This is a genomic window from Streptomyces purpurogeneiscleroticus, from assembly GCF_020024005.1.
Taxonomy (GTDB): Bacteria; Actinomycetota; Actinomycetes; order Streptomycetales; family Streptomycetaceae; genus Streptomyces; species Streptomyces purpurogeneiscleroticus.
This window is the reverse complement of record NZ_NHSG01000371.1, coordinates 1-57025: the sequence shown is the minus strand read 5'-3', so window position 1 is coordinate 57025 and position 57025 is coordinate 1. Positions and strand designations below refer to the sequence as shown.

The 57025-nt window shown below is 71.8% G+C and carries 50 protein-coding genes and 1 tRNA gene (1 of these 51 cut by a window edge); 30 read left to right on the top strand and 21 right to left on the bottom strand.

The window, feature by feature from the left end; translation table 11 throughout:
* Positions 1–772: the 5' portion of an NAD(P)/FAD-dependent oxidoreductase gene (locus CCS38_RS26605; RefSeq protein ID WP_223735855.1), read on the bottom strand. The gene continues 479 nt to the left of window position 1, outside the view; 772 of the gene's 1251 nt are visible here — the first part of the coding sequence; the start codon lies at positions 770–772; its stop codon lies off the left edge, out of view.
* 256 nt (positions 773–1028) lie between these two features.
* Between CCS38_RS26605 and CCS38_RS26600 the strand changes: the two genes are divergently transcribed.
* Positions 1029–1553, top strand: a complete 525-nt coding sequence (locus tag CCS38_RS26600; RefSeq protein ID WP_223735854.1) for an AMP-binding protein — start codon at positions 1029–1031, stop codon at positions 1551–1553.
* A 95-nt stretch (positions 1554–1648) separates the two neighbouring features.
* The gene (locus CCS38_RS26595; RefSeq protein ID WP_223735853.1) at positions 1649–1903 is read left to right on the top strand and encodes a hypothetical protein; all 255 of its coding nucleotides are present in this window, start codon (positions 1649–1651) and stop codon (positions 1901–1903) included.
* A 44-nt stretch (positions 1904–1947) separates the two neighbouring features.
* On the opposite strand, the gene mscL is transcribed toward CCS38_RS26595, so the two are convergent.
* From mscL to CCS38_RS26570, 5 genes are all read right to left on the bottom strand, one after another.
* Entirely contained in the window at positions 1948–2463 is a 516-nt protein-coding gene (mscL, locus tag CCS38_RS26590; protein WP_223735852.1) for a large conductance mechanosensitive channel protein MscL, read from the bottom strand.
* Positions 2464–3157: 694 nt separating this feature from the next.
* Positions 3158–3991, bottom strand: coding sequence for an S-methyl-5'-thioadenosine phosphorylase (locus CCS38_RS26585; RefSeq protein WP_223735851.1), 834 nt, complete (start codon positions 3989–3991; stop codon positions 3158–3160).
* Positions 3992–4088: 97 nt separating this feature from the next.
* A complete protein-coding gene (locus CCS38_RS26580; protein WP_078600746.1) occupies positions 4089–4418 on the bottom strand; it encodes an FmdB family zinc ribbon protein in 330 nt (109 codons plus the stop codon).
* 69 nt (positions 4419–4487) lie between these two features.
* On the bottom strand, positions 4488–5708 hold the full coding sequence (locus CCS38_RS26575; protein ID WP_223735862.1) for an MFS transporter: 1221 nt from the start codon (positions 5706–5708) through the stop codon (positions 4488–4490).
* A 436-nt stretch (positions 5709–6144) separates the two neighbouring features.
* Entirely contained in the window at positions 6145–7650 is a 1506-nt protein-coding gene (locus tag CCS38_RS26570; RefSeq protein ID WP_223735861.1) for a potassium/proton antiporter, read from the bottom strand.
* A 193-nt stretch (positions 7651–7843) separates the two neighbouring features.
* Between CCS38_RS26570 and CCS38_RS26565 the strand changes: the two genes are divergently transcribed.
* Positions 7844–10558 carry a penicillin acylase family protein gene (locus CCS38_RS26565; protein ID WP_223735850.1) on the top strand — a complete coding sequence of 905 codons (2715 nt, stop codon included), beginning with the start codon at positions 7844–7846 and terminating at the stop codon, positions 10556–10558.
* Positions 10559–10626: 68 nt separating this feature from the next.
* Here the strand turns inward: CCS38_RS26565 and CCS38_RS26560 are convergent, their stop codons facing one another.
* A complete protein-coding gene (locus CCS38_RS26560; RefSeq protein WP_223735849.1) occupies positions 10627–11259 on the bottom strand; it encodes a 5-formyltetrahydrofolate cyclo-ligase in 633 nt (210 codons plus the stop codon).
* A 56-nt stretch (positions 11260–11315) separates the two neighbouring features.
* Between CCS38_RS26560 and galU the strand changes: the two genes are divergently transcribed.
* From galU to CCS38_RS26525, 7 genes are all read left to right on the top strand, one after another.
* Positions 11316–12218 (top strand): UTP--glucose-1-phosphate uridylyltransferase GalU, encoded by a 903-nt coding sequence (galU, locus tag CCS38_RS26555; RefSeq protein ID WP_223735848.1) that lies wholly within the window; start codon positions 11316–11318, stop codon positions 12216–12218.
* A 4-nt stretch (positions 12219–12222) separates the two neighbouring features.
* Entirely contained in the window at positions 12223–13539 is a 1317-nt protein-coding gene (glp, locus tag CCS38_RS26550) for a molybdotransferase-like divisome protein Glp (RefSeq protein ID WP_223735847.1), read from the top strand.
* A 152-nt stretch (positions 13540–13691) separates the two neighbouring features.
* A complete protein-coding gene (gene moaC / locus CCS38_RS26545) occupies positions 13692–14195 on the top strand; it encodes a cyclic pyranopterin monophosphate synthase MoaC (RefSeq protein ID WP_223735846.1) in 504 nt (167 codons plus the stop codon).
* Positions 14192–14722, top strand: a complete 531-nt coding sequence (locus tag CCS38_RS26540; RefSeq protein ID WP_223735845.1) for a MogA/MoaB family molybdenum cofactor biosynthesis protein — start codon at positions 14192–14194, stop codon at positions 14720–14722. The genes moaC and CCS38_RS26540 overlap by 4 nt, the downstream gene beginning before the upstream one ends.
* A 14-nt stretch (positions 14723–14736) precedes the next feature.
* Entirely contained in the window at positions 14737–15351 is a 615-nt protein-coding gene (locus CCS38_RS26535; RefSeq protein WP_037799145.1) for a GNAT family N-acetyltransferase, read from the top strand.
* A gap of 151 nt (positions 15352–15502) precedes the next feature.
* Positions 15503–16666: a divisome protein SepX/GlpR gene (gene sepX, locus CCS38_RS26530; protein ID WP_223735844.1), complete on the top strand. Its 1164-nt coding sequence runs from the start codon at positions 15503–15505 to the stop codon at positions 16664–16666.
* Between the two features lie 75 nt (positions 16667–16741).
* Positions 16742–16814, top strand: a tRNA-Ala gene (locus CCS38_RS26525).
* A gap of 99 nt (positions 16815–16913) precedes the next feature.
* Here CCS38_RS26525 and CCS38_RS26520 read toward each other — a convergent pair.
* The 3 genes from CCS38_RS26520 to CCS38_RS26510 form a co-directional block, all read right to left on the bottom strand.
* Positions 16914–17768: a DUF2637 domain-containing protein gene (locus tag CCS38_RS26520; RefSeq protein ID WP_223735843.1), complete on the bottom strand. Its 855-nt coding sequence runs from the start codon at positions 17766–17768 to the stop codon at positions 16914–16916.
* Between the two features lie 84 nt (positions 17769–17852).
* Positions 17853–18053, bottom strand: coding sequence for a hypothetical protein (locus tag CCS38_RS26515; RefSeq protein WP_223735842.1), 201 nt, complete (start codon positions 18051–18053; stop codon positions 17853–17855).
* 481 nt (positions 18054–18534) lie between these two features.
* A complete protein-coding gene (locus CCS38_RS26510) occupies positions 18535–19083 on the bottom strand; it encodes a murein hydrolase activator EnvC family protein (protein ID WP_223735841.1) in 549 nt (182 codons plus the stop codon).
* A 198-nt stretch (positions 19084–19281) separates the two neighbouring features.
* Between CCS38_RS26510 and CCS38_RS26505 the strand changes: the two genes are divergently transcribed.
* Positions 19282–22329 carry an alpha-mannosidase gene (locus CCS38_RS26505; protein ID WP_223735840.1) on the top strand — a complete coding sequence of 1016 codons (3048 nt, stop codon included), beginning with the start codon at positions 19282–19284 and terminating at the stop codon, positions 22327–22329.
* Here the strand turns inward: CCS38_RS26505 and CCS38_RS26500 are convergent.
* Positions 22326–22766 (bottom strand): hypothetical protein, encoded by a 441-nt coding sequence (locus CCS38_RS26500; RefSeq protein ID WP_223735839.1) that lies wholly within the window; start codon positions 22764–22766, stop codon positions 22326–22328. The genes CCS38_RS26505 and CCS38_RS26500 overlap by 4 nt on opposite strands.
* 17 nt (positions 22767–22783) lie before the next feature.
* Between CCS38_RS26500 and CCS38_RS26495 the strand changes: the two genes are divergently transcribed.
* Positions 22784–23800: a helix-turn-helix transcriptional regulator gene (locus CCS38_RS26495; protein WP_223735838.1), complete on the top strand. Its 1017-nt coding sequence runs from the start codon at positions 22784–22786 to the stop codon at positions 23798–23800.
* 74 nt (positions 23801–23874) lie between these two features.
* Here CCS38_RS26495 and CCS38_RS26490 read toward each other — a convergent pair whose 3' ends face one another.
* The 4 genes from CCS38_RS26490 to CCS38_RS26475 all read right to left on the bottom strand — a co-directional run bounded on the left by CCS38_RS26490 (position 23875) and on the right by CCS38_RS26475 (position 26803).
* Positions 23875–24261: a GntR family transcriptional regulator gene (locus CCS38_RS26490; protein WP_223735837.1), complete on the bottom strand. Its 387-nt coding sequence runs from the start codon at positions 24259–24261 to the stop codon at positions 23875–23877.
* 49 nt (positions 24262–24310) lie between these two features.
* Positions 24311–25276, bottom strand: a complete 966-nt coding sequence (locus CCS38_RS26485) for an ABC-2 membrane transporter-related protein (protein WP_223735836.1) — start codon at positions 25274–25276, stop codon at positions 24311–24313.
* Positions 25273–26202: an ABC transporter ATP-binding protein gene (locus CCS38_RS26480; RefSeq protein WP_223735835.1), complete on the bottom strand. Its 930-nt coding sequence runs from the start codon at positions 26200–26202 to the stop codon at positions 25273–25275. The genes CCS38_RS26485 and CCS38_RS26480 overlap by 4 nt, the downstream gene beginning before the upstream one ends.
* 118 nt (positions 26203–26320) lie before the next feature.
* Positions 26321–26803, bottom strand: a complete 483-nt coding sequence (locus CCS38_RS26475) for a GNAT family N-acetyltransferase (RefSeq protein WP_223735834.1) — start codon at positions 26801–26803, stop codon at positions 26321–26323.
* 67 nt (positions 26804–26870) lie between these two features.
* On the opposite strand from CCS38_RS26475, the gene CCS38_RS26470 reads away from it, so the two are divergent.
* The gene (locus CCS38_RS26470) at positions 26871–27668 is read left to right on the top strand and encodes an exodeoxyribonuclease III (protein ID WP_223735833.1); all 798 of its coding nucleotides are present in this window, start codon (positions 26871–26873) and stop codon (positions 27666–27668) included.
* A 212-nt stretch (positions 27669–27880) separates the two neighbouring features.
* Entirely contained in the window at positions 27881–28768 is an 888-nt protein-coding gene (locus CCS38_RS26465) for a ricin-type beta-trefoil lectin domain protein (RefSeq protein ID WP_223735832.1), read from the top strand.
* Between the two features lie 56 nt (positions 28769–28824).
* Here the strand turns inward: CCS38_RS26465 and CCS38_RS26460 are convergent, their stop codons facing one another.
* Positions 28825–29601 (bottom strand): MerR family transcriptional regulator, encoded by a 777-nt coding sequence (locus CCS38_RS26460; protein ID WP_223735860.1) that lies wholly within the window; start codon positions 29599–29601, stop codon positions 28825–28827.
* A 218-nt stretch (positions 29602–29819) separates the two neighbouring features.
* Here CCS38_RS26460 and CCS38_RS26455 point away from each other — a divergent pair, with 218 nt between their 5' ends.
* The 4 genes from CCS38_RS26455 to CCS38_RS26440 all read left to right on the top strand — a co-directional run bounded on the left by CCS38_RS26455 (position 29820) and on the right by CCS38_RS26440 (position 33461).
* A complete protein-coding gene (locus CCS38_RS26455) occupies positions 29820–31358 on the top strand; it encodes a flavin-containing monooxygenase (protein ID WP_223735831.1) in 1539 nt (512 codons plus the stop codon).
* The gene (locus CCS38_RS26450; protein ID WP_223735830.1) at positions 31355–32347 is read left to right on the top strand and encodes an alpha/beta fold hydrolase; all 993 of its coding nucleotides are present in this window, start codon (positions 31355–31357) and stop codon (positions 32345–32347) included. The genes CCS38_RS26455 and CCS38_RS26450 overlap by 4 nt, the downstream gene beginning before the upstream one ends.
* Positions 32344–33225 (top strand): SDR family oxidoreductase, encoded by an 882-nt coding sequence (locus CCS38_RS26445; RefSeq protein WP_223735829.1) that lies wholly within the window; start codon positions 32344–32346, stop codon positions 33223–33225. Before CCS38_RS26450 ends, CCS38_RS26445 begins: the two co-directional genes overlap by 4 nt.
* 89 nt (positions 33226–33314) lie before the next feature.
* Positions 33315–33461, top strand: a complete 147-nt coding sequence (locus CCS38_RS26440; protein ID WP_223735828.1) for a hypothetical protein — start codon at positions 33315–33317, stop codon at positions 33459–33461.
* Between the two features lie 74 nt (positions 33462–33535).
* On the opposite strand, the gene CCS38_RS26435 is transcribed toward CCS38_RS26440, so the two are convergent.
* Entirely contained in the window at positions 33536–36805 is a 3270-nt protein-coding gene (locus CCS38_RS26435; protein WP_223735859.1) for a S41 family peptidase, read from the bottom strand.
* Positions 36806–37239: 434 nt separating this feature from the next.
* Here CCS38_RS26435 and CCS38_RS26430 point away from each other — a divergent pair, with 434 nt between their 5' ends.
* The 4 genes from CCS38_RS26430 to CCS38_RS26415 all read left to right on the top strand — a co-directional run bounded on the left by CCS38_RS26430 (position 37240) and on the right by CCS38_RS26415 (position 41223).
* On the top strand, positions 37240–38394 hold the full coding sequence (locus tag CCS38_RS26430) for an energy-coupling factor ABC transporter permease (protein ID WP_223735827.1): 1155 nt from the start codon (positions 37240–37242) through the stop codon (positions 38392–38394).
* Positions 38395–38396: 2 nt separating this feature from the next.
* Positions 38397–39158, top strand: coding sequence for a cobalt ECF transporter T component CbiQ (gene cbiQ / locus CCS38_RS26425; protein WP_223735826.1), 762 nt, complete (start codon positions 38397–38399; stop codon positions 39156–39158).
* On the top strand, positions 39146–39913 hold the full coding sequence (locus CCS38_RS26420; protein WP_223735825.1) for an energy-coupling factor ABC transporter ATP-binding protein: 768 nt from the start codon (positions 39146–39148) through the stop codon (positions 39911–39913). The genes cbiQ and CCS38_RS26420 overlap by 13 nt, the downstream gene beginning before the upstream one ends.
* A 122-nt stretch (positions 39914–40035) precedes the next feature.
* On the top strand, positions 40036–41223 hold the full coding sequence (locus CCS38_RS26415; protein ID WP_223735824.1) for a serine hydrolase domain-containing protein: 1188 nt from the start codon (positions 40036–40038) through the stop codon (positions 41221–41223).
* Between the two features lie 29 nt (positions 41224–41252).
* Here CCS38_RS26415 and CCS38_RS26410 read toward each other — a convergent pair whose 3' ends face one another.
* The 3 genes from CCS38_RS26410 to CCS38_RS26400 all read right to left on the bottom strand — a co-directional run bounded on the left by CCS38_RS26410 (position 41253) and on the right by CCS38_RS26400 (position 44339).
* Positions 41253–42104, bottom strand: a complete 852-nt coding sequence (locus CCS38_RS26410; protein ID WP_223735823.1) for an EamA family transporter — start codon at positions 42102–42104, stop codon at positions 41253–41255.
* On the bottom strand, positions 42101–42586 hold the full coding sequence (locus tag CCS38_RS26405; protein WP_223735822.1) for a YbaK/EbsC family protein: 486 nt from the start codon (positions 42584–42586) through the stop codon (positions 42101–42103). Before CCS38_RS26405 ends, CCS38_RS26410 begins: the two co-directional genes overlap by 4 nt.
* Positions 42587–42683: 97 nt before the next feature.
* Positions 42684–44339: a penicillin-binding transpeptidase domain-containing protein gene (locus CCS38_RS26400; protein ID WP_223735821.1), complete on the bottom strand. Its 1656-nt coding sequence runs from the start codon at positions 44337–44339 to the stop codon at positions 42684–42686.
* A 591-nt stretch (positions 44340–44930) separates the two neighbouring features.
* Between CCS38_RS26400 and CCS38_RS26395 the strand changes: the two genes are divergently transcribed.
* Positions 44931–47090, top strand: coding sequence for a ZIP family metal transporter (locus CCS38_RS26395; RefSeq protein ID WP_223735820.1), 2160 nt, complete (start codon positions 44931–44933; stop codon positions 47088–47090).
* A gap of 28 nt (positions 47091–47118) precedes the next feature.
* On the opposite strand, the gene CCS38_RS26390 is transcribed toward CCS38_RS26395, so the two are convergent.
* On the bottom strand, positions 47119–48897 hold the full coding sequence (locus tag CCS38_RS26390) for a dolichyl-phosphate-mannose--protein mannosyltransferase (RefSeq protein ID WP_372457148.1): 1779 nt from the start codon (positions 48895–48897) through the stop codon (positions 47119–47121).
* Positions 48898–48982: 85 nt separating this feature from the next.
* On the opposite strand from CCS38_RS26390, the gene rsmI reads away from it, so the two are divergent.
* From rsmI to CCS38_RS26355, 7 genes are all read left to right on the top strand, one after another.
* Positions 48983–49852 (top strand): 16S rRNA (cytidine(1402)-2'-O)-methyltransferase, encoded by an 870-nt coding sequence (rsmI, locus tag CCS38_RS26385; RefSeq protein WP_223735819.1) that lies wholly within the window; start codon positions 48983–48985, stop codon positions 49850–49852.
* 168 nt (positions 49853–50020) lie between these two features.
* Positions 50021–50464: a hypothetical protein gene (locus CCS38_RS26380; RefSeq protein WP_223735818.1), complete on the top strand. Its 444-nt coding sequence runs from the start codon at positions 50021–50023 to the stop codon at positions 50462–50464.
* 31 nt (positions 50465–50495) lie between these two features.
* Complete coding sequence (locus CCS38_RS26375) at positions 50496–51365, top strand: TatD family hydrolase (RefSeq protein ID WP_223735817.1); 870 nt, start codon at positions 50496–50498, stop codon at positions 51363–51365.
* Positions 51366–51467: 102 nt separating this feature from the next.
* Positions 51468–52937 (top strand): resuscitation-promoting factor, encoded by a 1470-nt coding sequence (locus CCS38_RS26370; RefSeq protein WP_308050877.1) that lies wholly within the window; start codon positions 51468–51470, stop codon positions 52935–52937.
* Positions 52934–53815 (top strand): 16S rRNA (adenine(1518)-N(6)/adenine(1519)-N(6))-dimethyltransferase RsmA, encoded by an 882-nt coding sequence (gene rsmA, locus CCS38_RS26365; protein ID WP_030262089.1) that lies wholly within the window; start codon positions 52934–52936, stop codon positions 53813–53815. Before CCS38_RS26370 ends, rsmA begins: the two co-directional genes overlap by 4 nt.
* Positions 53812–54726 carry a 4-(cytidine 5'-diphospho)-2-C-methyl-D-erythritol kinase gene (locus CCS38_RS26360; RefSeq protein ID WP_223735816.1) on the top strand — a complete coding sequence of 305 codons (915 nt, stop codon included), beginning with the start codon at positions 53812–53814 and terminating at the stop codon, positions 54724–54726. The genes rsmA and CCS38_RS26360 overlap by 4 nt, the downstream gene beginning before the upstream one ends.
* A 95-nt stretch (positions 54727–54821) precedes the next feature.
* On the top strand, positions 54822–56618 hold the full coding sequence (locus CCS38_RS26355) for an ABC-F family ATP-binding cassette domain-containing protein (RefSeq protein WP_223735815.1): 1797 nt from the start codon (positions 54822–54824) through the stop codon (positions 56616–56618).
* Positions 56619–57025 lie beyond the last annotated feature (407 nt).

Sequence of the window (57025 nt, the reverse complement as noted above, 5' to 3'; positions counted from 1 at the left end):
TCGCATGGTTCACGATCACCGCCTCGCGGCTCGCCCCGTCGACGGACACCATCTCCGACCGCAGCCGTACCTCGATGCCGTACCGCCGGGCCACGTCCTCCAGCACCCGGCCGAACTCCGGCACCTTGAACATCGCCGTCTCGGGCAGCACGAGGACGACCCGGATGCGGTCCAGCACGCCGCGCTTGCGCCAGTGGTCGGCGGCCAGGTACGCGATCTTCTGCGGCGCGCCGCCGCACTTCACCGGTCCGGCCGGCATCGTGAACAGCGCGGTGCCGCTCTTCATGCGGCGGATCAGGTCCCAGGTGAGCGGGGCCAGTTCGGGAAGGTAGTTGCTGGTCACGCCGTCGTGGCCGAGGGCCTGTGCGAGGCCGGGCACGCCGTCGGGGTCCAGCCGCAGCCCCGGCGCGAGCACCAGCCGGTCGTACGCGACGGTCCGGCCGGACGCCGTGCCGACCGTGCGCGCGCCCGGATCGACGGACACGGCGGCCTCCCGGAGCCAGTGCACGCCGGGCGGCATGACCTCGGCCTCGGTGCGTAAGGACGCCCGCAGCGGCGCCTGGCCGCCGCCGACCAGCGTCCACAGCGGCTGGTACCAGTGCGTACCGGACGGCTCCAGCACCGCGACATCCGGCGCCCCGGCCCGCCGCAGCCGTGCGGCCACGGTGATCCCGGCGGTACCGCCGCCGACGACAACGATGCGGTGGTGCACCCGGTCCGCCCTCTCGGCGGGCCGTGCGCCGGGGTCGGGGTGACTGGCTGACGTAGACATCGAAACCTCCTGAGACGGGGCGCGCAGCGCGCCTGGACGGTGTCGCGTGGGCGGGTCCGGGTGGACGGCGCCCTGTGGACGGGGCCCGTGGACGGTGTCCTGGGGACGGGTCCCGCTCAGCCTCCCAGGGGCGGGGGACGGGGGCGAGGGCGCGTACGGGACCGTGTCGGCTGCGAGGCGGCGCCTCCGGTTCCGTTGTTGGACGCATCTATCGCACGTTCAACAAACGTTGATCGCTGATCTCCAAGCTGGGCGTATGTTGCGCCGCGTTCCCTTCGATCCCGACCCCGACCCCGTCGACCCGAGCCTCGCCCCGCACGCTCCGGAGATCGCCTTGAGCTGGACCGGTGAGCCGGGCCGGGTCGAGGAGTTGACCCACAGGCAGCTCATCGACCGGTCGTCCCGGGCCGCCGCCGCCCTGACCCGCTTCGGCGTACGCGCCGGCGACCGGGTGGCCGTCCATCTGCCCCTGGTGCCCGAGTCGGTGATCACCACACTCGCCTGCGGCCGTATCGATGCCGTACGCAGCACCCTGCCGGTGTCGCTGACGGCACCCGAACTCACCGCCCGCGTACGGGAGTCCGGCGCGCGCGTGCTGATCACCGCCGACGCCGCGTTCTGGGACGGCGCCGTCCGCCCGCTAAAGGCGACAATCGACCGGGCCCTCTCGGGCGGCGCCACGGACGTGCGGACCGTACTGGTCGTGAACCGCTGCCCCCGCCCCATCGCCTGGAACCCGGGCCGCGACCGTTGGTGGCACGAGGCGCTCGACGCCGGCTGAGTCACGGGGCAGGTGGGCGCGGGGGTGGATGCGCGGGCGGCAGGGCTCGGTACAGCCGCGCCGGGGGCCGTGCGTCGTGGTCGTACCCTGGAGGAATGAGTGAGACCGCGGACGCAGCCGAGAACGAGCCGGGAGAGGCCCCGCAGGCTCCGGTCACGCCCGCGGTTGCGGGGACCGGCGGAGGCCGGGGCGCGAAGCCCGCGGCTGCTGCGTTGATCTTCGATGATCCGTTGGACCGGCAGTCGGCGGACGACACGGACCGGGGATGGGGCGAGCGGCCCGGGGCCGGGAACAGCAGCGCCGCCGACCTGGCGCGCTTTCTGGACGAGAAGCCGCCCCACCACATCTGAGGGCTCCGGAGAGCCGCGTCCGAGGCGTGGGGCGGCGGCTCGCGTCAGCTCTGCGACTTCTCCGTCGAAACGGGGCCGGGGATGGCGCCCGAGCCCGCGCCGGGCTCCGAGCCGTTGCGCTGGGTGATCAGGGCGTCGCGGATCTGGGCCAGCAGCTCGACCTCGGTCGGCTCCACCGGGGCCTCGTCCACCGGCTTCTTGGCGTCCTGGCGCGCCTTCCACTTGTTCATCGGAAGGATCATGAGGAAGTAGACGACCGCGGCGGTGATCACGAAGGTCAGCGCGGCGCTGAGCACCGAGCCCCAGAGGATGTAGATGCCGTCGGTGAATTCGCCGGTCTTGGGGTCCGGGTGGCAGGTGGCGCTGAGGCAGCTCTTGTAGTGGTCCAGGTTCTGCGAACCGAGCGCACCGACGAACGGGTTGATGACGCCCTTCACCACGGCGTTCACGATGTTGGTGAAGGCGGCTCCGACCACGACGGCAACCGCAAGTTCGATGACGTTGCCGCGCAGCAGGAATTCCTTGAATCCCTGCAGTACGCCGTTCTTCTCGTCGCTCACCTGACAGCCTCTTTCCACGCTCACTACGGACGCCGCGCCTCTCCGAGGCGCCGGCGCAACTTACGGCGAGGTGGGGCACAGCTGTCCATGAGGTCGAAAAGGACCGGGAGCTGGACGGAGTGTCGGTACGGATCAGCATGGCGCTGCCGCCGTACGGGGTGAAATCGCCACATTGCGACATCGGGGGATTGCCCCACCATCCGTCACAGTTTTGCGTGCCTGATGCGTATCGGCCAGTAGAACGGAATTGCTGAAACGGCCCTCGGAGCGTGTTTCACCGCCCGGTGAGGCGATGGCGAGAGCGGCCGCCATAGCGGCCAGGCCAGCGGAAACGGCGTACCACCGAGCCTTCGGCAAGATCGGTGCGCGGTGCCGCGCGCCGCGGATGCGGAATGGCTCGAAGTGTGGAACCTCACACAACGGGGGTGCGGGCAATGGGGGATTGGTGTAAGAGGAAGTGATCATCGTCGGTCACCGCCGGAAAGAGGGGAATTGTGCGCCCCCGCGCCGGTGCGCCAGGGCGTCGGACGAGAATCACTCTGACCGAATCCGGCGAATCCCGCGGCGGCTGTGGACAGCCGATCCCGCTACTCGTCGGTTGTGTACAACTTCCTCACCCGCAAGGGGCTCACGCGGCGTCCGCGAGGACGGCTGCAGCCGCCCGCGAATACGGTCACGGCCGCCCGCGAGGCGGTCACGGCAGCTCGATCCCCAGTTCCCGGCCCGCGTGGACCTGCGCGCAGGCGCAGGTGCGTGCCGTGGCCGCGGGGAGGGCGGCCACCGCGTCGAAAAGGACCTCGCGCAGCCGGCCCACGTTCTCGGCGAAGACCCGCAGGACCTCGTCGTGCGAGACGCCCTCGCCGGCCTCGGCCCCCGCGTCCAGGTCCGTGACCAGGGCCATGGAGGTATAGCAGAGGCCCAGTTCGCGGGCCAGGACGGCCTCGGGGTGGCCCGTCATGCCGACCACCGACCAGCCCTGCGCGGCGTGCCACCGCGACTCGGCGCGCGTGGAGAAGCGCGGGCCCTCGATGACCACGAGCGTGCCGCCGTCGACCGGCTCCCAGGCGCGCCCGCGGGCGGCGTCGACGGCGGTCCGGCGGCCGGCCGGGCAGTACGGGTCGGCGAAGGCGGTGTGCACCACGTCGGGGACGCTGCCGTCCGGCAGGGGCACCCCGTCGAAGTACGTCTGGACGCGGGTCTTCGTGCGGTCCACGATCTGGTCCGGTACGAGAAGCGTGCCGGGGCCGTACTCCGGGCGCAGTCCGCCGACCGCGCACGGCCCGAGGACCTGGCGGACGCCGACCGAGCGCAGCGCCCACAGGTTGGCGCGGTAGTTGATGCGGTGCGGCGGGAGGTGGTGGCCGCGGCCGTGCCGGGGCAGGAACGCGACCTGCCGGCCGGCGACCTCCCCGAGGAAGAGCGAGTCACTGGGCGGCCCGTACGGCGTCTCGACGGTGACCTCGGTCACCTCGTCGAGGAAGGAGTAGAAGCCCGAGCCGCCGATTACGCCGATCTCCGCGTCCGCCATGCGGGTCACCTTATCCGCGGCGGCCCGCCACCGGCGATGTGCGGCACAACGCCGTGGACCCCGCCGTCGGTGACGGCGGGGTCCACGGGAAAGGCTGTCAGGCGGCGGAGCTGCTGCTCGAGGTGGTCGCGGAGGAGCTGCTCCCGGACGTGGTCGAGGAGGAGCTCGACGACTTGCTGTCGGAGCTGCTCGACGTCGAGGAGGACGTGCTCGACGAGGAGGACGACGCGGGGCTGCTGCTCGACGAGGAGCCGCGGCTGTCGTTCCGGTAGAAGCCGGAGCCCTTGAAGACGATGCCGACCGCCGAGAAGACCTTCTTCAGGCGTCCGCGGCAGCTCGGGCACTCGGTGAGCGCGTCGTCGGTGAACTTCTGCACGGCCTCAAGGCCCTCGCCGCACTCGGTGCACTGGTACTGGTAGGTCGGCACGTTGTCTTCCTCCTGGCACTCTCACTCAATGAGTGCTAACGACGATCCATAGTGCAGTATTCCGGCGCGTCAGTCCACTGTGACCGGCGTACGGTGACCGACTCCACGTGCCGCGATCCGCCCTGTACCGGGCGGAATCAGGCGTCCCCGCAGCGCCGCGAGCACCAGGAAGGCCAGCGCCGTACCGGCCAGCGGCACGAAGAATCCGGCGCTGGGACCGAAGCGGTCGGTGAGCTGTCCCGCGGTCGTGGCGGCCGCGGCCTGGCCCAGCGCCACCGCGCCCGTCAGCCAGGTGAACGCCTCCGTACGGGCCGAGGCGGGCACCAGGGACTCGACCAGGGTGTAGCCGGTGATCAGGGCCGGTGCGATGCACAGGCCGACCACCAGGCCGGTCACGCCCAGCAGCGGTACCGCGGTGAGGGCCCACAGCGGGGTGGTGGCCAGCGCCAGCAGCCCGTAGGCGACCAGCAGCCGGCGGCGCGGGCCGACCTTCCAGGCGATCGCGCCGCACACGATGCCCGCGGTCATGTTGCCGCCGGCGAAGATCCCGTACAGCACGCCGTTGATGCCCGGCTGCCCGATGGACTCCGTGAACGCCGTCAGCGAGACCTGCATGCCGCCGAAGACCGAACCGATGCCGAGGAACACCGCGATGAGGACCCGCACACCGGGGATCGAGAGGGCCGAGGTGCGCGCCTCGCCGCCCTCCTTCGTGCGGTGCGCGGCCGGCTGGCTACGGCGCTGTGCCGCGAAGAGCAGGCCACCGGCCAGCGTCAGGACGGCCTCGGCGATCAGACCGGCCGCCGGGTGGACACTCGTGCACAGCGCGGTCGCCAGCACCGGGCCCACCACGAAGGTGAACTCGTCGGTCACGGACTCGAAGGCGGCGGCGGTCGACATCAGGGGGCTGTCGCTCAGCCGCGCCGCCCACCGTGCGCGCACCATGGGGCCGACCTGCGGCGTCGAGGCGCCCGTAGGGACGGCGACGACCAGCAGCGCCCACAGAGGCGCGTCCAGCAGCGCAAGGGTGAGCAGCGCCGCCACGGAGACGGCGTGCACGGCCACACCGGGGAGCAGGACGGCGCGCTGCCCGAAGCGGTCGGCGAGCTTGCCGCTCTGCGGGGCGAACAGCGCCATTGAGATACCGGTCGCCGCGGAGACCGCGCCCGCGATCCCGAAGGAGCCGGTGGTGTGCTGGACGAGCAGGACGATGCCGATGGTGAGCATCGCGAAGGGCTGCCGGGCCAGGAAGCCGGGCAGGACGAAGGTCCACGCTCCCGGGGTGCGCAGGAGCTGTCCGTATCCGGGGCGCTTGCCGGACGGGCCGCCCGCGGGGACGCTTTCGGGGTGCTGCGACTCGTCGTGGGCCGTCGAAGCGTTCTGGACCGTGGATGCCACGGCCGGGCCTTTCCGCCGCCTGGTGACGCGCCCGTGAGGTGATCACGGAGAGCGCGCCGAGAGCTGTCCTCTCGCGCTGGACCGAGTGATACCGGGTCCGCACCTGAGAGGTGGCTGCGTGCGCAGGGGACCGCGGCCGCCGAGCGGTCGCGCCAGCTCTGCATCAGGCAGAGTGGGTGTCGTGCATTGCTTCTTCAATGCTACAGGCGAGTGGGGGTCGCAGCCTGCGATCGGCATGGTGAGATCTGTCCCACACCTGGGATCGAACGGGGGCTTGCGCGGCGCACCGAAGTACTGACCGCTGCCTCCCGAAGAGGCGCGGCCGTCCTCATCTCCGGGGCGCCGAGGCCCCGCCCGTGCCCAGCCAGCCCGCCAGCTTGCCGCCCTGGGAGACCGCCTGGAGGCGCCGCTCGGCCGCGTCCCGCACCGGGTCGGTCGCCACGACCAGAAGCTCGTCGCCGCGCCGCAGAACGGTCGTGGGGGACGGTACGAAGCTCGTGCCGTCCCGGACGATCAGCGTGACCGCGGCGCCGGCCGGCAGCCGCAGCTCGGCGATCTCCACGCCGTGCATGCGGGACTTCGGGCCGATCGCCGTCGACAGGAGGTGGCCGCGCAGGCGCTCCAGAGGCGCGGACTCGATCCCGAGGTCGGCCGCCTCCTCGTTGTCACCGATCCGCAGCCGCCGGGCGAGCCAGGGCAGCGTCGGGCCCTGCACGAGGGTGTAGACGACCACGAGCACGAACACGATGTTGAAGACGCGCTCGCTTCCGGGGACCTCGCCGACCATCGGGATCGTCGCCAGCACGATGGGCACGGCGCCGCGCAGCCCCGCCCACGAGAGCAGCGTCTGCTCGCGCCACGGCATACGGAACGGCCGCAGGGTGATCAGTACGGACAGCGGGCGGGCGATCAGCGTCAGTATCAGCCCGATGACGATCGCGGGCAGGATGTCGTCGCCGAGGTTGTGCGGTGTGACGAGCAGGCCGAGCAGGATGAACATGCCGATCTGGCCGAGCCAGCCCAGCCCCTCGGCGAAGCCGCGAGTGGCCGCGGAGTGCGGCAGCTTGGAGTTCCCGAGGACCATCGACGCCAGGTAGACCGCGAGGAAGCCGGAGCCGTGCGCGAGAGCGCCCGCGGCGTACGCAGAGACCGCGATGGCCATGACGGCGATCGGGTACAGGCCGGAGGCCGGCAGGGCCACGTGCCGCATGCCGTACGCGCCGAGCCAGCCGATCGCCAGGCCGATCGCGGCGCCGATGGCCAGCTCCAGGGCGATCTCGCCGATGAGGACGTACCAGTGCTCGACCGGGCCCGCGGTCGAGAACGCGACGACCAGGATGACCACGGGGGCGTCGTTGAAGCCCGATTCGGCCTCCAGGACGCCCGTGAGGCGGGACGGCAGCGGGACGCTGCGCAGCACCGAGAAGACCGCCGCGGCGTCGGTGGAGGAGACCACCGCGCCGATGAGGAGCGCCTGCCGCCACTCCAGCCCGACCAGGTAGTGCGCGCCGGCCGCGGTGACCCCCACGCTCACCGCGACACCGAGGGTGGAGAGCAACGCGGCCTGAGGGAGCGCCGGTCTGACTTCTTTCCACTTCGTGCCGAGACCGCCTTCGGCGAGGATCACCACGAGCGCGGCATAGCCCAGAATCTGGGTCAGTTCGGCGTTGTCGAAGACGACTCCGATGCCGTCGGCCCCTATGGCGACGCCGATCCCCAAGTAAACGAGCAGGCTGGGAAGCCCGCTGCGCGAGGAGATCCGTACGGCCGCCACGGCAATGAGCAGTACGAAAGAGCAGACCAGCAGGAGTTCGTTGAGGCGGTCGACAGTCAGGGGCCGGGTCCTTCCAGGTGACTCTCCGGGTGAACGCTCCCCGGATTTTTACTTACCGTATCTAGTTACTGACCCTAACAATTTACCATTGCTTGAATGTCGGAGGCGTTGGTGGTGACTCCGCGTAGGGGTCACCGAACCGGTGCGCCTATGGTTGCTCCAGCACTCCCACCCTGCCCCTCGAAGGACAGAGATGCCCGCCAACAAGTCCGGCCCCGCTCCGAAGAAAAAGGGGCGGCGCGCCCGCCTCGTCGTCATCTTGGTCGTGCTTCTGCTCGTGGCGGGCGTCGGCTACGGGACGTTCTGGGGCGTCAGCACCGTCCGCGCTTCCTACCCGGAGACCACCGGGTCCCTGAAGATGCCCGGCCTGTCCAGCCCCGTGGACGTCATGCGGGACGGCAACGGCATCCCGCAGATCTACGCCGACACCGATGAGGACCTCTTCCGCGCCCAGGGCTACGTCCAGGCGCAGGACCGCTTCTGGGAGATGGACGTCCGCCGCCACATGACGGCCGGGCGGCTCTCGGAGATGTTCGGCAAGAGCCAGGTGAAGACCGACTCCTTCCTGCGCACCCTCGGGTGGCACGACACCGCGCAGAAGGAGTACGACACCAAGCTGTCGGACAGCACGAAGAAGTACCTCGACGCCTACTCGGCCGGCGTCAACGCCTACCTCAAGGACCACGAAGGCTCGGCGCTGTCCCTGGAGTACGCGGCGCTCGGCCTCCAGAACGACTACAAGCCGGGCAAGTGGACGCCGGCCGACTCCGTGGCCTGGCTCAAGGCCATGGCCTGGGACCTGCGCGGCAACATGCAGGACGAGATCGACCGGTCCCTGATGACCAGCCGCTTCACCCAGAAGCAGATCGCCGAGCTCTACCCGTCCTACCCGTACGACCGCAACAAGCCGATCGTGCAGGGCGGCGCCGTCGACCCGGGAGCCAAGGAGTTCGACCCCAAGGCCACCGCGAGCGGCACGCAGTCCGGGAGCGCGGCCGGCGCGGCGCAGTCCCTTCAGAGCCAGCTCTCGTCGTTCTCGAACACTCTGGACGAAGTGCCCGCGCTGCTCGGCCCGAACGGCAACGGCATCGGCTCCAACTCCTGGGTCGTCTCCGGCAAGCACACCACCACCGGTAAGCCGCTGCTGGCCAACGACCCGCACCTGGCGCCGCAGATGCCCTCGCTCTGGTACCAGATGGGCCTGCACTGCCGTACGAAGAGCCCGCAGTGCAACTACAACGTCTCCGGCTTCACCTTCTCCGGGATGCCGGGCGTGGTCATCGGCCACAACCAGGACATCTCCTGGGGCATGACCAACCTCGGGGCCGACGTCTCCGACCTGTACCTGGAGAAGGTCGGCGAGAACGGCTACCTGTACGACGGCCGTGAGGTGCCCTTCACGACCCGCAGGGAGACCATCAAGGTCGCCGGCGGCGCCAGCCGCACCATCACCGTACGGTCCACCAACAACGGGCCCGTGGTCTCCGACCGCGACGACGAGCTGACCAAGGTCGGCAAGGACGCCCCCGTGGGCAACGCAGCGCCCGACCGCGGTGACGGCTACGCCATCTCCCTGAAGTGGACCGCGCTCTCTCCCGGGCGCTCCATGGATGCCGTGTTCGAAATGAACCGGGCCTCGGACTGGGACGAGTTCCGTCAGGCGGCGCACCACTTCGAGGTGCCGTCGCAGAACCTCATCTACGCCGACACCAAGGGCAACATCGGCTACCAGGCGCCCGGCCGCATCCCCGTACGCGGCAAGGGCGACGGCTCGCTGCCCGCACCGGGCTGGGACCCGGAGTACCGGTGGACCGGCTACATCCCGCAGTCCGCGCTGCCCTGGGAGCTCAACCCCAAGAGCGGCTACATCGTCACCGCCAACCAGGCCGTGATCGACCAGGACAAGTACCCGTACCTGATCACCCGGGACTGGGGCTACGGAGCGCGCAGCCAGCGGATCAACGACCTGATCCAGTCCAAGATCAAGGACGGCGGCAAGATCTCCACGCACGACATGCAGACGATGCAGCTGGACAACAGCAGCGAGATCGCCGAGCTGCTCACGCCGTACCTGCTGAAGCTCGACATCAAGGACCCGTACGTCCGCGAGGCCCAGCAGCTCCTGGAGGGCTGGAACTACACCCAGGAGTCCGACTCGGCGGCCGCCGCCTACTTCAACGCGGTCTGGCGCAACACCCTGAAGCTCGCCTTCGGCGACAAGATGCCCAAGGAGCTGCGCGTCGACGGGCAGTGCCTGACGGTCCACCCGGCCGACGAGACCGGGCCGGCCGACGACCTGCAGAAGTGGGTGCGCGAATGCGGTGAGCGTGCCAAGGACTCCGCCCAGCCCGATGGCGGCGACCGCTGGTACGAGGTCGTGCGGAAGATCCTCGACGACCCCGGCAACGACTGGTGGAAGACCGAGGACAAGCCGGGCCGCCCCGGCGACAAGAACCGCGACCAGCTCCTCGCGCACGCCATGCAGGACGCGCGCTACGAGCTGACGGCCAAGCTCGGCAAGAACATCAACACCTGGAGCTGGGGCCGTCTGCACCAGCTGACGCTGAACAACCAGACGCTCGGCACGGACGGCCCCGGCATGCTGCAGGGCCTGTTCAACCGCGGCCCCTGGAACCTCGGCGGCGGCGAGGCGGCCGTGAACGCCACCGGCTGGAACGCGTCCGGCGGCTACCAGGTCGTCTGGGTGCCCTCGATGCGGATGGTCGTCAACCTCGCGAATCTCGACAAGTCGCGCTGGATCAACCTCACCGGCGCCTCGGGGCACGCGTACAACGCGCACTACGACGACCAGACCGGCAAGTGGGTCAAGGGCGAACTGCTGCCGTGGGCCTTCTCGGAGAAGGCCGTCAAGGCCGCGACGAAGGACACGCTGACGCTGTCGCCGTGACGCGGTAGCCGGAGCGCAACGATCGCCGGGCGGTCCCCGAAGACGGGACCGCCCGGCGATCGGCGTTCTCAGGCGCTCGCGGGGCGCTCCGTGAACCGGTGCACGCCCGACGGTGTCACCGCCGCCTGCACCGGCCGGTCGTGCGGATCGGCCGGTACCTCCTCCAGGACCTCGCCGTCGTACAGCAGCACCACCAGCGCGGGCGTGGCACCGGCGCGTTCCAGCCGCGCCAGCACCCGGTCGTAACTGCCGCCCCCGCGACCGAGCCGCAGGCCCCGCCGGTCCACCGCCAGCCCCGGCAGGAACACCGCTCCCGCGTCCGTGACGGCCTCGGGACCGAGCCGGGGCCCCGCGGGCTCCAGCAGCCCCCGTCCGGCCTTCACGAGCCGCTCAGGGCCCTCGTACGCCGCCCAGTCCAGGTCGTTGTCCGGCAGCAGGACCGGCAGCAGTACGCGCACGCCCGCATCCCGCAGCCGGTCCAGCAGCGCACGGGTGGACGGCTCGCGGCCGATCGACACGTACGCGGCGACCGTCCGGGCCTCCGCCAACTCCCTGAGCTGCAGCGCCCGCTCGGACAGAACCGATCCGGCCGCCGATACGTCACTCAGAGGCAACGAGTTCCTTACCTCGATGAGGTCTCGCCGCAACCCGCGTTTCCTAGCGTCGTTCGTGGTCACTGTGCGCCCTTGCTCCACTCTCATGCGCTTTTCACCGGACAATCATGAACCGCCACAAAGCTCCGGTTATCGTGTGGCGCATGACTGAATCACGTACTCGGATCCGTAAGGCTGTCATCCCGGCGGCCGGTCTCGGCACCCGCTTCCTGCCCGCCACCAAGGCGACCCCGAAGGAAATGCTGCCGGTCGTCGACAAGCCGGCCATCCAGTACGTGGTGGAGGAGGCCGTCACGGCCGGACTCTCCGACGTCCTGATGGTCACCGGGCGCAACAAGCGCCCCCTGGAAGACCACTTCGACCGCAACTACGAGCTCGAAGAGGCGCTCAGCCGCAAGGGCGACCAGTCCCGGCTCGCCCGGGTGCAGGAGTCCAGCGACCTCGCGACCATGCACTATGTACGGCAGGGCGACCCGCGCGGTCTGGGCCACGCGGTCCTGTGCGCCGAGCCCCACGTGGGTGACCAGCCCTTCGCCGTCCTCCTGGGCGACGACCTGATCGACCCCCGGGACCCGCTGCTGCAGCGCATGGTGCAGGTCCAGGAGGAGTACGGCGGTTCCGTCATCGCCCTCATGGAGGTCGACCCCGCGCAGATCGGCCTCTACGGATGCGCCGCCGCCACCCCCACGGGCGACGACGACGTGGTGACCGTCTCCGACCTGGTTGAGAAGCCCGACCCGGCCGACGCGCCCAGCAACCTCGCCATCATCGGCCGGTACGTGCTCGATCCGGCCGTTTTCGAGGTGCTGCGCAAGACCGAACCGGGGCGTGGCAATGAGATCCAGCTGACCGACGCCCTCCAGGCACTGGCCGCCGACCCCTCGCTCGGCGGCCCCGTGCACGGCGTCGTCTTCAAGGGCCGCCGCTATGACACCGGTGACCGTGGCGACTACCTGCGTGCCATTGTCAGACTGGCATGCGAACGTGAGGACCTGGGCCCCGACTTCAGGACCTGGCTGCGCAGTTACGTCACCGAGGAGATGTAGGGATTTGAGCGCCACCACCGACCGGACCAGCCACCCCGACCGCGTCTGGTCGGTGGCCGACCACATCGAAGACGTCCTGTCCAAGATCCGCCCGCTGGAGCCGATCGAGCTGCAGCTGCTGGACGCCCAGGGCTGCGTCCTGGTCGAGGACGTCACGGTGCCGGTCGCGCTGCCCCCCTTCGACAACAGCTCCATGGACGGCTATGCCGTCCGCGTCGCCGACGTGGCGGGGGCCACCGAGGCATACCCCGCCACCCTCACCGTGATCGGCGATGTCGCGGCCGGCAGCGGTGACCTGCCGCCTGTCGGGCCAGGGGAGGCAGCCCGCATCATGACGGGCGCCCCGCTGCCCCCGGGTGCCGAGGCCGTCGTCCCCGTGGAGTGGACCGACGGCGGTACCGGAGGCGGCCCCGCCACCACAATGCGCGCCCGCAGCACCGACCCGGCCGGCGCGAGCGGCGAGGTCCGGGTGCACCGCCCCGTGGAGGCGCACGCCCATGTACGCGCCCGGGGCAGCGACGTCTCGGCAGGCGAGCCGGCGCTCGCCGCCGGCACGATCCTCGGGCCGCCCCAGATCGCCCTGCTCGCCGCCATCGGCCGCGCCACCGTCAAGGTCCGGCCGCGGCCCCGCGTCGTGGTCATGGGCACCGGCAGCGAGCTGGTCCAGCCGGGCGAGCCGCTGGGTCCCGGCCAGATCCACGATTCGAACAGCTACGCGCTGACCGCCGCCGCCCGGGACGCCGGCGCGCTCGCCTACCGGGTCGGCGCGGTCGCCGACGACGCCGACACGCTGCGCGCCGCCATCGAGGACCAGCTCATCCGCGCCGACATCGTCGTCACCAGCGGCGGCGTCAGCGTCGGCGCGTACGACGTGGTCAAGGAGACGCTGGCGGACTTCTCCGGCGAGGAGGGCAGCGTGGAGTTCCGGCGCCTCGCCATGCAGCCGGGCAAGCCGCAGGGCTTCGGGCTCATCGGCCCGGACCGCACCCCGCTGCTGGCGCTGCCCGGTAACCCGGTGAGCTCCTACGTGTCCTTCGAGCTGTTCGTCCGCCCGGCCATCCGCGCCCTGATGGGCCTGCAGGACGTGCACCGGTACATCGAGCGGGCCCGCTGCACGGAGGACATCGCCTCCTCGCCCCGGGGCAAGCGGCAGTTCCTGCGCGGCCGCCACGACCCGGTGTCCGGCACGGTCACCCCGGTGGGCGGCGCGGGCTCGCACCTGATCAAGGCGCTCGCGCACGCCAACTGCCTGATCGCGGTGCCCGAGGACGTCACGGAGGTCGCCGCGGGGGACGAGGTGGACGTGGTCCTGCTCGGATAGCCGCTCCTCCGGTGGGCCGGCCGGCCCGGGCGGCGCGCTGCCGCCCCCGGGTGGCCCGCTTCTCCCGTAGCGCCCGGCTGCCAGGGTGACGGTCCCCCGCTGCGGGTACGGTGTCGTCGCACAGGCGCGGCACGGTCCGGACCAGGAGAACGATGAGCAGCGGCCAGCAACACCTCACCCACATCGACGCGGCGGGCGCGGCCCGCATGGTCGACGTATCCGAGAAGGACGTCACCGCGCGTACGGCCCGCGCCAGTGGCCGGGTCCTGGTAGCGCCGCGGGTGATCGAACTGCTGCGAGGTGAGGGCGTCCCCAAGGGCGACGCCCTGGCCACCGCCCGCATCGCCGGCATCATGGGCGCCAAGCGCACCCCCGACCTGATCCCGCTGTGCCACCCGCTGGCCGTCTCCGGCGTGAAGGTGGAGCTGTCGGTGGCCGACGACGCCGTGAAGATCCTGGCGACCGTCAAGACCACCGACCGTACGGGCGTGGAGATGGAGGCGCTCACCGCGGTCACCGTCGCCGCGCTGACCGTGATCGACATGGTCAAGGCCGTCGACAAGGGCGCGGTCATCACCGACGTACGGGTGGAGGAGAAGAGCGGCGGCAAGTCGGGCGACTGGGTGCGCGAGGGCGGCGCGGAGGCCGGCGCATGAGCACGCACTCCGCCCCGGCAGCCCCCGCACGCCCGTACCGGGCCATGGTCGTGACGGCGTCCAACAGGGCCGCCGCCGGGGTCTACGCCGACAAGGGCGGCCCGCTCATCGCCGAGGCGCTCACCGCGCTCGGCTTCGAGGTCGAGGGCCCTCGGGTGGTCCCGGACGGCGACCCCGTGGAGGCCGCGCTGCGCGACGCGGTGGCCGGCGGTTTCGACGCGGTGGTCACCACCGGCGGTACGGGCATCTCGCCCACCGACGCCACCCCGGAGGCGACCCGCCGGGTGCTGGACTACGAAGTGCCCGGCATCCCCGAGGCGATCCGGGCCGAGGGACTGGCCAAGGTGCCCACGGCGGCGCTCTCGCGGGGCCTGGCGGGCGTCGCGGGCCGCACCCTCGTCGTGAACCTGCCCGGCTCCACAGGGGGCGTCCGCGACGGTCTCGCCGTACTGGAGCGTCTGCTCGTCCACGCCGTCGACCAGCTCCGCGGCGGCGACCACCCCAGACCGGCCGGGAGTACGCACTGAACGCCCCCTGGCCGGTGGAGCTGGCGGACGGCGACACGGCCCTCCGCCCGATAAGGCTGCGCGACCAGCGGGCCTGGCGCGAGGTCAACCGGCGCAACCGCGACTGGCTGCGCCCGTGGGAGGCCACCATCCCGCCCGCGCCGCCCGGTGCGCCGCCGGTCCAGCGGCCGACCTACCGTCAGATGGTGCGGCACCTGCGGGCGGAGGCGCACGCGGGCCGGATGCTCCCGTTCGTGGTGGAGTACCAGGGGCGGCTGGCAGGCCAGCTGACGGTCGCCGGGATCACCTGGGGATCGATGTGTTCGGGCCATATCGGCTACTGGGTCGACGAGGCCGTCGCGGGGCGCGGTGTCATGCCCACCGCGGTCGCGCTCGCCGTCGACCACTGCTTCCGTACGGTCGGACTGCACCGCATCGAGGTGTGCATCCGCCCGGAGAACGTGCCCAGCCGACGGGTGGTGGAAAAGCTCGGTTTCCGCGAGGAGGGGCTGCGGCCGCGCTATCTGCACATCGACGGCGCCTGGCGTGACCACCTGGTTTTCGCGCTGACGGCCGAGGAGGTGCCGGGCGGGCTGCTGGCCCGTTGGCACCGGGAGAAGCCGGGAACCCCGGGGACATCCCACAAATAAAAAATCTGTTCGAATTGATCCATCAATTCGACACATTCGCAGTGCGTTGATCGCAACAATCACAAAAAAAGTTCGAGATATCAGCCAGATCGTGCGACACACCGGCTCAATTGGCGGATGGCCCCGCTCAAACCCCTCTACCGTGTGAGGCGTGAGCAGCAGCGGCCTCATCTACGCAGTCATCGTCGGGGCCTGGGCCGCCTACTTGGTGCCGATGTGGCTCCGTAGGCAGGACGAACTCAATGAGGCCCGTCCTACGGAGCGTTTCAGTACCGCCATCCGGCTCCTGTCCGGGCGGGCGGCGATGGAACGCCGCTACGCCAAGGGGCAGGAAGGGCGTTCGGCCGACGATGCGAGCGGGGAACGGGACCCGGACGCCCCGGCCGACGCGGCCGGCGTCCGGTCAGTAAGCACGCCCGCGGACGAGGACCGCCCGCCCGTGGTGGACGCCCGCGTCCCCGAGGAGCGCGAGGCCGCGCCCACGGCCGTCCAGCCGCACGGCCCGGTTCCTCCGCACGCCTCCGCGCCCCCGCGCCCCTCGTCCGCCGAGCGGACGAAGCGGGCCCGGGTCCTCGCGCGGCGCCGCCGCACGATCACGGTCCTCTTCCTCGTCTTCACCGTCGGCGCGGTCGTCGCCGGGGTGGGTGGCATCACGTTCCTCTGGGCCCCCGGCGTCCCCGCCGTCCTGCTGAGCGCGTACATCGTGTACCTCCGCCTCCAGGAGCGCCGCCGGTTCGCCTTCACGATGGACCAGCGGGGGGCCGAGGCCGCGGCCAAGCGGCTGCGGGAGGGCCGCGCCCGCCCTCCCCGGGCGGGCCACCAGCCGCCCGCCGAGGAGACCCCCGCCGAAACGGCCGGCCCCGCGCCTGAGCCGGTGCGCCACGAGCCCGCCCCGAGTGCGGGCCGCCACCCTCTTGTCGAGCAGGGCGGCCACACGGAGTGGGCCGATCCGCAGCGCCCCCGGGGCCGCCGCGACGGGGGCGGCTGGGACCCGGTCCCGGTACCGCTGCCGACGTACGTCACCGCCCCCGTGGCGCCGCGCGCCAACGGCCATGTCGATCTGTCCGCCGACGATGCCTGGAGCTCCGCACGGTCCGGTGCGGCGGGCGGTGCGGGCGCGCCCGCCGATGGCGCCGCGGCACCTTCGGCCGGCGCCGGTCCGGTCGCGGGCGCCGGTGCCGCGGACGCGGATCCCCGTCCGGCGCCGGGGCGGGACCGTCCCGCAGGCGGCCGTCGCGGCCGTACCCCGCTCTTCGACCAGTTCGCCGCTCCGGCCGACGAGGGGCTGGATCGCCCGCGGGCGGCGAACGAGTGAGCCGCCACTCCTGACCAGCGCCGGAAGCGATTTCCGAGCACGGCCGCAAGGATGCTAGAGTTTCACTCGTCGCAAGGGCCTGTGGCGCAGCTGGTAGCGCACCTCGTTCGCAACGAGGGGGTCAGGGGTTCGAATCCCCTCAGGTCCACAGACATCAGAACCCCTGCCGGGAACTCCGGCAGGGGTTCTTTCGTATCCGTATCGTGGGGCGCTTCGCGTGGGGCGCTCGCGGCCGGGCGGGTGGTGCTCAGGACCCCACGCGCTGGCGGTGGCTGCCGCCCTTGGTGTTCTGGGCATGGCGGGTGACGACCTGGGGCGCGGGGGAGAGGTCCAGCTGCCGGACGAGCTGGTGGAAGCAGAGCAGGACGGTCACGGGCGGCAGTCCGGCCACGGTGATGCCGGCCGGTGTCGCCGGGGTGTGGGCGATGCACAGCAGCATGGCGACGGCGGCGAAGAAGATGACGACGAGCCAGGACTGCGCGGTGCGGCGGCGGTAGGCGCGCGCCCGCAGGATGGACAGTGTGGCGGCGATCCAGGGGCCGTAGATCAGCAGCGGCCACAGGTCGGCGATGTGGCGCGGCGCGACGCCGCCGGCGAGGGCGCGGAGCGAGGGGTAGGACGCGAGGGCGCCCAGGATGCTCACCGCGATGACGATCAGGGCCGTCAGCATCACCGACACCAGGCTCAGCACCCGCTGCCAGGTCCAGGTGGCGATGTGGGCGCGCAGGAACGAGGTCTTGCGGTGCCGGGTGGGCGGCACGGCCGGGGTGGGCTGCGGCGCCACCACGGGCTGCTCGGCCGTCTCCAGGAGCTGCGCCAGCTCCCCTTCCAGCTCCTCCACCACGGCGGCGTCCCAGCCGTCCGACGGGTGGCCGAGCGCCATGTCGTCGTGGCCGAGCACCATGTCGTCGCGGAAGAGCGGCATGCCGGTGAGGCCGGTGGGGGCGTCGAGCCCGTCGGTGGTCTGGCGCGGCATCCGGTGCCGCCCGGAGCCGTCCGGGTAACCGTTACTGCCGCCCGCGTATCCGGAGCCGTCCGGATAGCCGGGGCCTCCCGAGTGCGCGGGACCGGACGGGTAAGGGGCCTGGGGAGTGTCGTACACGTCGGCTCTCGTGGGATCGATGGGACCGGGACCGGGGCGGGAGGCCGGTGCGGGCCGCGGGGCGGCAGGGACCGGCGGCGGCTCCTACCGTCTGAGGCGCGGCGGGCGCTCCGCGCGGTCCCGTGGTCCCAGGGTGGCCTCGATCCCGTCGAGGGCCGAGAGCAACACCTCCAGCAGGTCGCCGGTGTGCTCCAGCCGTACGCGCTGCCCGGCGCGCTCCAGGTGTACGTCCGGGCGGCCGGCGGCGACCGCGGAACTCAGGTGCCAGCCACCGAGTTGCCGCATTTGCGGAATGGTTGTCTCAGGCATACTCCGTCAACGAAGAAAAAGCCGCAAAGAAACGTGGCATCCAGGTAATTCGAGTTTAATTTTCCCGCCCGTCGGGAATGCCGACCGGTTCATGTTTTTCTGCAATAGAAGGCCCTTGAGTAAATATGCTGAGCGGCCGCGTCCGTGGTCGGCGGGCCGTCGGACGCGGCCGCGGCGGGCGGATCGGCCCGGTCTGTCGGCCGCACCAGTGCGGCCGACAGACCGGGAGCAGGACCGGACGGCCTGCTTGTGCCGGGTTCGATGACGGCAATTGCCCAGGAAATCCCGCGTCTCGTGGCCGGGTCCCGGTGTAATAGTCGGAGGGGTATATCTCCGCCCGATGGTCATCGGCAGTGCGTAAAAGCCTGGGCACAGATCGGCCACCCCGGAAGTACCGTCCGGAGCGCGCACAACGCCCGTTTCCCCGCGGCGTCTCGTCCGTGCCCCCCCGGCCGCGTCAGCGCATGTGTACGCCGCGGCGGGACAGATACCGCATGGGGTTGATGTCGTTGCCGTAGCCACGGGCGTCGCGTACCTCGAAGTGCAGGTGGGGGCCGCTGGAACGGCCGGTCGAGCCGCTGGAGCCCAGCCGGGTGCCGGGGCCCACGTGGCGGCCCTTCCTGACGGCGATCCGGGAGAGGTGGCCGTACACGACGTAGTGACCGTCACGCATGCGAACTGTCACTGCCTTGCCGTAGTCGCCGGAGCGGCGGGCCAGCACCACCGTGCCGTAGCCCACCGAACGGACGCGGGTGCCGGTCGGTACGGCGAAGTCCACGCCTGGATGGTGCCCGGCGGCCCAGTCTCCGGGCACGCCGTACCTCGCCGTCACGTGGTAGGGAGCGGTGATCGGCCGGGCGTAGCTGCCCGCCGCGTCGACGGCGGCCGCGTCATGAGGGGCCGTCAGGGTCAGGGCCAGGGCCGAAGCGGCGACGGCGGTCGGGACTGTACGGCGCAGGGTCAGGCCCTTGAACGGGCGCGGTGCCAGGTCCTTGAAGGCTGTCATAGAGGTGACCTCACCGGTTCTGACGGCCCGTTGCAATGCGCAATCCCGCCGCACGGGTTAATGGCGTGGACCACTCGGTGCGGCGGGCGCGGCGCGCATACCGCGGGCGCGCCGTGCATGGCTCCGCGCCTCCGCCGGGCAGGCTGGAGGCAGGGCCGTACTCGCCGGGTCTTCCCACGCACCCACCGGAGCAGCCGCATGCACGACGACCGCAGCATCGTGGAACACCGCCTCCGCCGCGTACTCGAAGAACGCGTCAGGCCCGCCCTGTACAGCGCGTCCGTGCCGCTGACCGTGGGCCGCTGGGACGCGCCCGGCGAGCCGGTGCCGGTGGCGGAGGGGCTGGCCGCCCCGTACGGACCGGCGGCGGCCGGTGACGCGTGGGGCCCGGCCTGGGGCACCAGCTGGTTCCGGCTCACCGGGCGGGTGCCGGAGGAGTGGACGGGCCGCACCGTGGAGGCCGTGCTGGACCTGGGGTTCGAGCGGATGAGCCCCGGCTTCCAGAGCGAGGGCCTGGTGTACCGCGCGGACGGCGCGGCGGTGAAGGGGCTCCATCCGCGCAACGACTGGGTGCGGATCGGCGACCGGGTGGCGGGCGGCGAGGAGGTCGAGCTGTACGTCGAGGCCGCCGCCAATCCGGTACTCAACGTCCAGCAGCCCACCTATGAAGGCGACCGGCTCACCTCCGGTGACGCGCCGCTCTACCGCCTGAACCGCCTGGATCTGGCGGTCTTCGAGCCCGCCGTGTGGGAGCTGATCCAGGACCTGGAGGTGCTGGGCGGGCTGATGGAACAGCTCCCGGCGGACGACGCGCGCCGTCACGAGATCCTGCGCGCTCTCGAACGTGCCCTGGACGCCCTGGACATCGACGACGTACCGGGTACGGCCGAGGGCGCACGTGCCGAGCTGGCCGCCGTGCTCGCCGCGCCGGCCCACGCTTCCGCGCACCGCCTCAGCGCCGTCGGCCACGCCCACATCGACTCGGCCTGGCTGTGGCCGCTGCGCGAGACCGTCCGGAAGGTCGCGCGTACCTGCGCCAACACGACCGCGCTCATGGACGACCACCCGGAGTTCGTCTTCGCCATGTCCCAGGCGCAGCAGCTCGCCTGGATCAAGGAGCACCGGCCCGAGGTCTTCGCGCGGGTGAAGGAGAAGATCGCGGCCGGGCAGTTCGTGCCGGTCGGCGGGATGTGGGTGGAGTCGGACACCAACATGGTCGGCGGGGAAGCCATGGCCCGGCAGTTTCTGTACGGGAAACGGTTCTTCCTGGAGGAGTTCGGGATCGAGACCGAGGAGGTCTGGCTGCCGGACTCCTTCGGGTACACCGCGGCCATGCCCCAGCTGGTGAAGCTCGCGGGCGCGCGGTGGTTCCTCACCCAGAAGATCTCCTGGAGCCAGACCAACGCCTTTCCGCACCACACCTTCTGGTGGGAGGGCATCGACGGCACCCGGGTCTTCACCCACTTCCCGCCCGTGGACACCTACAACTCCGAGCTGAGCGGCCGCGAGCTGGCGCACGCGGCGCGCAACTACCGCGAGAAGGGCCGCGGGAGCCGGTCCCTCGTCCCCTTCGGGCACGGCGACGGAGGGGGCGGCGCGACGCGCGAGATGCTGGCGCGCGCGGAACGGTGCAGGGACCTGGAGGGTTCGCCGCGCGTCGCGATCGAGCGGCCTGCCGCCTTCTTCGAGCAGGCGCACGAGGAGTACGCGGACGCCGCGCCCGTGTGGGTCGGCGAGCTGTACCTGGAGCTGCACCGCGGCACGTACACCTCGCAGGCGAAGACCAAGCAGGGCAACCGCTTCAGCGAGTCGCTGCTGCGCGAGGCGGAGCTGTGGGCGGCGACCGCCGCGGTCCGCGTACCGGAGTACGCGTATCCGTACGAAGAACTGGAGCGGCTGTGGAAAACGGTCCTGCTGCACCAGTTCCACGACATCCTGCCCGGTTCGTCGATCGCCTGGGTGCACCGGGAGGCCCGGGAGACCTATGCGCGGGTCCACGCCGAGCTGCGGGACATCGTCGACGGCGCGCAGCGGGCGCTCGCCGGGCCCGGCAGCGACGAGATCGTCTTCAACGCGGCGCCGCACGCCCGGCACGGCGTACCGGCGGGCGGCGCGGGCCGCGCGGTCAGCGGACGTGCCACGGAGGTCAGCGCGGCCGAGCGTCCCGGTGGCGGGTGGACCCTCGCCAACGGGGTGCTGCGCGCCGAGATCGACGGGCGCGGGCTGCTGGTCTCCGTGTACGACCTGCGGGCCCGGCGCGAAGCGGTGGCGCCGGGGCGGGCCGCGAACCTCCTCCAGCTCCACCCCGACCTGCCCAACTTCTGGGACGCCTGGGACATCGACGCCTTCTACCGGCACCGCGTCACCGACCTGACCGAGGTGGCGGAGCTGCGGCTGGTCGCCGACGGGCCCGACGCGGCCACGGTCGAGGTCCGTCGCGCCTTCGGGAACTCCACGGTCACCCAGGTCGTTACGCTGCGTGAGGGGTCCGCCACCCTGGACATCACCGCCGATGTCGACTGGCACGAAAAGGAGAAGATCCTCAAGGCCGCCTTCCCGCTGGACGTGAAGGCCGACCGGTCCGCCGCCGAGACCCAGTTCGGGCACGTCCACCGGCCCACCCACACCAACACCACTTGGGAGGCAGCCAAGTTCGAGATCTGCGCGCACCGCTGGATCCAGGTCGAGGAGCCCGGCTGGGGCGCCGCGCTGGTCAACGACTCCACGTACGGGCACGACGTCACCCGTGACGTACGCGCCGACGGCGGCCAGACCACGACCGTCCGGCTCTCCCTGCTGCGCGCTCCGCGCTACCCGGACCCGGAGACCGACCAGGGCCGGCACCGGCTGCGGTACGGGCTGGCGCCCGGCGCGGGGACGCTGGACGCCGTGCGCGAGGGGCACTGGATCAACCTCCCGGAGCGGACGGTGCCCGGCTCCCGGGAGGTCGAGCCGCTGGTCGGCGTGGACAACGACGCGGTGGTCGTCGAGGCGGTCAAGCTCGCCGAGGACCGCGGTGGCGACGTGGTCGTGCGGCTGTACGAAGCGGCCGGCGGGCGGGCCTCGGCCACGCTCACGGCGGGCTTTCCCGTGCGCGCCGCGTACGCCACCGACCTGCTGGAACGGCCGCTCGCCGACGCGCCTCGGTATGCCGTGACGGACGGCGGGCGGGTGGCTGTCGCGCTGCGGCCGTTCCAGATCCTGACGCTGCGGCTGTCGCGGGGTGCCCGGGGGACGCACGACTAGGGCGTGGCCGTACGAATGCGGCGCAGGCCCACGTACTCCAGCTCCGCGAAGACCGCGACGATCACCGCCCCCGCGGCGAGGAAGAACCGCCCGAAGCCGGTCAGCGGGACGAGGTCGGTGCAGGCCAGGACGGCGAACGCGGCGCCGCAGACGACGTTCAGCGCGATCGCGCCGGCCACGAGGCGGCGCGGCAGTACGGGCTGCCGGGCGAGCAGCCAGAACGCCGCCGCGCCGCACACCATTCCGCACCCGGACACCACCGCAAGCCCGCGCGGCAGCCCCAGCGGGGTGGTGGTCAGCGCGGCGGCGGCCAGCATCAGCACGGCGAACGCGGCCGTGCTCGCGCTGTCGGTCCGCAGCACCGTCCGCAGCAGCCAGGACGCGTCCCGGGCGGGGCGGCGCCCCGAGGCGGAGAGGGGAGAGGTCGAGGTGGTCATGCGGGCCTCCTTGGCCTGTGACGGTGCGTACGGAGCACCCCGTACGGGCGGTCCGTACGGAGTGGTCCGTACGGAGTGGTCCGTACGCATCGAACGGTGGCAAGGGGCAGGTGGCGCGGGCAATGACCTCCGAGGTCATGGACGCCGCGACCGGCGACGTTAGGCTCAAGGTCATGAGCGCCGAACTCGCCGCGTCAGCAGTACCGTTCGCCCGCGACGCCGCGTCCGACGGCCGGCCGCGCGTCGGCACCCTGCTGCGCGACTGGCGGCGCCGCCGCCGGCTCAGCCAGCTCGAACTGGCCCTGCGCGCCGACAGCTCCGCCCGGCACCTGTCCTGCGTGGAGACCGGCCGGGCCCGCCCCAGCCGCGCGCTGGTGCTGCGCCTCGCCGAGCACCTCGACGTGCCGCTGCGGGAGCGCAACAGCCTGCTGCTGGCGGCCGGTTACGCGCCCGCCTACCGGGAGAGCGGGCTGGAGGACGACGGGCTGCGGTCCGTGCGCGGCGCCCTGGACATGATGCTGACCAGCCATCTGCCGTACCCGGCGGTGGTCGTCGACCGCGGCTGGAACGTCGTCACCGGCAACCGCGCCATGGGCGTCCTCCTGGACGGCGTACCCCCGGAGCTGCTCGCGCCCCCGGCCAACGTGGCCCGCATGGCACTGCACCCCGAAGGGCTCGCCGCCCGGTGCACCAACCTCCCCGAAGTACGTGACCACTTCATGGAGCGGCTGCAACGCGAGGCCGAGGCCACCGGGGACCCCGAACTGCGCGCGCTGTACGAAGAGGTGCGTGCCTACGGTCCTCCGGAGGCGGCGACCACGCTCGCCCACGAGCCCACCGGACCGCGCACCCCGGAGGCCGTCCTCCCCCTCCGCTTCCGCACCCCGCACGGCGAGCTGGCCCTCTTCAGCACCATGGCCGTCATCGGAGCCCCCAACGACGTCACCCTCTCCGAACTGGCCATCGAGCTCTTCTTCCCCCTCGACGACCGGACGGCGGAGGTGCTGCGCACGCTCGACGACGCGGCCGGCTAGCCGGGCCCCGTCCGCCGAACGTCCGTCGCGCTCAGCCTGCGGCCTGACGTGAGGGTCAAGCAAGCAGGGGAACCTCAGGCCCTCGGGAAGCGTTCCTCCAGTACGGCGCCGAACAGCGCCTCCACGTCCTCGCGGTCCAGGCCCTCCGCGCGGGCCCGGTCCAGCCAGCCCGCCAGCTCGGCCCGGAGCACCGCGTCCCCGGCGGACTCCGGACGGGCGAGCGTGCGGCTCACGAAGGTGCCCAGGCCCGGGCGTGGCTCCACCAGGCCCTCGCGCTCCAGCTCGCGGTATGCCTTGAGCGTGGTGTTCGGATTGACCTTCGTGGCGGCGGCGACCTGCGCGGCGGTCGGCAGCCGGTCGCCCTCCACGAGCGTGCCCAGCCGCAGCGCCTGCCGCACCTGCTGGACGATCTGCTGGTACGTGGCGACGCCGCTGCGCCGGTCGATGCGGAATTCGACCATGATCAGCGCCTTTCCGCTCGGGGTGCGCGCCAGGGTGCGCGGTGGGTGTTCAGAGCGGCCGCCGGCGGGTCCATTGCACGATGAACGCCACGATCAGGACGGTCGGTACAAGGAGGACGCCCGTACCGCGCCACTGCATGACCGCCATCTGGTCGAAGCTGAAGTACTCGACGATCTTATGCACGACGCCCAGGTCGGACAGGCACGCCGGCTCCGACTTGGCGTCGACACAGGTGCCCCAGCCCAGGAGGCGGCCGTCGGCGGTGCCCAGCCACTGGTCGAAGTTGATCGCGGCGGCCGGGATGTCCGGGAAGTCGCCGGAGGCGGGGCCGGTCGCCGTGTGCGGGGTGGCGAGGCGGGGCCGCAGATAGTCCAGGGCGAACGACGTGCCGGTGGCGGCGACGAGCGTGAGCAGCATGGCGGGCACCACGCGGCGTACGAGCATGCCCACGGCGATCCCGCAGCTGGTCAGGAACAGCGCCAGGGCGACCGGCAGCGGGCCCGTGATGTCGAAGACGGTGCCTCCGAACCAGTCGCCGTAGTTCACGAGCCGGCTCGCCGGTGACCACAGAGCGGTGAAGGCGAGGGACATCAGCGTGGTGCTGACGAGGACGGCCAGCAGCGGCAGTGCCACGGTCGCGGCGATCCAGCGGGTCCGCGGGACGGACTGGGTGGTGGCCAGCCGTACGGTGCCGTGCTCCTGCTCGCCCGCGATCAGCGGGGCGCCGAGGAAGATGCCCAGGAGGGTCGGCAGGGACGACAACGCGTACATGCGGTCGAACACCGGCTTGTAGATCTGGTCGAACTTCTCGGCGTGGCTGTCGTCGTTGCCGTACTGGGCGACGAACTCCAGCACGCCGGCGCGGTGGTAGAGGCAGTACCCGCACACCACCACCGTGACGGCGGCCAGCAGCAGGAACGCCGTGCGGTTGCGGCGCCACACCAGCCAGGTCAGGCCGTGCAGCGGGCCGCCGCTGCGGGCCGTGGCGGTACGGGCGTCGGTCAGCGCGCTCACGCCGCCTCCAGGTGGTTCGAGGGCCGGGCAGCGGCCGTGATCAGGGGCGGGGCGTCGGGGGAGCGGAGGTAGCCGAGCAGGACCTCTTCCAGGCCGGGCACGGCGGTCTCCCACGGGCCGTCGGGCAGCTCGGCCCGGGGCCCCTCGCTCCGTACGAGTGCGGTGAACTGCCGCCCCGTGACGCGGGTCTCCACGACCGTGTGGCCGTCGGTCAGCTCCCGGGGCGGGGCGCCGTTCTCCGCCGCGCCGGTGAGCAGCGTGTGCGCGGGCAGCAGCGCGTCGGTGTCGCCCGCCATCCGCAGCCGGCCCCCGGCCAGCACGAGGAGGAAGTCGCACATCTCCTCCAGGTCGGCGAGCACGTGGGACGACATGAGCACCGTCGTGCCGTGCTCGGCGGCCTCGGCCATCAGCAGGCCGGACAGCTCGTGCCGGGCGAGCGGGTCGAGGTCGGCCATCGGCTCGTCGAGCAGCAGCAGCTGCGGGCGCTTTCCGAAGGCCAGCGCGAACGCGACCCGGGTGCGCTGCCCTCCGGACAGCGTCCCGACCCTGGCGTCCGGCGCGATGTCCCCGGACCGCACGATGCGCTCCGCCGCCGCCTGGTCCCAGCGGGGGTTCAGCTCGCGGCCCATGCGCAGCGTCTCGGCGACCGTGAACCGCTTGTACAGCGGCTTGTCCTGCGCCAGGAAGGCGAACCGGGACAGCACGGCGGGGTCGGTGACGGGCACGCCGAACAGCTCCAGCGTTCCGGTGGTCGGCCGGACGAGCCGGGTGGCGGCCCCGAGGAGCGTGCTCTTGCCCGCGCCGTTCGGCCCGACGAGCGCGCAGACCCGGCCGGCGGGCAGCCGGAAGGACAGGTCCCGCAGGGCCCAGCCGCGCCGGTACTTCTTGCCCAGCTCCCGGGCTTCCATCGCGATGGCTTCACTCATCCCGGCCCCCCCCTTTCACTAGTTAATTAGTGGAATGAGTATGGGAGGGTGCCCGGGAGGATGTCAACAAAGATCGAGAACGCGGGGGCGAGGCTCGGTGGCCCTCGGCGAACCGGCGTTACAGCAGCTTGCCGAAGCAGCGGCTGTCGTCGTACTCCCGGTAGTGCCCGAACTTCGGCACCGGCCGGTAGCCGCTGGACGCGTACAGCTCCAGCGCCTCCGGCTGCTTGATCCCGGTCTCCAGCACCATCCGCGTCCGCCCGGCGGCGCGCGCGTCGTCCTCCAGCGCGGCCAGGATCCGGCGCGCCAGCCCGCGCCCGCGCGCCTCGGCCGTCACGAACATCCGCTTGATCTCGGCGTCGCCGTCCGAGTACCCCTCGTCGTTGGCGTCCTGCCGGCGCCAGCCGCCGGTCGCCAGCGGGCGGCCGTCCTCGTACGCGAGCAGGTAGATCCCGTTCGGCGGCGCGAACATCTCCGGATCGAGCGGGGTGACGTCGGGGTCGCCGTACCGCAGCACGTACTCCTGCTGCACCAGCTCATCGAGCTTCACGGCGTCGGGGTGGTCGTACCGCACGGGGCGGACAACGGGCGAAATCTCCATTCATGGAATCGTACGGGCGTCCGACCGCGTGGGGCGAGCGCGTTCCGTGAGTCGGTATCGTGCCCGGATGCTCACCGTGACCTCAGTAAACGTCAATGGCCTGCGGGCCGCCTCGAAGAAGGGCTTCGTGCCGTGGCTGGCGGAGACCGCCGCGGACGTGATCTGCCTGCAGGAAGTACGTGCCGAGCTCGACCAGCTCCCGGCGGGGGTGCGGGCGCCCGAGGGCTGGTTCGCCACGTACGCGCCGGCCGCGGCCAAGGGGCGGGCCGGCGTGGCGCTGCTCACGCGCCGGGAGCCGGACGAGGTGCGGGTGGGCTTCGGGTCGGCGGAGTTCGACACCAGCGGCCGCTACGTCGAGGCCGACCTCCCGGGCGTCACGGTCGCCAGCCTCTACCTGCCCTCCGGCGAGGTCGGCACGGACCGGCAGGACGAGAAGGAACGCTTCATGGCGGAGTTCCTGCCGTACCTGGTGGAGCTGAAGGGCAAGGCGGCGGCGAACGGCCGCGAGGTCGTGGTCTGCGGCGACTGGAACATCGCCCACCAAGAGGCCGACCTCAAGAACTGGAAGGCCAACCAGAAGAAGGCCGGCTTCCTCCCCGAGGAGCGCGCCTGGCTCACCCGCGTCCTGGACGAGGCGGGCTACCGGGACGTCGTCCGCGCCCTCCACCCGGACGTCGCGGGCCCGTACTCCTGGTGGTCCTACCGCGGCAAGGCGTTCGGCAACGACGCGGGCTGGCGCATCGACTACCAGATGGCCACCCCGGCCCTCGCGGACCGCGCACTGAAGGCATTCGTGGAACGCGCCGCGACCTACGACCAGCGGTGGTCCGACCATGCTCCGGTGACGGTGGTGTACGACCTCTGAGCCGGTCCGGGATGCCCGGGGTGGTGAGCCCCGGGCGTCCCCGGTGCCGTTCACTCGCGTGTCCGAGTCGGGGACTCCAGCGCGACGTTTCTTTCACTCGTTCATGCGTGTTAGTCGGCATATCTCCTGGTTTCATGCTTTGTTGCGTTTTGTCGACATTGACGCCGCGCGGTCGTTCCGGTCGTGCGGCAAGCCAGGAGAGGAAACGCAACATGCGGTACAGGATCAAGGCTGTGTCCGGCGCGGTGGCCGGAGCGGCGCTGCTGCTCGCCCAGGCGGGGACCGCCATGGGTGACCCCGGCGGCCGGCCCGCCGCCCCGGGGAAGGGGGACTTCCGCATCGCCAGCGCTGCCGACGGCCGCTGCCTGGCGCCCCGTGCGGCCAAGGGAATGCTGGATCTGTCGCTCATCACCTGCGGCAGCCAGGGCGCGACCGACGTGTTCGGGCTGAAGCCGCACGCCGAGCGGTTCCAGCTGCGCAGCGACGCGAAGAAGGGCTGCCTCGGCATCAACCCCGCACGGAAGCTGATGTTCCCGTCCTGCTCGGTGAAGCAGATGACGGACTGGACGTTCACGAAGCACGGCGCCGGTTACCAGATCCGCAGACCCGGCACGGACCCCAGTCGGGGACAGCTGCGCGGTGCGCCCCAGCAGGACTGCGTCACCGAGATCCTCGACCGGAAGAAGGGCGACCGCGTCGCCCTGAAGCCGTGCTCCCTCAAGGACCCGCGGCAGATCTGGAAGCTGACCGAGGTCCGGCAGGCGGCGGCCGCGCAGCAGCAGGACCCGGTGCAGCAGCCGCAGAACGGTAAGCAGGAGCCGGCGAAGCCGGAGCCTGGCCACCACGACGCTGCCAAGCCGGAGCCGGCGAAGCAGGACGCGACGAAGCAGGACGCGACGAAGCCCGCGTCCGGTCACCACGAGGCCGCGAAGCCGGACCACGGGAAGCCGGCGGCCGCCAAGCCGGAGCCCGGCCACCACGACGCGGCCAAGCAGCAGCCCGGCCACCACGAGGCGGCGGCTCAGCCGGAGGCGGCCAAGCCCGAGGAGGCGAAGCCCGCGGGGACCCAGCCGCACGTGGCGAAGCCGGCGGGCGCGTAGCCGGTAAGTAGTGCGAGGAGCCCGTTCCCGGCGCGCGCAGGCCGCCGGGAGCGGGCTCAGTCCGCTTCCGGGCCGCCCGCCGCCGTCTCGCCCGTCGCCGTCTCGTCCGCCCCCGTGCCGCCCGCCCAGGAGGACAGTTCCGTGCCGATGCGGCGGTCCATGGCCATGGACAGCTCGGCGTCGACGATGCTCTTGGAGAGCGGGCGGAGCTTGTCGATGGTCCCCGCGATCCTGGTGAGCTCCTCGGGGCCGAGCGTGCCGCCGGCCGCCGCGCGCGCCAGTACGTCCTGCAGGACGTGGGTGCGGATGACCGTGATGAACAGCTCGGCCAGCGCGTCGGCGTGCGCGCGCACCTGGCGCCCGGCGTCCAGTACGGCGGCGAGCGGCACGCCCTCGGCGACCAGGTCGGTGGAGGCGTCCAGCAGCCGGCGGCTGATGTGCACGAACTCGTCGCCGTCCACGGCGAGATAGCCGATGTCCAGGGACTTGGCGAGGTTGTCGACCGTCACATGGTCCTTGAAGTGGTCGGCCAGCTCCTCGGGGGTGAGCCGGACCGGTGTCTCCTCCGAGAAGGGGGCCACCAGCGAGCCGCTGTCCAGCCCCAGCAGCTCGCCGACGTCCCGGCCGCTCTCGAAGGCGGTGAGCAGCTGTGCGATGCCGCCGAGGTTGTGACCGCGCTCCAGCAGGCCCGCGATGGTCCGGAGCCGGGCCAGGTGGTGCTCGTTGTACCAGGCGATGCGGCCCTCGCGGCGGGGTGGCGGGATGAGCTTGCGCTCGCGGTAGAAGCGCAGCGTACGCACCGTGATGCCGGCCTCCTTGGCCAGCTCGGTCATGCGGAACTCGCGTTCCTTCGGGCCGTCCTTGGTGCCTGTCTTCGCTTCCACGGCTTCAGCCTATGCCGAGGGTCCGGAGGCGCTGCGAGGTGCAACCGCCGGTAACTTCCTCCCGTCCAACCCCTACCGCTCAGTACGTACCTCGCCTACTCTCCGACTGTGCCAGTGATTACTGGCGCGGTTCGGAGCGGGTCAGGGACGGACACAGGAGGCGCGGCATGGCCGAGCGCGAGCGCGAGCACGAACACGTACGGGTGGCGGTGATCGGATCGGGATTCGGTGGCCTGGGGGCCGCCGTCCGGCTGCGCCGCCAGGGAATCACCGACTTCGTCGTCCTGGAACGGGCCGACTCGGTGGGCGGCACCTGGCGCGACAACAGCTATCCGGGATGCGCCTGCGACGTCCCCTCTCACCTGTACTCCTTCTCCTTCGCGCCCAACCCCGAGTGGCCGCGGAACTTCTCCGGGCAGCCGCACATCCGGGCGTACCTGGAGAAGGTCACCGACACCTTCGGGCTGCGCCCGCACATCCGCTTCAACGCGGAGGTGCGCAGCGCGCGCTGGAACACCGACGAGCTGTACTGGGAGATCGAGACGGCGCAGGGGACGCTCACCGCCGACATGCTCGTCTCGGCGACCGGGCCGCTCTCCGACCCGCAGATACCCGACGTCCCGGGCCTCGACGGCTTCGAGGGCAAGGTCTTCCACTCGGCCCGCTGGGACCACGACTACGACCTGCGCGGCAAGCGCGTCGCGATGATCGGCACGGGCGCCTCGGCGATCCAGATCGTGCCCGCGATCCAGCCGACCGTGGACAGGCTGACCGTCTTCCAGCGGACGCCCCCGTGGGTCATGCCGCGCGCGGACCGGAAGATCACCCGCGCCGAGCACTGGCTGCACACCAAGGTGCCCGCCACCCGGGCGCTCCGCCGCCAGCTCCTGTGGGGCATCCGCGAGCTCCAGGTCTCCGCGTTCACCAAGCGGCCCAAGGAGCTGGGCATGGTCCAGGCGCTGGCCAAGGCGCATATGCACCGGGCGGTCAAGGATCCCGCGCTGCGCGCCAAGCTCACCCCCGACTACACCATCGGCTGCAAGCGCATCCTGCTGTCCAACAGCTACTACCCGGCGCTCGCCAAGCCCAATGTGGACGTCGTCGCCTCCGGTCTGAAGGAGGTGCGCGGCAACACCCTGGTCGCCACGGACGGCACCGAGACCGAGGTCGACGCGATCATCTTCGGCACCGGCTTCCACGTCACCGACATGCCCATCGCCGAGCGGGTGACCGGCGCGCACGGCACCACGCTGGCCGAGGAGTGGAAGGACGGCATGGAGGCGCTGCGCGGCAGCAGCGCGGCCGGCTTCCCCAACTTCCTCACGATCATCGGGCCCAACACCGGGCTCGGGAACAGCTCGATGATCCTCATCATCGAGGCCCAGCTGAACTACATGATCGACTACCTGCGCCAGCTCGACCTCCTCGGCGACCGGATCGCCCTGGACGCCCGCCCCTCCGCGGTGCACGCCTGGTCGGCGGGCATCCAGAAGCGGATGGAGCGGACCGTGTGGAAGACCGGCGGCTGCGACAGCTGGTACCTGGACGCCAACGGCCGCAACACGACCGTCTGGCCCGGCACCACCGCCGAGTTCCGCAAGGTCACCCGGCAGGTCGACCTCGCCGAGTACGAGGTGCTGCGGCCACAGCCGGGCACGGCGACCGGGGACGCCGAGGCGGACAAGACCGTGGAGGCCGTCGCATGAGCCGCCCGCCGCACGTCACCAGCGGGCGCTACGCCCCGCCGACCGCCCGCCGCGAGCTGACCGTCACCTCGGCCGACGGCTCCCGGCTGCACACCGAGATCCACGGCCCCGAGGACGCGCCCGCCGTCGTCCTCGCGCACGGCTGGACCTGTTCCACCGCCTTCTGGGCCCCGGTCGTACGGGAGCTGGCCACCGACCACAAGGTCGTCGTCTACGACCAGCGCGGCCACGGCCGCAGCCCGGCGGCCGGCCCCGGCGGCTACAGCACCGAGGTGCTGGCCGACGACCTCGAAGCCGTACTGGCCACCGCGCTGGAGCCGGGCGAGAGAGCCGTACTGGCCGGGCACTCCATGGGCGGCATGACCGCGATGGCCGCGGCCCGCCGCCCGGGGATGCGCGAGCGCGCCGCCGCGGTACTGCTGTGCAGCACCGGCGCCGCCGACCTCGCGGCGGAGTCCCGGGTGATACCGCTGCGCTCGCCCGGCGCGCGCCGCTTCGCGCACCGCGCCGTCCTCGGCTCGCGCGCCCCGCTGGGCCCCGTCACGCCGCCCGGCAAGCGCGTCCTGAAGTACGCCACGATGGGTCCGCACGCGACGCCCGAACAGATCGAGGCGTGCGCCCGCATCGTGCATTCCTGCCCGGTCGGGGTACGCGCCCAGTGGGGCAAGGTCCTCGCGAGCCTGGAGTTGACCGGCGAGGTGGCCCGCCTGGCCGTGCCCACCGCGATACTGCAGGGCACCGCAGACAGGCTCACCCCGATCGTGCTCGCCCGCCGGCTGGCCTCCGTACTGCCCAACTGCCTCGGCCTCACCGAACTGCCGGGGCTGGGCCACATGACGCCCATCGAGGCGCCGGACGTGGTCGCCGGCAGGATCCGGGAGCTGGTCCGGGACCACCTGACCGCGGCCGCCCCCGAGCCGGCCGTGCTCGCCCCGCAGCAGAAGACGAAGGCGCGGCGCGCCAGGGAAGCGAAGGAGAAGACGGCATGAGTGGACGCAGGACCCTGGAGGGCCAGGTCGTCGTCGTCACCGGTGCGGCCCGGGGCGTCGGCGAGCTGCTGGCCCGCAAGCTGTCGGCCCGCGGCGCCACCCTCGCGCTGGTCGGCCTGGAGCCGGACGAGCTGAAGAAGGTCGCCGCTTCCTTGCACGGCGAGGCCGCCCACTGGCACGCCGACGTCACCGACCACGAGGCGCTCGCCCAGGTCGCGCAGGAGGTGAAGGCCCGCTTCGGCAAGGTGGACGTGGTGGTCGCCAACGCGGGCGTCGCCACCGGCGGCCCGTTCGTCGACTCCGACCCGGTCGCCTGGAAGCGCGTCATCGAGGTCAACCTCATCGGCGGCGCGGTCACCGGGCGCGCCTTCCTGCCCGTACTGATGGAGTCCCGCGGGTACTTCCTGCAGATCGCCTCGCTCGCCGCGATCACCCCGGCGCCGATGATGACCGCGTACTGCGCGTCCAAGTCGGGCGTCGAGGCGTTCGCGCACAGCCTGCGCGCCGAGGTCGGGTACAAGGGCGTGAAGGTCGGCGTGGGCTATCTGAGCTGGACCGACACCGACATGGTGCGCGGCGCCGACCAGGACGACGTGATGCGCGAGCTGCGCCAGCGGCTGCCCTGGCCGTCGAACAAGACGTATCCGCTGAGCCCCGCCGTCGACCGGATCGTGGCCGGCATCGAGCGCCGCTCCGCGCATGTGTACGGGCAGTGGTGGCTGCGCGGAATGCAGTCCATCCGCGGCTATCTGCCTGCGATCATCGGGTCGGTGGGGCAGCGCGAGATGAAGCGCTTCGGTGACCGGCTGGACGGCATGAAGGTCGGGCTGGTGGGCGCCGGCGGCGCGGCGGACGAGAGCGCGCGGTCGCAGCGGTAACCAACGCGTCACCTGTCCGAAATGATGCTTCTGTGGGTTTATGTCACACTGGTGTACGTTCTGTCGTCACCCCCACGGGAGTACACGTCATGGGCCTCATAGACCAGTTCCGGGCGAAGCAGCGGGAGCTCGACGAGCGGGCGCGGCAAATGACCGGTGACGAGGACGTGCCGGAGCGCACCCAAGAGGCGGCGTCCCGCCCGCGCAAGACCTCCGAGGAGGGTCTGGACGCCTGAACCGGCCTTCGCATACGTGAGGGGCGCACCCGGGCCACCGGGTGCGCCCCTCGCTCTGTGCGCACTCTGTGCGTTTACCCCCGCGGCGGCAGCGTCGGCCGGCTGTTGTCGGGGACGTTGGCGAGCCCGGGCGGGTCCGTCGCCGGGTGCCGCTCCAGCAGCTCCAGCGCCGTACGGACGGCGACGCCCAGCTGCGGGTTGCGGCCCTCCGCCCACTGGAGCGGCGAACGCAGCGCCTGGATGTCGGCTTCCACGCCGCGGTTCTCCACGTCCCAGCCGTACGCGTCGAACCACGCGGCGTTCATCGGGACGGTGATCGACGTGCCGTCGCCGAGGCGGTGCCGGCCGGTCATGCCGACCACCCCGCCCCAGGTGCGCAGGCCCACCACCGGGCCGATGCCCTGGAGTTTGAAGGCCGCGATGATCATGTCGCCGTCGGAGGACGTCATCTCGTCCGCGACCGCCACGACCGGTCCGCGCGGCGCGTTCGACACATACGTCACCGGCTGCGCGTCCCGGGTCAGGTCCCAGCCCACGATCGTGCGGGTCAGCTTCTCGATGACCAGCTCGGAGATGTTGCCGCCGGCGTTGCCCCGTACGTCCACGATCAGCGCCGGGTGCGAGACCTCCATCCGCAGATCGCGGTTGAACTGCGCCCAGCCGGAGCCGCCCATGTCGGGGATGTGCAGATAGCCGCACTTGCCGCCGCTCAGCTCGCGCACCACCTCGCGGCGCTTGGCCACCCAGTCCTGGTACCGCAGCGGCCGCTCGTCGATCAGCGGCACGATCGCCACGCGGCGGGAGCGGCCGTCGCCTTCGGGGGACTCGAAGGTCAGCTCCACGGTGGTGCCGCCCGCCGCTGCCAGCAGGGGAAACGGGCCCGTCACCGGGTCGACCGCGCGGCCGTCGATGTGCGTGAGCACCGCGCCCTCGCGGATGCCCGTACCGGCCAGCGGGGAGCGGGCCTTGGAGTCGGAGGAGTCGCCGGGCAGGATGCGCTTGAGGATCCAGCGGTCGTTGCGGCACACGAAGTTGGCGCCCAGCAGGCCGATCGCGCGCTGGTAGTGCGGCGGGCCCTCGTTGCGCCGCGCGCCGGTGACGTACGCGTGCGAGGTGCCCAGCTCGCCCATCACCTCGCGGAGCAGGTCGGCGAACTCGTCCGGGGAGGCGACCCGCTCGACCAGCGGGCGGTACTGGTCCAGCACGGCGCCCCAGTCGATGCCGCACATGCCCGGATCCCAGAAGTAGGACCGCACGATGCGGCCCGCCTCGTCGAACGCCTGCCGCCACTCCGCCGCCGGGTCCACGTCGTGCAGGATGCGCCGCAGGTCCAGGAAGACCGTGGAGTCGGCGTCCGGGGTCTCCAGCGCGGGCACCGACCGCAGATCGCCCTCGTCGTTGATCACGAGACGGGTGCCGTCGCCGCTGAGCGCGTAGGAGTCGATCGAGCCGGTCAGCTCCGTGCGCTTGGCCTTGACCAGGTCGAAGTGTTCCAGCGTGGGCTGGCCCGAGGTGTTGTCCGGGTTGGCGAAGGTCTCGCCCAGCGCCCCGGAGATCGGCCAGCGCAGCCACACCAGCCCGCCGCCGGCCACCGGCGCGAGCGCGGAGTACTTTGAGGCCGCGACCGGGAACGGCGTCACCCGGCTGGGCAGCCCTTCCACCTCCACCAGCACCATGCCCTCGGCCGCCGTGTCCACCGGGTCCAGGCCACCGGCGGCCGGCCGGCCCTCGGGGGAGAGCGCGAAGGGTGAGGGCGTGGCGGAGTTCAGCGGGACCAGGTACGGGCGGCAGCCCAGCGGAAAGGACAGGTCGCCGGTGTGCACGTCGTAGACCGGGTCGAAGCCGCGCCAGGACAGGAACGCGAGGTAGCGGCCGTCGCGGGTGAAGACCGGCTGCTCGTCCTCGAAGCGCCCGTTGGTGACGTCGACGACCGTCCCGTCGCCCAGCTTGGCGATCCTGATCTTCCGCAGCGACCGGCCGATGCCCGGATGCGACCAGGTCAGCCACTTGGAATCGGGCGAGAACGCCAGGTCGCGCACCGGTCCGTTGTCCGAGCGCACCAGTTCGGTGACCTCGCCGTCGCCCTCCTCGGAGGCGTCCACCAGCAGCAGCCGCCCGTCGTTCGCGGCCACCGCCAGCCGCTCGCCGTCCGGCGCCGACACCAGCTCGTGCACCCGGCCGAGCTGCCCGGCGGCGAGCCGGCGCGGCTCCTCGGGCCCGGACGCCTTCGGCAGGTCCGAGATCTCGATGGCGTCCTCGCCCACCACATCGGTGATGTACGCGATCCGGCCCGTGTCGCCCAGCATCTCCGGCAGCCGGACCCGCACGCCCGGCATGTCGTGGATCGTGCGCGCCGGGCCGTCGCGGTGCGTGAGCCAGTACAGGCTGCCGCGGACGCCGACCGCGCTGGCCCGGCCCGTGGCGTCCACCGCGAGGGAGGTGACGTTGGCGGCGGCGGGCACCTGATGCGTGCGGCGGCCCGTGCGCGGCCCGCCGAGCCGGACCGGCAGCTTGCGCGGCCTGCCCGCCGGGCTCAGATCGTCCACCAGCCACAGCTCGCCCGCGCACTGGTACACGATGCGCTCGCCGTCGCTGGCGGCGTGCCGGGCGTAGAAGTCCGCGTGATCGGTGTGGCGGCGCAGGTCCGTGCCGTCGGGGAGGCACGAATAGACGTTGCCGACGCCCTCGTGGTCGGAGAGGAAGGCGATGCGGCCGTCGACGAACATCGGGGTGTCCAGATGGCCGTTGATCTCCGGCACCAGCTGCGTGCCGTGCAGCCACAGCCGCCCCGTCGCGCCGCCGCGGTACCGCTTCCAGGCCGCGGGCTCGTGCGGCGGGGTGCCGCTGAGCAGCAGTGTCTGGTGTTCGCCATTGATGTCGGCGACCGCGATGTTCGACACCGGGCCCCACGGCAGCCGTCCGCCGGGGCTGCCGTCCGTCGGCAGCTTGTACGCCCAGGAGTAGTACGAGAACGGCTGGCCGTGCGAGGACACCGCCAGGATCTCGCCGTCCGGGGTCCAGCCGCACACCCGGGCGTCCACGCTGCCCCAGTAGGTCAGCCGGCGGGCCGGGCCGCCCTCGGCGGGCACCAGGTGAACCTCCGGGTCCAGGCTGCGCCATGTGGTGAACGCGATCTCGCTGCCGTCGGGGGAGAAGCGCGGATGGCTCACCCGTGTGCGGTCCACGGTCAGCCGCCAGGCGCGGGGCGGCTCGGCGTCCTCCGGGACGACCGGTGCCACCCACAGGTCGTCCTCGGCGGCGAAACACAGCGTGTCCCCGTGGATGTGGGGGAAGCGGAGGTAGGAACCGCCGCTGCTGCCTCCGTCCGGCTTGACCGGCCGCAGGCGGCCGCGGGCTCTGGCGGGGGCGGACTGCGTCTCCGAGGGCGGCTCGACAGCCTCCTGTGCGTCGCTCACCCGTCCATCGTTTCGGCCTAGGCAGGCCGCGGCAACTCGACTCCCATAAGTCACCCCAAGGGGTGACGGTGCGTGGAGCCGTGCCCCACGCTTCCCTCCGGGCGTGCGCCGGTGCCGCACGCGGTGGTGGCCGATGTCATATCGCGTCGCTGCCGGTACGGAGCGAAATGCTCCTCGGCCGCCGCAGACCCGGGGAAAAGAGGGGAATTGCCGCCCTTTGCCGGTGCCGTCGGGGGTGCCCCCGACGGACGCAGGGGTAGTGACCTCCCCGAACGGGCAGTTCCGCGGTACGAGCGCTCTTGCACATGATTTGCAGTACGACCACCATGAGTGGGTTACGACCACGAGCGGAGAGCCCAGCCATGCATGTCCCCGACGGATTCATCGATGCCCCGGTCTCGGTGGCGACCGGTGCGGTCGCCGCGGCCGCCGTCGCGGTCAGCCTGCGCGGCGCCCGCCGCGAGCTGGGCGGCGACGGCCTGGGCGGTGAGCGCACCGCGCCGCTCGCCGGCCTCGTCGCCGCGTTCATCTTCGCCGTACAGATGCTGAACTTCCCCGTGGCCGCCGGCACCAGCGGCCACCTCCTGGGCGGAGCCCTGGCCGCGATACTCGTCGGCCCCTATACAGGGGTCCTCTGCGTCTCCGTCGTCCTGCTCATGCAGGGCGTCCTCTTTGCCGACGGCGGCCTCACCGCGCTCGGCGTCAACATCACGGACATGGCCGTGACCACGACGGTCGTCGCCTATCTGCTCTTCCGCGGCCTGGTGAAGGTACTGCCGCGCAAGCGCCGCTCGATCACCGTCGCGAGCTTCGTCGCCGCCCTGGTCTCCGTCCCCGCCGCCGCCCTGGTCTTCACCCTGCTCTACGCGCTCGGCGGCACCGCCGACGTCTCCACCGGCAAGGTGCTGACCGCCATGGTCGGCGTGCACGTGCTCATCGGCATCGGCGAGGCCGTCATCACGTCCCTCACGGTCGGCGCGGTCATCGCCGTACGGCCCGACCTCGTGTACGGCGCGCGCGGCCTCACCAAGCCGCTCGAACTGAAGGTCACCCCCGTCGCCGCGCCCACAGCACCGGGCGCGCCCCGCCCCGAGCCGGTCGCCGCCCCGGTGGTCGCGGCCGAGGCGGCGCCCACGGCCGAGGCCGAGCCGAAGGCCCCCGCGCCGGCCCCTGCCCACCGCTCCGCCAAGCGCGTCTGGCTCGCCGGTGTCGCCGCCGCCCTGGTCTGCGCCGGCGGCATCAGCTACTACGCCTCCGCCAGCCCCGACGGCCTGGAGAAGGTCGCCCAGGACCAGGGCCTCGACAAGCAGGAGAAGGACCACGCCGCCAAGGACTCCCCGCTCGCCGACTACAGCGTCAAGGACATCACCGACGCCCGGCTCTCCGGCGGCCTGGCGGGCGTGATCGGCGTCGGCGCGACCCTGGCCGTCGGCACCGGAGTCTTCGTGGTCGTCCGCCGCCGCCGTGACGCAGCGGATGCCGCCGCTACCGAAGACCGCACCCCCGAGCAGGTCTGACCATGGGGGCAGGCCACGCGCACAAGCTGTACCGCCAAGGGCACTCGCCCGTGCACGCGCTCCCCGCGCACTGCAAGATCGCGGCCGTCTTCGGCTTCGTACTGATCGTCGTCTCCACGCCCCGCGAGGCGGTCTGGGCCTTCGGCCTGTACGCCGTCCTCCTCGCGGCGGTCGCGGCGGCGGCCCGCATCCCCGCCGGCTTCCTCCTCAAGCGCCTCCTCATCGAGGTGCCGTTCGTCGCCTTCGCGCTGCTCATGCCGTTCGTCGCCGAGGGCCCGCGGGTGCACGCCCTCGGCATGTCGCTCAGCGAGTCCGGCCTGTGGGGCGCCTGGAACATCCTCGCCAAGGGCACCCTCGGCGTCGCCGCGTCGGTGCTCCTCGCCTCCACCACCGAACTCCGCGCGCTCCTCCTCGGCCTGCAGCGCCTGAAGATGCCCCCGATGCTCGTCCAGATCGCGTCCTTCATGATCCGCTACGGCGACGTGATCACCGACGAGATGCGGCGGATGCGCATCGCCCGGGTCTCGCGCGGCTTCGAAGCGCGCGGCATCCGCCACTGGGGCGTGCTCGCCAAGTCGGCCGGCGCGCTCTTCATCCGCTCCTACGAGCGCGGCGAACGCGTCCACCTCGCCATGGTCAGCCGCGGCTACACCGGCACGATGCCGGTCACCGACGAAGTGACCGCCGACCGCGCCCAGTGGACCGCCGCCGCGCTCCTCCCCCTCGCCGCCCTCGCCGTCTGCCTCCTCGGATGGACCCTGTGAACACCACCGCCCCCTCCCTCGAAGTCGCCGGCCTCGCCTACGCCTACCCCGACGGCCACCAGGCCCTGTTCGGCGTCGACCTGACCGTCGCGCGCGGCGAGCGGGTGGCCCTGCTCGGCCCGAACGGCGCAGGCAAGACCACCCTCGTACTCCACCTCAACGGCATCCTCGAAGCGGGCGCCGGCACCGTCGCCGTCGCCGGCCTCCCGGTCGCCAAGCGCAACCTCGCGGAGATCCGCCGCCGCGTCGGCATCGTCTTCCAGGACCCCGACGACCAGCTCTTCATGCCGACCGTGCGGGAGGACGTCGCGTTCGGCCCCGCCGCCGCGGGCCTCCGGGGCGCGGAGCTGGAGGAACGTGTCATCGAGGCGCTCGACCGGGTCGGCATGGCCGACTTCGCCGACCGGCCCCCGCACCACCTCTCGTTCGGCCAGCGCCGCCGGGTCGCGGTGGCCACGGTCCTCGCCATGCGCCCCGAGATCCTCGTCCTGGACGAGCCCTCCTCCAACCTCGACCCGGCCTCCCGCCGCGAACTCGCCGACGTACTGCGGTCCCTGGACGTCACGGTCCTGATGGTCACCCACGACCTGCCGTACGCGCTGGAGCTCTGCCCCCGCTCCGTCGTCCTCTCCGGCGGGGTCATCGCCGCCGACGGCCGCACCCAGGAGCTGCTCTGCGACGCGGAGCTGATGGCCGCCCACCGCCTCGAACTGCCTTTCGGCTTCGATCCCCGCTCGGTGACCGCCCCGGTGTGACATGCCCGCGGCGGTTCCTGTGACCCTCCCCACGGCCGACGGGTTCCTGGTCATCAGCACTGATCGGCGCGTTGCACCATGGATGGGTCACAAACGCGACGGATGAGTGGGAAGCGGGAACAGTGGTGGACGTCCACGGCACGGTCGAGGCCGGCTACGAGCCGGTCCGCGATGCCTTCGCGGCGAACTTCGCGCGGCGCGGCGAGCGTGGGGCGGCGGTCGCCGCCTACCGGCACGGGCGCAAGGTCGTCGATCTGTGGGCCGGCGACCGCGACGGCGACGCGGCTGCCGTGGGTACCGAAGCCCCCTGGGAAGAGGGCACCGCGCAGCTCGTCCGCTCCGCGACCAAGGGCGTCGCCGCCGTCGTCCCGCTCCTCCTCCACCAGCGCGGCCAGCTCGACCTGGACGCGCCGGTCGGCACGTACTGGCCCGAGTACAAGGCCGCCGGCAAGGAACGCACGCTGGTCCGCCACCTGCTCTCGCACCGCGCGGGAGTACCGGTACTGGACACCCCGCTCACCCCCGCCGAGGCCGTCGACGGCGTCAGCGGCCCGGCCGCGGTGGCCGCGCAGGCCCCGGCCTGGACCCCCGGCACGGACCACGGCTACCACGCCCAGACGTACAGCTGGCTCCTCTCGGAGCTGGTCCTGCGGGTCACCGGCCGCACGATCGGCGCGTTCGTCGCCGAGGAGATAGCCGGGCCGCTCGGCCTGGACCTGTGGATCGGCCTCCCCGAGGAGGAGGCCGCCCGCGGCCGCGCCGGACGGCTCGCCGAGATCACCCCGCCGCCCGCCCCCGAGGGCGCGGGCCTGCGCGTACGGCCCAAGCGGGCCGTGGCCGAGGCGTACGACGACCCCGCCTCGCTCACCCGACGGGCCTTCGCGGCAATCTCCCCGCACGCCGACGAGAACGCCCCCGAGTTCCGCGCCGCACAGCTCCCCGGCTCCAACGGCATCGCCACGGCGCGCTCTTTGGCCCGTCTGTACGCGGCGCTCATCGGCCCCGTGGACGGCCACCCCCGCCTCTTCGCGCCCGCGACCCTGACGCTGGCCCGTACGGAGGAGTCCGCGGGTCCGGACCGTACGCTCATCGCCTCCTCGCGCTTCGGCCTGGGCTACATGCTGCACGGCCCCACGGCCCCGCTGCTCGCCCCCGGCTCGTTCGGCCACCCGGGCCGCGGCGGCGCCCTCGCCTTCGCCGACCCCGAGTCGGGCCTCTCCTTCGGCTACATCACCAACGGCATGCAGAAGAACGTCACGGCGGACCCGCGCGCGCAGGCGCTGGTCCGCGCGCTGCGGACGACGGTCTGAGGCTGCGGACGACGGTCTGAGGCCCGCGCCTAACTTGTGTGCAGCATCAGCCCGATGCCGACGACCATCAGCCCCGCCGCCGCGATCCGCGGTGCCCCGAAGCGTTCCTTCATGAAGATCGCGCCGATCGCGGCGCCGACGATGATCGAGGACTCGCGGAGCGCCGCGATCGGTGCGAGCGGCGCGCGGGTCTGCGCCCACAGGACCAGTCCGTACGCGAAGACCGAGAGCACGCCGCCGAGCAGCCCGCGGGCGGCGAACGGGCGCAGCTCGGCGAGGAGCGCGCGGCGCCGCGAGACCACCGCGTACGCGGGGATCGCGAGGCCCTCCAGGAGCATCAGCCAGCCGATGTAGCCCAGCGGTGTTCCGGAAGCGCGGACGCCCACGCCGTCGACCGTCGTGTACGAGGCGATCGCCAGGCCCGTGGCGACCGCGGCGATGACCGCGGGCCAGTGCGGCCGGGTACCGGAGCCGCGGATGCCCCACAGGGCGACGCCGAGGAGGCCGGCGGAGGCCAGCGCGACGCCGGTCAGGGCCCAGGCGTCGGGCAGTTCACCGACGAAGACTGCGGCGAGGACGGTGACCACGAGCGGCGCGGTGCCGCGCGCGATCGGGTACATCTGCCCGAAGTCGCCGAGCCGGAAGGACTGCATGAGCAGCGCCTGGTAGACGACGTGCAGGATTGCCGAGGCGATGAGCAGGGGCCAGGCGCCGGCGGCGGGGAGCGGCGATATCGCGGCGAGCACCGCACCGCAGACGGCGCCGCCGGAGCCGACGAGGGTGAAGGCGAGCAACTGGTCCTTGATGCCGTGCGCGATCGCGTTCCAGGCGGCGTGGGTGACGGCGGCGGTCAGTACCGCGGCGACGACGAGCGGGGTCACGAAGTGTGCTCGCGGACGTCCACGACGCGGCCGCCGGCGTGCTCGACGAGCGACTTGGGGTCGAGCGGGAAGACGGTGTGCGGGGTGCCGGCGGCGGCCCAGACCGTGCCGTGGGCCAGCAGTCCCTGGTCGGCCAGGACGGTGGTGCGGGTGCGGTGGCCGAAGGGCGGTACGCCGCCGATCGCGTAGCCGGTCGTCTCGCGGACGAGATCGGCGTCGGCGCGGCCGACGTGCTGCGCGCCCAGCTCGGCGCGGACCTTGTCGAGGTCGACCCGGGAGGCCCCGTCCATGAGCACGAGAACGGGCACCCCGTCCGCTTCAAAGATCAGGGACTTGACGATCTCGGAGGGCTCGCAGCCGACAGCGGCGGCGGCCTGCGCCGCGGTGCGGGTGGCGTCGGGGAAGCGGCGTACCTCGACTTCGAGGCCCAGCTCGCGCAGGGCGGCGGCGAACAGGGGGTGAGCGTCGGCTGAAGTACTCATGGCCCGCACGCTAGCGAAAGCTGTACGGGCCATGCGACCGGAAAAGGGGGCCGTCCGCGATGTGGACGGCCCCCTTCCGGAGGACTGGGTGCTGCTGTCAGCCCTGGTTGAGGATGGCGCGGACCACCGGGCCCGCGTTGTCGCCGCCGTGGCCACTGGCCGGGACGACGGCCGAGGCAGCGAGGTCACCGTTGTAGGCGGTGAACCAGGCGTTCGGCTTCTTCTGGTTGTCGACCTCGGCCGAGCCGGTCTTGGCGCCGATGTCACCGCTGAGGCCCGACATCGCCTTGGCGCCGGTGCCGGACGTGGCGGTCAGCTTCATCAGGGACTTCATCGCGGACGCGGTGGCCGGCTTCATGTTCCGGGAAGCCTTGGCGAGCGTCCGGTTGTCGATGTCCGGGGAGACCAGGTACGGCTGGCGGAAGCTGCCGGACTGGACGGTCGCCGCGATGGAGGCGACGTTCAGCGGGTTCATCCGGACCCCGCCCTGGCCGATGAGCGAGGCGGCCATCTGGGCGTCGCTCTGCACCGGGACGTTGCCGTCGAAGCTGGGGATGCCGGTGTTCCAGGTCATGCCGAGGCCGAAGACGTCCCGGGCCTGCTTGGTCAGGTCGTCGTCCTTCAGCTTCTCGGCCTGCGAGATGAAGGCGTTGTTGCAGGAGGACGCGAAGCTCTGCGCGAAGGTCCCGTCCTTGATCTCGGTCTTGTTGAGGTTCTGGAACTTCCAGCCGCCGTACGTCACGTACTTCGCGCACGGGTGCTTCTTGTTCGGAGAGGTCAGGCCCTTGTCGATGAGCATCGACGCGGTGACGACCTTCATCGTGGAGCCGGGGGCCAGCGAGCCCTGCGTGGCGACGTTGAAGCCCTTCTCGGGCGCGCTGGCGATGGCCAGGATCTCGCCGGTGCTGGGCTTGACGGCGACCGCCGACGCCTTCTTCTTCGCGGCGACCGCCTTCTGCGCGGCGGCCTGGATCTTGGCGTCCAGGGTGGTCTTCAGCGTGCCGGGGGTGCCCTTGGAAAGCACCTTCAGCGTCTGGTCCGGCTTCTGGGCGGCCTTGTTGTCGCTCTTGGCGCGCTCGATGAAGAACTCGATGCCCGGGGTGCCGCCGGCCTTCTCGCCGTACTTGTCGCGCAGGCTGGCGAGGATGCCGGCCAGCTCCGGGTTGCTGTCCTTGGTGATCTCGGTGCCGTTGCGGTCCACCGCCTTGATGGGCGGCGCCTCGCCCTCGCCCGTGCGCAGCGTGTCGCCCTCGCCGAGCCCGGGGTGCACGATCGTGGGCCGCCAGGCGACGACCGGCTCACCGGTGTCCTTGTCCCGCTCGACGGTGAGGGAGGTGGCGTACGAGACGGCCGCGCTCTTGCCCTGGTACGAGATCTGCCCGGACACCTGGTACGGCACCACGTCGCCCTTGCGGGTCCCGGGGGTCAGCTTCAGCTGACTGATGTGGGCCTGCTTGGCGACACCGGTCAGCGCCGTGGTGGCCGCCTCCGTGTTGTCGGTCAGCTTCGCGGCCTCGGCGACCTCGCCCGACTGCCAGGCGTTCAGGAAGCCCGTGGCGGCGGTCTTCACTTCCTTCGCGGAGAGCGGCCCGGTCTTCACCGTCGCGCCGCCGTCAGCGGACTTCCCGTCCGCCGACATGACTTCCTGCTGCGGGGCCTCGTCATCGGATCCCATCAGGGTGTACCCGCCGACGCCTCCCGCGACCAGGGCGATCGCCCCGCCGATCAGCCCGTACCTCACCTCGCGGCGCATGACTTACCGTTCCCCTCCCGAAGAAGCCTGGTCGTCCTTGGGACACGCACACAAGAACGTGCAGCGCACTCTATGGGACACGGGGTATTGGAGTGACCCTCGCGCGTCTCGTTCCGGCATCGGTCCGGTGACACGCAGTCGATGTGCCGGTCACGGAAAAGTCACAGCCGATCCCGGTGTACTCACCACACGCCCACCGTGCCCAGGCACGCAACCATATCCGCCGCTACCGACCGCCCCTGGAACCGCCTACGGAACCGCCCCGCATGGCCTCCCTCACACGTGGCCCGGCACGACCCCGACCTGTTACGGTGCCCCGCCCGCGCGTGCCGCCCCGCTCTTCAACCGCTCGCCGGACGCGAGACCCACTCGCCCACTATTGACGCCTTTACAGGGCAGCGGCAGCATTTTCGGTGGAGCGTTGTCCTCGTTGAAGCAGGGAAGAGTTCTGGGCTCGGTCGCATCCGACATATCGCGAATCCGAGCACCTTTTTCTTCACCTACTGCGCGTGGCCGGCCAAGCGGACTCGGCGTGGCGGGCGGTACGCGTAGATAAATTCATCGGGCGGGAAACCTGATGAGGTGACACCGGTGTTCTTGAGCCGTTTCTCCGGTCCCAAAAGCACGGTCACCGCGGCGGTGACCTTCGGCGCCATCGGATTATTGGCCTTCTGGCTGGGGAGTCGCGACGCGCTGGCGGCGCGAAATATTCCGTATCGCGTCCTCGGTGTGATGTTCACCTTCGCTTCCGTCATGCTCCTGGCCGCTGCGGCATTCCTCGTCCGCCCGGCGTGGCGCGAGTCCTGCGGTCGGGTGGGTGCGGTACTGGCTTGCGGTGCGGGGGTTTTCGTCGGGGGAGTCCTCTGCTTCCTTCAGTTCACGGTGCCGGGGGCTTCGGAGCTCCGTCGCTGGCTCCAGTTCGGCCTGTGGGTGGTGGTCGTGCTCGCGTCGGTTGCTGCACTTCTGCTCGCCTGGACGTCCACCGAGGCACCGGAACGGCTCAGGTTCGGTCGCGTGGCCGGCGGGCTCGCGGCGGTCGGAGTCACCGGGGCCGCGCTGTGGGGCGGCGTCAACTGGTGGTACCAAAACCAGTATCTGCCCGGGACGGTGGCCCCGACGCTGACGGTGAACGCCAAGCTGAAGGAGCAGTTGCCACCCCGGGGCGAACCCTCGGACATGCGCACGTTCCGAGCGACGGCGACCATCAAGAACACCGGAGGCATCAGGGTGCAGGTCGTCTCGTCCATCTACCAGGTGACCCGGGAAATCATCGGGAAGCCTCCTCCGAATGCCACGGCGGAGGGCTCGGAGAGAGAAGAGGCGTTCGGTGATGCCTGCTTCTGGCGGCAGTACACCGTCGCCCAGGAAGAAGCGTATACAGGTTGCTGGGAGGGGTACAAGGCTCAGCTGAACGATCCGCAAGCGCTTCCGGTGCCGGCCATTTCACGCTTCACGGTGAACACGTCGAGCGCGGTGCTCGAATACGGCAGGCCGCTCGAATACGGCTCTTGGTTCGAGTCGGGTGAGGAAGACACCGCCAATTTCCTCGTTCGCGTGCCGAACGACCGCCGGCTGGACAAGGACAACCTGCGGTTCCGGCTGGATCTTGTGATCGCCAAAGGAGCGCGGCTCGCCCTTCATTCCTCGCACAGCCTCCGGCCGACGCATGTGCCGTACGCCGCGGTGACCGCCGAGGAACGGGAAAACATCAGGAACATCCGTAGGGACTACACGACATTCCCGCATGCCTATCCGCATCAATACATCGTCTCGGCATGGGAGATCAGGTCGTTGGGTGCCGTGCAGCGGCTCCTGACGGGACCTCCTCAGTCCGTGGGTGTCATGGACGTGCTCCAGAGCAGGACGTGCATGCAGGCGGCCGAGACGAAGGACGACCGCTACCGGGCGGCAACGGGTAATTTCTGTTCCGAGCGGGCCTGGGACGCTCCGTACCCGGTGGTCTGCATCAGCTCGGCCGACTGGCTCGCGCAGCCGAGCGGTGATGCGTTCGTCTATCGCGACCCCTCGCGAATCTGCCCGCTGGCTGTGAGTTCCGACCGCCGGGTCGAGCGGGAGGAAAGGAAAAAGGAGGAGTGGTACGGCCTGAATCACTCGGCAGGGCAGGACACGATTTCCCTGCGGCCGTCGGGTGACCTCCCGGAGCGGGCCACGAAACCATCGAAGAACGACGTGCTGAAGATGACCAACTGGACAGTCCAGGCCCCCCAGGAAGAAGTGAGCGCCTGTCGAAGCGCGGCGGACCGGGCCGACGCGATACTGGACTCCGGTCGGAAGATCGAGGGCGCCTTGCGCGAGCACAAGAGGGTCATGGACAGGCTGGCGCGCGGGGACATCACCTCCGCACAGGCGTGGACACAGGGAGAGCCATCGGTCGAAGCAGGGGCACAGGCGTCCGCGGCCTTCGCCTCGCAGCGCGCTGATTTCAACAGCGCGGTCAAGGAGTGCCACGAGAAGGGCGGAGAGGCGAGTGCCGGACTCACGGCCGGGGAGAAGGTGGCGTTGTGGCCGTCGTGCCGGGTCGGTATCGACGCGGCACAGGAAGCGGTCCACCATGCGGCAGACCTCAGGACCCTCTTCGCCGAGCACGTCCGCATCATGGGCATGGACCTCCCTCTGGAGCAGAGTCAACGCCCGCTGGTGAGGGGAGTGGCCGAGGCGTACGAGTTCGACGCCGCGCTGGGGAAATACCGAGACATCGCGCCCTACATCGGCTGTGTCGGCGGGAAGTAGCCACCCCGCCGTCAGGGCATCAGCGTGCCTACACCCAGGTGTCCAGCCACATCCGGGCCTGCCATGCGCTCTTGGGGATCGGTAGCCCTGTGTATACGGGATAGAAATAAATGAAGTTCCACACAATGAGCAGGACCAGGATGCCTGCCGCTACGATGCCCGCCGCGCGGCGCCGCTCGCCGGTGAGGAGCAGCCTCGATTCCGTGCCGGGGTCGTCCTGGGGGCGTCCGATGACCGCGCCGAACATCATGGCCAGCGCCAGGCAGAGGAACGGCACGAAGACGACCGCATAGAAGAGGAAGATCGTGCGCTCCTGGTAGAAGAACCAGGGGAGATAGCCCGCCGCGATGCCGCAGGCGATCGCGCCGGCCCGCCAGTCCCGCTTGAACAGCCAGCGGTAGAGGACGTAGAGCAGCGCGAAGCAGCCGGCCCACCACAGGAGCGGGGTGCCGAGCGCGAGGACCTCGCGGGCGCAGCCCTCCGCCGCGGTGCAGCCGTCCTGGCCGGCCTTGGGGTCCTCGTAGAAGTAGGAGACGGGGCGGCCCAGGACCAGCCAGCTCCAGGGGTTGGACTGGTAGGTGTGCGTGCTGGTCAGGTGGGTGTGGAACTCGTACACCTCGTGCTGGTAGTGCCACAGGCTGCGCAGCCAGTCCGGCAGCCAGGTCCAGCCGGCGGCGCGGCCGTCGGCGGTGGTGGCCCAGTCGCGGTAGTAGCCGCCCTTGGTGACGATCCAGCCGGTCCAGGACACGAGGTAGGTGGCCGCGGCGAGGACGACGGTGGAGAGGAACGCGGGCAGCACGTCGCGGCGGAGGGCCGAGCGGTACGGACGGCGGGCGCCCGCCGTGCGCCGGGCGCCGGCGTCCCACAGGACCGACATCAGGGCGAAGGCGGCGAGAAAGTACAGACCGTTCCACTTGGTCGCCGCGGAGAGGCCGAGGCAGAGCCCGGCCGCCAGCCGCCAGGGACGCCACCCGAGCCGCAGCCGGTCGCCGACCCCCTCGTCCGGGCGGGCCAGGCCGTCCTCCCCCAGAGGCAGTGCCGCGGCGAGCCGGGCGCGGGTGCGGTCCCGGTCGATCAGCAGACAGCCGAGGGCGGCCAGCGCCCAGAACATCACGATGATGTCGAGGAGGGCGGTGCGGCTCATGACGAAGTGCAGACCGTCCACGGCCAGCAGCAGGCCCGCCAGGCAGCCCAGGGTCGTGGAGCGCAGCAGGCGGCGGCCGATGCGGCAGAGCATCAGTACCGACAGGGTGCCGAGCAGGGCCGTCATGAAACGCCAGCCGAAGGGGTTCATGCCGAAGGCCCACTCGCCCAGCGCGATCAGCCACTTCCCGACGGGCGGGTGGACGACGTAGGAGTGCTCGGGGCTCAGCAGGATGCGGGACGGGTCGCCGACCAGCGCGTCGTTGGCGTTCTTCGCCCAGGTGCCCTCGTAGCCGTACTGCAGCAGGGACCAGGCGTCCTTGGGGTAGTACGTCTCGTCGAATATCACCTTGTCCGGGCTGCCCAGGCGCCAGAAACGCAGGATGCCGGCGAGCAGCGCGACCAGTACGGGCAGGCCCCACGCGGCCAGGCGGGCCGTGCCGTCGGAGACCCGCGGCACGGGGAAGGGTGCGAGGAGCCGGGTCCGCACGTCCCGCTCCGGGCATGCGGTGTAGCCGAAGCGGCGCAGCCGCCGCAGCCAGGCGGTCGGCGCCGGGACGCCGCCCTGGGGCGCCTGCGCGGCGCGGGCGGCGGTCCCGGCGGTCACCCGGGCCCTGCCGTGGTCGCCGGCGCGCCGGTCGTTGGTCGCGGTGTCACTCGTCACCGGGCCATCGTAGGGAAGCGGCCTGTGAGAGGCCCGTCTCTCCGCGCGGCGGGAAGGATGCCGGTCCGCCTGAAAGGATGGGCCCGTGACTGGAACGCTCGTACTCGCAGGGACCCCCATCGGTGACACCGAGGACGCGCCGCCGCGGCTGGCCGCCGAGCTGCTCGCCGCCGACGTGATCGCGGCCGAGGACACCCGCAGGCTGCGCCGCCTGACGACCGCGCTGGGGGTGCACACCACGGGGCGGGTGGTGTCGTACTTCGAGGGGAACGAGTCGGCGCGCACCCCGGAGCTGGCCGACGCGCTCGAAGGCGGTGCGCGGGTGCTGCTGGTCACCGACGCGGGCATGCCCTCGGTCTCCGACCCCGGCTACCGCCTGGTGGCCGCGGCGGTGGAGCGCGGCGTGAAGGTGACGGCCGTGCCCGGCCCGTCGGCCGTGCTCACCGCGCTCGCCGTCTCCGGGCTGCCGGTGGACCGTTTCTGCTTCGAGGGCTTCCTGCCCCGGAAGGCGGGGGAGCGGACCGGCCGGCTCAAGGAGTCCGCCGACGAGCGGCGCACGCTCGTCTACTTCGAGGCGCCGCACCGGCTGGCCGACACCCTCGCCGCGATGGCGGAGGTCTTCGGCAAGGACCGGCGCGCCGCCGTCTGCCGCGAGCTGACGAAGACGTACGAGGAGGTGCGCCGCGGCCCGCTGGAGGAGCTGGCCGAGTGGGCGGCCGACGGCGTACGCGGCGAGATCACCATCGTGGTGGAGGGGGCGCCCGAGCCGGGGCCCGGCGATCTGGCCCCCGAGGAGCTGGTGCGCCGGGTGCGGGTCCGTGAGGAGGCCGGGGAGCGGCGCAAGGAGGCCATCGCGGGGGTCGCGGCCGAGGCCGGCGTACCCAAGCGGGAGGTCTTCGACGCGGTCGTGGCGGCGAAGAACGCGGAGCGCGGTGATTCTCGTGCGGGTAAATGACCGGTCCGAAAGGTAAAGAGCAGGTCCGCTCGGTGAGGTTCTTTCCCTCGGCACGCTCAAATCTGTGCCAATAGGAGGAACCTTTGCTGCGTCGCGGCTCGGAAAGGCGTCCACTGGAACAGGGGCGTCCGTCCCCGAGAGCTTGTCCGGCGGACAAGAGGAGCTGCGATGACTGAATCCGTGGAAACCGCGAGCGGGACCCCGCGCACGCCCAGGACCGAACCCGCCGCGCACGAGGCGTACTCCTTCGCCTGTATGAAATGCGGGCACGGCTGGGAGCAGTCCTACGACATCGAGCACCACGTGGACGTGTCCGGCGCTCCGCGCGTCGTCTACTACACGGACGGCGAGCGCGTCCCCTCGCCGCTGACCAGGCCCACCTGCCGGCAGTGCGGCGGGCATCTGGTCCGGATCATGCGGGCCGGCCAGGTTTCCATGGTCTCGGCCGCCGCCGAGCGCCTCTACGCGCCGCGCAAGCCGCAGCCCACGACCGGTCCGGCCGGCGACCCGGGCGACTCCGGCGACTCCCGCGGTGACGCCTCCGCGCGGCGCGGCCACCACCACTGGCACCTGTCCGACCTGCTCCACCCCTTCCAGCACCACCGCAGGTAGCCCGGTGCCGCGGGGCTCATAGGATCGAGGTATGAGCTCGAAGGACGCACCGCCGCCGCTGCCCGAACCGCTGGGGGTCTCCGTAGCGGACTCGCACACCCACCTCGACATGCAGTCCGGCACGGTCGAGGAAGCGCTCACCAAGGCCGCCGCCGTCGGCGTGACGACGGTGGTCCAGGTGGGGTGCGATGTGAAGGGCTCGCGGTGGGCAGCGGAGACCGCCGCCGCGCACGACGCGGTGCACGCGGCGGTGGCGCTGCATCCGAACGAGGCGCCGCGCATCGTTCTGGGCGACCCCGACGGCTGGTCCCGGCAGGGGGCGCGCGAGCCCGGCGGCGACGCGGCGCTGGACGAGGCGCTCGCGGAGATCGACGCGCTGGCCGCGCTGCCGCACGTCCGCGGCGTCGGCGAGACCGGTCTGGACTACTTCCGTACCGGCCCCGAGGGCATGGCCGCGCAGGAACGGTCCTTCCGCGCGCACATCGAGATCGCCAAGCGGCACGGCAAGGCCCTGGTCATCCACGACCGGGAGGCGCACGACGACGTGCTGCGGGTGCTGCGCGAGGAGGGCGCGCCCGAGCGGACCGTCTTCCACTGCTACTCGGGCGACGCGGAGATGGCGAAGGTGTGCGCCGAGGCCGGGTACTTCATGTCCTTCGCCGGGAACGTCACGTTCAAGAACGCCCAGCCGCTGCGGGACGCGCTGGCCGTCGCCCCGGCCGAGCTGGTGCTCGTCGAGACCGACGCCCCCTTCCTGACCCCCGCGCCGTACCGCGGTCGGCCTAACGCGCCGTACCTCATTCCGGTCACGCTGCGGGCCATGGCCGAGGTCAAGGGCATGGACGAGGACGCGCTGGCCACGGCCGTCGCGGCCAACACGGCCCGCGCTTTCGACTACTGAGCCACCGTCAGTAGCCACCCTGAGTAGTCGCGCGACTTTGGGGAGTGATCCCCCTCTCCGCTACATTCCGGCCGTCAACCGGTCCCGGGCACGTGGAGCGTCGTGAGTCATTCGCAGGGATACGGATACGGATACGGGCTGCCGCAGTCGTACGACGGGACGGAGGGCCCCCGGACCCAGGGCTACGGTCCGTACGGACCGCCGGACGAGGCCCAGGTGTACGACACGTACGTCGCGCAGTCGTACGCACCGCCGCAGTCGTACGCACCGCCCCCGCCCCAGTCGTACGCACCGTGGCTGCCCGAACCGCGGCTCCCCGATGTGCCCCTCCCTGACCCGCAGTCGTACGAACCGCAGCAGCCGTACGAACCGACGCACCCCGAGCCGCAGTCGTACGACCGGCCGCCGGTCACCGGGGGCCGGACGGCGGGCCGGGCCGCCGCCCGGCGCGCGGCCCGCCGCAAGCGGTTCGTCGAGCGGCCCGAAGGGCTGCGCAGGCTCGTCCCGCAGGCGCTGGTCGTCGCGTTCCTCGCGGGCGGCACCACCGCGTTCGTCGCGCACGACAAGGCCGTACGCCTCAGCGTCGACGGCGACCCGCGGCGGCTGCACACCTTCGCCGGGGACGTCGGCGAGCTGCTGGCCTCCGAAGGCGTGCCGATCGGCCCGCACGACATCGTCGCGCCCGGCCCGGACGCCGCGCTGACCAGCGGCGACGAGGTGGCCGTGCGGTACGGCCGGCCCGTCGTGCTCACCGTGGACGGCCACCGCCGCCGGGTGTGGACCACCGCGCGCACCGTCGAGGGCGCGCTGCGCCAGCTCGGCGTGCGGGCCGAGGGCGCGTACATCTCCGCCTCCCGGTCGCTGCCCATCGCACGGCACGGCATCGAGCTGGCCGTACGCACCGAGCGCACGGTGACCTTCATGGCCGACGGCCGTGCGCACAGCATCCGCACCAACGCCGCCACCGTGCGCGCGGCGCTCGCCCGCGCCGGCATCGCGCTGCGTGGCCAGGACACCACCTCCGTACCGCTGGACAGCTTCCCGCGCGAGGGCCAGACCATCTCCGTGCTGCGCGTCACCGGCTCCCGCGAGGTCCGCGAGGAGCCGATCGCCTACGAGACCCGGCGCGTCCCCGACGCCACGCTCTTCAAGGGCACCGAGTCGGTGGTCCAGCAGGGCCACCAGGGCGTGCGCCGGGTCACCTACCAGCTGCGTACCGTCAACGGTGTCCGGCAGCGGCCGCGGCTGCTGCGCCAGGAGGTGATCACCGCGCCCCGGAGCGAAATCGTGCACGTGGGCACCGCGCCCGTGCCCACCAGTGTGTCCGGTGCCGACCATCTGAACTGGCAGGGCCTCGCGCAGTGCGAGACCGGCGGCCGGGCCGACGCGGTCGATCCCTCGGGCACGTACGGCGGGCTGTACCAGTTCGACCGCCCCACCTGGCACTCCCTCGGCGGCAGCGGCGCCCCGCAGGACGCGCCTCCCGCCGAGCAGACCTACCGGGCCAAGAAGCTGTACGTCAGCCGGGGGGCGAGCCCGTGGCCCGTGTGCGGCCGTAAGCTTCACCAGTGACCAACAGCAGCACCGATGAGCCCGGCCCGCTTCTGGGCCCCGCCGACATCCGCGAACTGGCCGCGACGCTCGGCGTGCGCCCCACCAAGCAGAAGGGCCAGAACTTCGTCATCGACGCCAACACCGTCCGCCGGATCGTGCGGACGGCCGAAGTGCGCCCCGACGACGTGGTCGTCGAGGTCGGGCCGGGCCTCGGCTCGCTGACCCTGGCTCTGCTGGAGGCCGCCGACCGGGTCACGGCCGTGGAGATCGACGACGTACTGGCGGCCGCGCTGCCCGCGACGGTCGAGGCCCGGATGCCGGAGCGCGCCGACCGGTTCGCGCTCGTGCACTCCGACGCGATGAAGGTCACCGAGCTGCCGGGCCCGCCGCCCACCGCCCTGGTCGCCAACCTCCCGTACAACGTCGCCGTCCCGGTCCTGCTCCACATGATGGCGACCTTCCCGACCATCGAGCGCACGCTCGTCATGGTCCAGTCCGAGGTCGCCGACCGGCTCGCGGCCCGCCCCGGCAACAAGGTCTACGGCGTGCCGTCGGTCAAGGCCAACTGGTACGCCGAGGTCAAGCGGGCCGGCGCGATCGGCCGGAACGTCTTCTGGCCCGCGCCCAACGTCGACTCCGGACTGGTCTCCCTCGTCCGTCGCGAGGCGCCGCTCGAAACCACCGCCAGCCGCGACGAGGTCTTCGCCGCCGTGGACGCGGCCTTCGCGCAGCGCCGCAAGACGCTGCGCTCCGCGCTCGCCGGCTGGGCGGGCTCGGCCGCCGCCGCCGAGGCCGCGCTGGTCGCCGCGGGCGTCTCGCCGCAGGCCCGGGGCGAGGCCCTGACCGTCGAAGAATTCGCCCGCATCGCCGAGCACAAGGAAGCCGCAGCCCAGTGACCCCGTCCAGCCCCCGCGCCGTCACCGTCCGCGTCCCCGCCAAGGTCAACGTCCAGCTGGCGGTCGGCGCCGCACGCGCCGACGGCTTCCACGACCTGGCCAACGTCTTCCTCGCCGTCGGCCTGTACGACGAGGTCACCGCGGTGCCCGCCGACACCCTGACGATCACCTGCGAGGGCCCGGACGCCGGGCAGGTCCCGCTGGACCGTACGAACCTCGCGGCCCGCGCCGCCGAGCTGCTGGCCGCCCGGCACGGCATCGAGCCGCGCGTCCACCTGCACATCGCCAAGGACATCCCGGTCGCGGGCGGCATGGCCGGCGGCAGCGCGGACGGCGCGGGCGCGCTGCTCGCCTGCGACGCGCTGTGGGGGACCGGCGCCACCCGCGAGGAACTGCTCGACATCTGCGCCGAGCTGGGCAGTGACGTGCCGTTCAGCCTGGTCGGCGGGGCCGCGCTGGGCACGGGGCGGGGCGAGCGGCTGACGCCGCTGGAGACCGGCGGCACGTTCCACTGGGTCTTCGCGGTCGCCGACGGCGGGCTGTCCACGCCCGCGGTCTACCGCGAGTTCGACCGCCTCACCGAGGGCACCGACGTGCCCGCGCCCGAGGCGTCCCCGGCCCTGCTGGACGCGCTGCGCTCGGGCGACACGGCCGCGCTGGCCAAGTCCCTCTCCAACGACCTCCAGCCCGCCGCCCTCTCGCTCTTCCCCTCGCTCGCCGCGACCCTGGAGGCGGGCACGAAGGCGGGCGCCCTGGCCGCCCTGGTCTCCGGCTCCGGCCCGACCACGGCCTTCCTCGCCGCGGACGCGGCTTCCGCTTCCGCGGTCGCCGACGCCCTTCTGGCCTCCGGTACGTGCCGCACCGCACGCGTCGCGGCAGGCCCGGCCCCGGGCGCGACGCTCATCGGCTGAGCACGGTCCCCGGTACCGGTCACCCACGCGATGCGGGGGTGACCGGTGTGCCGGACTAGGCTGGAAGGCCGACCGATGTGAAGCCCAGGAGTGAGATGGCCGCGAACCTCGTCAATCTGGAAGCCGTCAGCAAGGCGTACGCACTGCGCGCGCTGCTCGACGGCGTCTCCCTCGGCGTCAGCGAGGGCGACCGGATCGGCGTCGTCGGCCGCAACGGTGACGGCAAGACGACCCTGATCCGCATCCTCGCCCAGCTGGAGTCCCCGGACGACGGCCGCGTCACGCACGTCAACGGGCTGCGCCTCGGAGTGCTGACCCAGCACGACTCGCTGGACCCGGAGGCGACCGTCCGGCACGAGGTGATCGGCGACCTCGCCGACCACGAGTGGGCGGGCAACGCCAAGATCCGCGACGTGCTGACCGGCCTCTTCGGCGGCCTGGACCTGCCGGGCTTCGCGCAGGGCCTGGACACCGTCATCGGCCCGCTCTCCGGTGGCGAGCGGCGCCGCATCGCGCTCGCCAAGCTGCTCATCGCCGAGCAGGACCTGATCGTCCTCGACGAGCCGACCAACCACCTGGACGTCGAGGGCATCTCCTGGCTCGCGCGGCACCTCCGGGCCCGGCGCTCCGCGCTGGTGGTCGTCACCCACGACCGGTGGTTCCTGGACCAGGTCTGTACGCGCATGTGGGACGTGCAGCGCGGCGACGTCCACGAGTACGAGGGCGGCTACAGCGACTACGTGTTCGCGCGCGCCGAGCGGGAGCGCATCGCGGCCAGCGAGGAAGCCAAGCGGCAGAACCTCATGCGCAAGGAGCTGGCCTGGCTGCGGCGCGGTGCCCCGGCCCGTACGAGCAAGCCCCGCTTCCGCATCGAGGCCGCCAACGAGCTGATCGCGGACGTGCCGCCGCCCCGGGACAACGCCGAGCTGATGAAGTTCGCGAGCTCCCGGCTGGGCAAGACGGTCTTCGACCTGGAGGACGTGACCGTGCAGGCCGGGCCCAAGGTGCTGCTGAAGCACCTGACCTGGCAGCTCGGTCCCGGCGAGCGGGTCGGTCTGGTGGGTGTCAACGGCGCGGGCAAGACCTCGCTGCTGCGGGCGCTGGCCGACGCGGCGCGCACGCAGGGCGAGGCGCAGCCCGCCGGCGGCAAGATCATCGTCGGCAGGACCGTGAAGCTGGCCTACCTCTCGCAGGAGGTCGCGGAGCTGAAGCCCACCCTGCGGGTGCTGGAGGCCGTGCAGCAGGTCCGGGAGCGGGTGGACCTCGGCAAGGGCCGGGAGATGACCGCGGGCCAGCTCTGCGAGAAGTTCGGGTTCACGAAGGAGAAGCAGTGGACGCCGGTCGGCGACCTCTCCGGCGGTGAGCGCCGCCGCCTGCAGATCCTGCGGCTGCTGATGGACGAGCCGAACGTGCTCTTCCTCGACGAGCCCACCAACGACCTGGACATCGAGACGCTGACGCAGCTGGAGGACCTGCTCGACGGCTGGCCCGGCTCGCTGATCGTCATCAGCCACGACCGGTACTTCGTCGAGCGGACCACCGACCGGGTGTTCGCGCTGCTGGGCGACGCGACGCTGCGGATGCTGCCGCGCGGCCTGGACGAGTACATCGAGCGGCGGGAGCGGATGGCGCAGGCCGCCGCCCCGGCGCCGGCGGCAGCCGCGCCCAAGCAGAAGGCCGCCGCGGTGGACCGGGCGACGCAAAAGGAGCTGCAGAAGATCGAGCGGCAGCTGGACAAGATCGGTACGAAGGAGGCGAAGCTGCACACGCAGATCGCCGACAACGCCACCGACTTCGCCAAGGTCGCCGAACTGGACGCGCAGCTGCGGGAGCTGAGGGACGAGAAGGACGAGCTGGAGATGCGCTGGCTGGAGCTGGCGGAGGACGCGTAGCGGACGCTGCGGGCCCGGGGCGGCGGCGTGCGTAACGGGTGCGTCGCGGGAGTGTCCCGGGCCGGTCTCGCCCCTTTGGTGGCGGCGTACCGCACCGGTGCGGTGTCGGTGCCGAGTGGTACAAAGAACTCCCGCTCAACTGCCGTTAATTGCCGAGCCTTATGTCTGATTCACTCCATCCCGGGGGGCTTTGCCGCTCGGGGTCGCGGGGGAGGTCGATTCGGAGCCATGGGCCGGTGTGAAGAGGTAACGACCCGATGACCCAGCCGCCGCAGCCGCCACCACCGCCCGGTCAGCCGCCGTCCGGCGGCTTCGGCGCGCCCAAGGACCCTTCGTACGGCTACCCGCAGCAGCCCGGCCAGCAGCCGCCGCAGCCTGAGCAGCCGCCGAACCAGCCGCCGCAGGCC

What these genes read in the sequence shown, in the direction of transcription:
- CCS38_RS26600 (WP_223735854.1), top strand. Translation starts at nt 1,029, where the DNA reads ATGTTGCGCCGCGTTCCCTTCGATCCCGACCCCGACCCCGTCGACCCG.
- CCS38_RS26595 (WP_223735853.1), top strand. Translation starts at nt 1,649, where the DNA reads ATGAGTGAGACCGCGGACGCAGCCGAGAACGAGCCGGGAGAGGCCCCG.
- CCS38_RS26585 (WP_223735851.1), bottom strand. Translation starts at nt 3,991, where the DNA reads ATGGCGGACGCGGAGATCGGCGTAATCGGCGGCTCGGGCTTCTACTCC.
- CCS38_RS26565 (WP_223735850.1), top strand. Translation starts at nt 7,844, where the DNA reads ATGCCCGCCAACAAGTCCGGCCCCGCTCCGAAGAAAAAGGGGCGGCGC.
- CCS38_RS26560 (WP_223735849.1), bottom strand. Translation starts at nt 11,259, where the DNA reads ATGAGAGTGGAGCAAGGGCGCACAGTGACCACGAACGACGCTAGGAAA.
- galU (WP_223735848.1), top strand. Translation starts at nt 11,316, where the DNA reads ATGACTGAATCACGTACTCGGATCCGTAAGGCTGTCATCCCGGCGGCC.
- moaC (WP_223735846.1), top strand. Translation starts at nt 13,692, where the DNA reads ATGAGCAGCGGCCAGCAACACCTCACCCACATCGACGCGGCGGGCGCG.
- CCS38_RS26540 (WP_223735845.1), top strand. Translation starts at nt 14,192, where the DNA reads ATGAGCACGCACTCCGCCCCGGCAGCCCCCGCACGCCCGTACCGGGCC.
- CCS38_RS26515 (WP_223735842.1), bottom strand. Translation starts at nt 18,053, where the DNA reads ATGCGGCAACTCGGTGGCTGGCACCTGAGTTCCGCGGTCGCCGCCGGC.
- CCS38_RS26510 (WP_223735841.1), bottom strand. Translation starts at nt 19,083, where the DNA reads ATGACAGCCTTCAAGGACCTGGCACCGCGCCCGTTCAAGGGCCTGACC.
- CCS38_RS26505 (WP_223735840.1), top strand. Translation starts at nt 19,282, where the DNA reads ATGCACGACGACCGCAGCATCGTGGAACACCGCCTCCGCCGCGTACTC.
- CCS38_RS26500 (WP_223735839.1), bottom strand. Translation starts at nt 22,766, where the DNA reads ATGACCACCTCGACCTCTCCCCTCTCCGCCTCGGGGCGCCGCCCCGCC.
- CCS38_RS26490 (WP_223735837.1), bottom strand. Translation starts at nt 24,261, where the DNA reads ATGGTCGAATTCCGCATCGACCGGCGCAGCGGCGTCGCCACGTACCAG.
- CCS38_RS26480 (WP_223735835.1), bottom strand. Translation starts at nt 26,202, where the DNA reads ATGAGTGAAGCCATCGCGATGGAAGCCCGGGAGCTGGGCAAGAAGTAC.
- CCS38_RS26475 (WP_223735834.1), bottom strand. Translation starts at nt 26,803, where the DNA reads ATGGAGATTTCGCCCGTTGTCCGCCCCGTGCGGTACGACCACCCCGAC.
- CCS38_RS26470 (WP_223735833.1), top strand. Translation starts at nt 26,871, where the DNA reads ATGCTCACCGTGACCTCAGTAAACGTCAATGGCCTGCGGGCCGCCTCG.
- CCS38_RS26465 (WP_223735832.1), top strand. Translation starts at nt 27,881, where the DNA reads ATGCGGTACAGGATCAAGGCTGTGTCCGGCGCGGTGGCCGGAGCGGCG.
- CCS38_RS26460 (WP_223735860.1), bottom strand. Translation starts at nt 29,601, where the DNA reads ATGACCGAGCTGGCCAAGGAGGCCGGCATCACGGTGCGTACGCTGCGC.
- CCS38_RS26455 (WP_223735831.1), top strand. Translation starts at nt 29,820, where the DNA reads ATGGCCGAGCGCGAGCGCGAGCACGAACACGTACGGGTGGCGGTGATC.
- CCS38_RS26450 (WP_223735830.1), top strand. Translation starts at nt 31,355, where the DNA reads ATGAGCCGCCCGCCGCACGTCACCAGCGGGCGCTACGCCCCGCCGACC.
- CCS38_RS26445 (WP_223735829.1), top strand. Translation starts at nt 32,344, where the DNA reads ATGAGTGGACGCAGGACCCTGGAGGGCCAGGTCGTCGTCGTCACCGGT.
- CCS38_RS26440 (WP_223735828.1), top strand. Translation starts at nt 33,315, where the DNA reads ATGGGCCTCATAGACCAGTTCCGGGCGAAGCAGCGGGAGCTCGACGAG.
- CCS38_RS26430 (WP_223735827.1), top strand. Translation starts at nt 37,240, where the DNA reads ATGCATGTCCCCGACGGATTCATCGATGCCCCGGTCTCGGTGGCGACC.
- cbiQ (WP_223735826.1), top strand. Translation starts at nt 38,397, where the DNA reads ATGGGGGCAGGCCACGCGCACAAGCTGTACCGCCAAGGGCACTCGCCC.
- CCS38_RS26420 (WP_223735825.1), top strand. Translation starts at nt 39,146, where the DNA reads ATGGACCCTGTGAACACCACCGCCCCCTCCCTCGAAGTCGCCGGCCTC.
- CCS38_RS26405 (WP_223735822.1), bottom strand. Translation starts at nt 42,586, where the DNA reads ATGAGTACTTCAGCCGACGCTCACCCCCTGTTCGCCGCCGCCCTGCGC.
- CCS38_RS26400 (WP_223735821.1), bottom strand. Translation starts at nt 44,339, where the DNA reads ATGCGCCGCGAGGTGAGGTACGGGCTGATCGGCGGGGCGATCGCCCTG.
- CCS38_RS26380 (WP_223735818.1), top strand. Translation starts at nt 50,021, where the DNA reads ATGACTGAATCCGTGGAAACCGCGAGCGGGACCCCGCGCACGCCCAGG.
- CCS38_RS26375 (WP_223735817.1), top strand. Translation starts at nt 50,496, where the DNA reads ATGAGCTCGAAGGACGCACCGCCGCCGCTGCCCGAACCGCTGGGGGTC.
- CCS38_RS26355 (WP_223735815.1), top strand. Translation starts at nt 54,822, where the DNA reads ATGGCCGCGAACCTCGTCAATCTGGAAGCCGTCAGCAAGGCGTACGCA.